This window comes from Micromonospora sp. NPDC047812, assembly GCF_040704175.1.
Classification (GTDB): Bacteria; Actinomycetota; Actinomycetes; order Mycobacteriales; family Micromonosporaceae; genus Micromonospora.
Genome location: NZ_JBEYRY010000015.1, coordinates 1 through 57671 on the forward strand (window position 1 = coordinate 1; position 57671 = coordinate 57671).

A 57671-nucleotide genomic window follows, 5' to 3' on the forward strand; every position below is an offset into this window, starting at 1 on the left:
CCGAACCCGGAAGCTAAGCCCTCCAGCGCCGATGGTACTGCACTCGGGAGGGTGTGGGAGAGTAGGACACCGCCGGACAATCTTTCAGTTCAGGGTCACCCCGCAAGGGGTGGCCCTGAACTGCGTTACGGACCTTTCGTCGCCTCGGCACGCGGCGCCGAAGACTCACGTCCGGCAGCCTGCCCGCAGCAGGTATGGCGCGGGCGGGCTCGACGGAGGGCGTCAGCCGCGGGTCTGGATCTCCTCGCGCATGGCGCGGAACAGCCCGCCGGCGTCGTTCACGGAGCGGCCGGGGAACATCGCCATCACCACGCTGCCGTGGTCGGCCCACCCGCACACCGCGAAGTCGCCGCCGTCGCCACTGGTGATGCCGCACTTCATCACGCCTCCGAAGCGCCCGGCGGGCACCTCGCGCAGCCCCGTCACCTTGCCGGTCTCGTCGCTCAGCAGGTCGAAGAGGCTGTCCAGGTCGCGCTCCGGCTGCCAGAGCACCGTCGTCCCGCCGAAGATCGGCACCGGGCGCTTGTCGTCGGCGGGATCCCGGTAGACGGTGCCGAAGCTGCTGTCCAGGTCGATGCCGGCGGCGAATCCGCTGCGCAGGTAGTCGGAGGTGCTGCGGGCCCGGTCGCTGTCGTCGCGGACGAGGCCCGCCACCCGGTCCGGGGTGGCCAGGTCGGCGTCCTTCTGCTGGGCGACCCGCCAGCCGGCCGTGCCCAGCACCGCGGCTCCCGCGAGCCCGACGACCGCCGCCACGGCCCACGCCACCCGCCGGCGACGCGACCGCGGGGCCCGCCGCACCGGGGCGTTCTCCGGGTCCCGGTGGCTGAGCTGGATGGGCTCGTCGGTCAGGTCGATCGGTTCGGACCCGTCGTCGACCGGGCGATCGGTGAGATGTGCGTCGGACATAGCCGACACCGTACGCGAACGGCAGGTGGCGCACGTCGGGTCCCGGGAAGCCCTCCGTAGACTTTCAGGGTGACCGAGAGACTGGATGCCCGACGCCCCGACGCCCCGACCCTTGCCGGCCAGTACCAGCCCGGCGAGGTGGAGCAGCGACGGTACGAGCAGTGGGTAGCCGCCGGCCACTTTCGGGCATCGGCGGACAGCGACAAGCCCCCCTTCACCATCGTCATCCCGCCGCCCAACGTCACCGGCTCCCTGCACATGGGCCACGCGTTGGACCACACCGTCCAGGACGCGCTGGTGCGGCGCAAGAGGATGCAGGGCCACGAGGCGCTGTGGCTGCCGGGCATGGACCACGCCGGGATCGCCACCCAGAACGTGGTCGAGCGGCAGCTCGCCGGCCAGGGCCTGTCCCGGCACGACCTGGGCCGGGAGGAGTTCGTCGAGCGGGTGTGGCAGTGGAAGGCCGAATCCGGCGGCGCGATCCTCGGCCAGATGCGCCGCCTCGGCGACTCCGTCGACTGGGACCGTGAGCGCTTCACCATGGACGAGGGCCTGTCCCGGGCCGTCCAGACCATGTTCAAGAAGCTCTACGACGACGGGCTGATCTACCGGGCCAACCGGATCATCAACTGGTGTCCGCGCTGCCTGACCGCACTGTCGGACATCGAGGTGGAGCACACCGACGACGACGGCGAGCTGGTCTCGATCCGCTACAGCGACGACGTCGTGGTCGCCACCACCCGGGCCGAGACGATGCTCGGCGACACGGCGGTCGCCGTCCACCCGGACGACGAGCGCTACCGGCACCTGATCGGCACCGAGGTGGCCGTGCCGTTGACCGACCGGCGGATTCCGATCGTGGCCGACGAGCACGTCGACCCGAGCTTCGGCACCGGCATGGTCAAGGTGACCCCCGCGCACGACCCGAACGACTTCGAGATCGGCCAGCGGCACGACCTGCCGTCGCTGACGATCATGGACGAGCGGGGCGTCATCACCGCGCACGGCCCGTTCCAGGGCCTGGACCGGTACGAGGCCCGTCCCGCGATCGTCGCCGCACTGCGCGAGCAGGGCCGGATCGTCGCCGAGAAGCGGCCGTACGTGCACGCGGTGGGGCACTGCTCCCGGTGCAGGACGACCGTCGAGCCGCGGCTGTCGCTCCAGTGGTTCGTCAACACCACCCCGCTGGCCGAGGCGGCCGGCGACGCGGTGCGCGACGGCCGGGTGAAGATCGAGCCCGCGGAGCTGGCCAAGCGGTACTTCGCCTGGGTCGACAACATGCACGACTGGTGCATCTCCCGGCAGCTCTGGTGGGGCCACCGCATCCCCGTCTGGTACGGCCCGGAGGGCGAGATCGTCTGCGTCGGCCCGGACGAGGAGCCGCCGACCGGCGAGGGCTGGCACCAGGACGACGACGTGCTGGACACCTGGTTCTCCAGCGGCCTGTGGCCGTTCTCCACGCTCGGCTGGCCGGAGCAGACCCCCGACCTGGCGAAGTTCTACCCGACCAGCGTGCTGGTCACCGGCTACGACATCCTCTTCTTCTGGGTCGCCCGGATGATGATGTTCGGCCTGTACGCGATGGACGGCCGGCCGCCGTTCGGGACGGTGGCCCTGCACGGCATGGTCCGCGACCAGCACGGCAAGAAGATGTCGAAGTCGTTCGGCAACGTGGTCGATCCGCTGGACTGGATCGACCGGTACGGCGCCGACGCCACCCGGTTCACCCTCGCCCGGGGCGCCAACCCGGGCGGGGACGTGCCGGTCAGCGAGGACTGGTGCCAGGGCTCCCGCAACTTCTGCAACAAGCTGTGGAACGCCACCCGCTTCGCGCTGCTCAACGGCGCGCACACCGAGGGGCCGCTGCCGGCGGCCGACACGTTGTCGACGGTCGACCGGTGGATCCTGTCCCGGCTGGCGCACGTCACCGCCGCGGTGGACGAGCAGTTCGAGGCGTACGAGTTCGCGAAGGTCTGCGACCTGCTCTACCACTTCGCCTGGGACGACGTCTGCGACTGGTACGTGGAGCTGACCAAGCCGGTGCTCGCCGAGGACGGGCCGGCCGCCGAGGCCAGCCGCCGGGTGCTCGGGCACGTGCTGGACCAGCTGCTGCGGCTGCTGCACCCGGTGATCCCGTTCGTCACCGAGGAGCTGTGGACCGCGCTCACCGGCGGCGAGACGGTGACGACTGCCGCCTGGCCGGTCGCCGACCGTACCGGAGTCGACGACGCCGCGGAGGTCGAGGTCGGCACCCTCCAGCGGGTGGTGACCGAGATCCGGCGGTTCCGTTCGGACCAGGGGCTGCGCCCGACGCAGCGGGTCGCCGCGCGGCTCGACGGCCTCGCCGCCGCCGGCATCGCCGCGCACGAGCCGCTGATCCGGTCGCTGGTGCGGCTGGACCCGGCCGGCGACGGGTTCCAGGCCAGCGCGACGCTCGCCATGCCCGGCGAGGTGAGCGTGGCCCTGGACACCCGGGGGTCGATCGACGTGGCCGCCGAGCGGGCCCGGCTGACCAAGGACCGGGCCGCCGCCGAGAAGGAGGCCGCGCAGGCCCGGGCGAAGCTCGGCAACCCGGCGTTCGTCGGCAAGGCGCCAGAGCCGGTGGTCGCCAAGATCCGCGACCGGCTCGCCGTCGCCGAGGCCGACCTCGTCCGCATCGACGCTGCTCTGGAGGCGCTGCCCTCGTGACCGACCGCACCGATTTCGCCGCCGTCGAGGCCGAGCTGGCCGGCCGCGGGTTCACCCGCATGGCCTTCGAGCTGGACAAGATCGAGTCGCTGCTGGACCTGCTCGGCAGCCCGCAGCGGGCGTACCCGTCGATCCACCTGACCGGCACCAACGGCAAGACCTCGACGGCCCGGATGATCGACTCGCTGCTGCGGGCGTTCGGGCTGCACACCGGCCGCTACACCAGCCCGCACCTGGAGAGCGTCCGGGAGCGGATCAGCCTGGACGGCGAGCCGGTGGACGAGGGGCGGTTCGTCGCCACGTACCGGGAGATCGAGCCGCTGGCCCGGCTGGTCGACGAGCGCTCGGCGGAGCCGCTGACGTACTTCGACATGACGACCGCGCTGGCCTTCGCCACCTTCGCCGACGCCCCGGTGGACGTGGCGGTGGTCGAGGTGGGCCTGGGCGGCGCCGAGGACGCCACCAACGTGATCCAGGCCGGGGTGTGCGTGCTCACCCCGGTCGGGCTGGACCACACCGAGTGGCTCGGCGACACCATCCAGGACATCGCGCTGGCCAAGGCGGGCATCATCCACAAGGGCGCGACGGTGATCTCCGCGGCGCAGGACGAGGAGGCCGCCGGGCCGATCCTGGAGCGCTGCGCCGAGGTCGGCGCGACCATCGCCCGGGAGGGCGCCGAGTTCGGGGTGCTGCGGCGGGCGGTCGCCGTCGGCGGGCAGGTGCTCACCCTCCAGGGCCTCGGCGGCGTCTACGAGGAGGTGTTCATCCCGCTGCACGGCGCCCACCAGGCGCAGAACGCGGCGGTGGCGCTGGCGGCGGTCGAGGCGTTCCTCGGCGCCGGGGCGAAGCGGCAGCTCGACGTCGAGGCGGTCCGGGAGGGCTTCGCCACCGCCAGCTCGCCCGGCCGGCTGGAGCGCGTACGCAGCGCGCCGACCATCCTGCTCGACGGGGCGCACAACCCGCACGGGATGGCGGCCACGGTCGCGGCCCTCCAGGAGGAGTTCGCCTTCAGCAAGCTCGTCGCCGTGGTCGGCGTCCTCGCGGACAAGGACGCGGCCAGCCTGCTGGAGCTGCTGGAGCCGGTGGTCGACCAGGTCGTGGTGACCCGCAACAGCTCGCCCCGGGCGCTGCCGGCCCGGGAGCTGGCCGCGCTGGCGGCGGAGGTCTTCGGACCCGAGCGGGTGGAGGTGGCCGAGGAGATGCCGGACGCCATCGAGGCGGCGGTGGCGATGGCCGAGGAGGACGTACCGGGGGAGCTGAGCGGGGTCGGGGTGCTCGTCACCGGGTCGGTGGTGACCGTGGCCGACGCCCGCCGGCTGTTGAAGCGATGACCGGGCCGGAGCGGGTCGCCGCGGGCGACGACCGCCCGGCCGGGGCGGCCGACGGCACCCCCGGCGGGCGACCGCCGCGCCGTTCCGGGCTGCGCAACCCGGAGCGGGCCGTACGTGGCCTCGGCGCCGGCACGCTCAGCCTGGAGGCGCTGGTGCTGGTGCTGGCCATCCAGCCGATCCGGGTGGTCGGCGGCGACCTCGGCGGCGCGGCGATCGGGGCGGTGGTGGCGCTGGCCGTGGCGGCGGTGCTGCTGGCCGGCATGATGCGCCGGCCGTGGGCCTGGCACGCCGGCACCGTTCTGCAGGGGCTGCTGATGCTGGCCGGCCTGCTGCACTGGTCGCTGCTGGTGCTGGGCGTCGTCTTCGCCCTGGTGTGGGCCTACGCCCTGCACGTGCGCCGGGTCATCCTGGGCTGACGGGTCAGGCCTCGGCGCGTTCCCGCCACTGGGTGAGGGCGATGCCGTGACCATCCGGGTCGCGGAACGCCGCCGCCCACACCTCCAGCTTCGTGCCCCGGTTGACCACCCGGGGGGCGTACGTGAACCGGACGCCCGTCCCGCGCAGCCGCTCGTACGCGGAGCCGATGTCGTCGACCTCGAGGTTGACGTGCACCAGCCGGCGGCTGATCGGCGCCGCCTCGGTCACCTCGCGCAGCACCAGGCGGGTCGTGCCGGAGGCGAGCACCGCGTTGCCGGAGCCCCGGTCGACCTCGGTGAAGCCCAGGTCGCGATAGAAGTTGAGCGAGCGGGGCAGGTCGGTGACCAGCAGGGTCAGCCCCACTCCGGCGATCGGCGCCCCGAACTCGTCGCCGGCCGCCGCGGTCTCCTCGTCGACGTCGCTCGCCGGGCCCGGACCGAAGATCGCCTCGTCCAGTTCCTCCGGGCTGATCCGCTCGTCGCGGACCCGGTCGCGCGGCGGGGCGGGATCGTCCAGGGGCAGGTCGAGCGGATCCGCCGGCGCGGGCGGGTCGAGGCGCTCGCCGGGCGCGTCGAACCGCTCCTCGGCGGGCGGGCGGGGCGTCGGGGTGGCCCGGCGCGGCAGGGTGCCGGTGGTGGGCTGCTCGACGAGCGTGCCCTCCAGCACGACCGGCCCACCCGGACGCTGGTGCATCACGACGGGCTCGCGCTCCTCGGGCCGCCCGACCCGGTCCCCGCCGAGCGGATCGCCCAGCGGATCCCCGACGGGGTCGCCCAGCGGATCGCCCACCGGCGCCCGGAAGCCGTCCCGGTAGTCGTCGCGGTAGTCCTCCCGGAAGTCGTCGTCCGGCGCCCGGTCAGCCCACGGCGGGGCCTCCTGCTGGATCAGCACGTCGTCCAGCGGCTCGGTGCCCGCGTACTCGGGCGGCAGGTCGGCCGCGACGGCGGCGGCGGTCTCCGCGTGGGTGGGTACGTCGTCCCAGAGCACCCGGACGTGGCGCTGGTCGTCCAGGGCCACCCGGATCGGCAGCGTCTGGCCCAGCGACGGCCACTTCGCCACCGGCACCCGCGGCTCGATGATCTTCTTGGACCGGGGTGGCAGCCCCGGGGCGTCGATCACCAGCTGGAGTTCGCAGCGGCCGAAGGCGTACTGGGTGGGGGGCTCGGAGGCGCTGTGCACGTGCCCGACGCCGACGACCCAGGTGCGACCGCCCCCGCGCACCGTGGCCAGCGCGATGGCCAGCACCAGCAGGGCGACCCCGAGCGCCACGATCGCCCAGCTGGTCATGCCGAGGCCGAAGAGGACGACGAAGGTGGCCACGGTGCCCAGCACCGCGGCGATCAGCTTGCGTACCGGTGCGATGGGCCGGTTCCCGCCATTCGCCACAGTGGACCTCCCGAGGGTCAAGGGCCAGGCTAGGCCGGATCGGCCGCCGGAGGAAGGACCGGCCGCCGCGCCGGTGCCGGGACCGGGTCGCTAGGCTGACCGTACCCAGCCCCACCGTCTTCCGCGCACAGGAGGAACCCAGCGTGTCCAGCAGCAGCCCCGATGAGCGCACCCTCGTACTGATCAAGCCCGACGCGGTCCGCCGCGGGCTGGTCGGCGAGGTGATCTCCCGCTTCGAGCGCAAGGGGCTGCGGATCGACGCGATGGTGTCCCGGACGATGGACGCCGCGCTGGCCGACGAGCACTACGCCGAGCACGTCGACAAGCCGTTCTACCCGCCGCTGAAGGACTTCATGACCGGCGGCCCGCTGGTGGCGCTGGTGCTCTCCGGCGACCAGGTCATCGACGTGGTGCGCGGGCTCGTCGGCGCGACCGACGGGCGGCGCGCGGCGGCCGGCACGATCCGCGGCGACCTGTCGCTGTCCAACCGCGAGAACCTGGTGCACGCCTCCGACTCGCCGGACAGCGCGAAGCGCGAGATCGCGCTCTGGTTCCCCGAGCTGGTCTGACACACCCGCCGGCGCGGGCCGGTGCGCGTCGCGCGCACCGGCCGCCTGCGTCGCGTCGCGGACGTCACGCCTCCGTCGGGAGGTCGGTGCGGCAGGTCACCGCGATCCGGTTCCACACGTTGATGGTGGCGATCGCCATCAGCAGGTCGGCGAGTTCCTTCTCGGACCACACCTTCGCCGCCGCGTCCCAGACGTCGTCGGGCACGCCGTGCTCGCCGAGCCGGGTCACCGCGTCGGTGAGCGCCAGCGCGGTCCGCTCCCGCTCGTCGAAGAACGGCGCCTCCCGCCAGGTGGCGACGGCGAAGAGCCGCCGGTCCGACTCGCCCGCCGCCAGCGCGTCGCGGCTGTGCATGTCGACGCAGAACGCGCAGCCGTTCAGCATCGACGCCCGCAGCTTCACCAGCGCCAGCACGGTGTGCCCGACGTTCGCCCGGACGTACTTCTCCAGCCCCAGCACGGCCTGGTACGCCTGCGGCGCCACCTCGGCCACGTTGATCCGTTGCATGACGGCCCTCCTCGGTCCGGTCGGTGTTGACACCCATACGACGGTGCGCGGGGACGCGGCGTGACACCGGCGGGCGTGAGCCCGGTCACGCCGCCCGGCGACCCGACGGGGCGGGCCCCGGAGGCGCCCGTACGTCGGGTCGTCGCGGGTTACTCGGCGGCGATCTTTCCGGGTGGTCGGGTAACCTTGACGGTCGTAAGGCGATGACCCGGCCATCACCGGTGAGCCTCCGGAAGAACAGCCGGTTCGCCCGGCCCAGTAGAACCGGACGGGTCCGGCCCGTCACAGCCGGCCAACGAGCGGGCGGTCGATCCTGGCCGCCAAGCGGGGTGGTACCGCGGGCCTGCCCGGGGGCGCCGTCGAGGCGTACCCGAGAAGGCTCGTCCTCGCAGACCCACACGACAGTGAGCTGCGCGAGGAGAGCGACCCCCGATGGTCTATCCGTTGCACGACCCGACCGCCGCCGGCGTCCCGGCGAGCCCGGACCTGCCCGCGGTCGAGCGCCGGGTCCTGGAGCACTGGACGGCCGACAAGACCTTCGAGGCCTCCGTCGAGGCCAGGCCGGCCGGCGACCAGGGCAAGAACGAGTACGTCTTCTACGACGGCCCGCCGTTCGCCAACGGCCTGCCGCACTACGGCCACCTCTTCACCGGCTACGTCAAGGACGTGGTGCCGCGCTACCAGACGATGCGCGGTCGCCGGGTGGAGCGGCGCTTCGGCTGGGACTGCCACGGCCTGCCCGCCGAGGTGGTCGCCGAGAAGCAGCTCGGCATCACCAGCAAGGCGGAGATCCTCGACCTCGGCGTGGCCCGGTTCAACGAGGCGTGCCGCTCCTCCGTGCTGGAGTTCACCCACGACTGGGAGCGCTACGTCACCCGGCAGGCCCGCTGGGTCGACTTCGCCGACGACTACAAGACCCTCGACCTGGACTACATGGAAAGCGTCATGTGGGCCTTCAAGACCCTGCACGACAAGGGCCTGGTCTACGAGGGCTTCCGGGTGCTGGCGTACTGCTGGCGCTGCGAGACGCCGCTGTCGAACACCGAGACCCGGATGGACGACGTCTACCGGGACCGGCACGACCCGACGCTGTCGGTCTGGTTCGCGCTGACCCCCGACGAGAGCGCGCCGGAGCTGGTGCGTGGGCCGGTGCGGCTCGGCGTCTGGACCACCACGCCGTGGACCCTGCCGTCCAACCTGGCGCTCGCCGTCGGTCCCGACATCGAGTACGCGGTGCTGGAGCGCGACGCCCAGCGGTACGTCATCGGGGCGGCGCGGCTGGCCGCGTACGCCAAGGAGCTGGAGGGGTACGAGCAGGTCGGCACCGTCTCTGGCCGTGACCTCGCCGGGCGCCGCTACACCCCGCTGTTCGACTTCCTCGTCGAGCAGGCCGGCCCGAACGCCTACCAGGTGCTCGGCGCGGAGTTCGTCACCACCGAGGACGGCACCGGGATCGTCCACCTGGCCCCGGCCTTCGGCGAGGACGACCAGAACGTCTGCAACGCGGCCGGCATCCCCACCATCGTCACGGTGGACGACCACACCCGGTTCACCGGGCTGGTGCCGCCGTACCAGGGCGAGCAGGTCTTCGACGTCAACAAGCCGGTGATCCGGGAGCTCAAGGAGCGGGGGGTGGTGCTCAGGCAGGACACCTACACCCACTCGTACCCGCACTGCTGGCGCTGCGACACCCCGCTGGTCTACAAGGCGGTGTCGTCGTGGTTCGTCGCGGTGACGAGGTTCAAGGACCGGATGGTCGAGCTGAACCAGCAGATCAACTGGACGCCGGGGCACATCAAGGACGGCTCGTTCGGCAAGTGGCTGGCCAACGCCCGGGACTGGTCGATCAGCCGGAACCGGTTCTGGGGCTCGCCGATCCCGGTGTGGAAGTCCGACGACCCGAACTATCCGCGGACGGACGTCTACGGCTCGCTGGAGGAGATCGAGCGCGACTTCGGCGTACGCCTGAGCGACCTGCACCGGCCGGCGGTGGACGAGCTGGTCCGCCCCAACCCGGACGACCCGACGGGGAAGTCGACGATGCGCCGGGTGCCGGAGGTGCTGGACTGCTGGTTCGAGTCCGGCTCGATGCCGTTCGCCCAGGTGCACTACCCGTTCGAGAACCGCGACTGGTTCGAGCACCACTACCCGGGCGACTTCATCGTCGAGTACATCGGCCAGACCCGCGGCTGGTTCTACACCATGCACGTGCTGGCCACCGCGCTGTTCGACCGGCCGGCGTTCCGCAACTGCCTCAGCCACGGCATCCTGCTCGGCTCCGACGGGCGCAAGATGTCCAAGAGCCTGCGCAACTACCCGGACGTCTACCACGTGTTCGACGCCTACGGCTCGGACGCGATGCGCTGGATGCTGATGTCCTCGCCGGTGCTGCGCGGCGGCGACATGGCCGTGACCGAGCCGGGCATCCGCGACGCCGTCCGGCAGGTGCTGCTGCCCCTGTGGAACGTCTGGTACTTCTTCTCGCTCTACGCCAACGCCGACGGGCACACGGCGCGGCGGAGGACGGACAGCACGCACCTGCTCGACCGGTACGTGCTGGCGAAGACCAACGAGCTGGTGTCGACGGTCCAGGAGCAGATGGACGCGTACGACATCTCCGGCGCCTGCGCCACCGTGCGGTCCTACCTGGACGCGCTGACCAACTGGTACGTGCGCCGCTCCCGCGACCGGTTCTGGTCCGGCGACGCCGACGCCTTCGACACCCTGTGGACGGTGCTGGAGACGCTGTGCCGGGTGGTGGCGCCGCTGGCGCCGCTGACCGCCGAGGAGATCTGGCGCGGCCTCACCGGCGAGCGGTCGGTGCACCTGACCGACTGGCCGTCCGCCGGGGAGTTCCCGGCCGACCACGACCTGGTCGCCGCGATGGACGCCACCCGGGAGGTCTGCTCGGCGGCGCTGTCGCTGCGCAAGGCCAAGGGCCTGCGGGTGCGCCTGCCGCTGTCGACGCTGACCGTGGCCTCGCCCGTCGCGGCGCAGCTGCGGCCCTTCGGCGACCTGGTCGCCGACGAGGTCAACGTGAAGGCGGTGCAGTTCACCGACGAGGTGTCGGCGTACTGCCAGCAGGTGCTGACCGTGGTGCCGCGCGCGCTCGGCCCGCGGGTCGGCAAGCAGGTGCAGCAGGTCATCAAGGCGGTCAAGGCGGGGGAGTGGGAGCTGGTCGACGGCGCCCCCGTCGCCGCCGGCGTCACCCTCGCCGAGGGCGAGTACGAGCTGCGCCTGGTCGCCGCCGACGCCGAGCACTCCGCGCCGCTGCCCGGCGGCGAGGGCGTGGTCGTGCTGGACACCGAGGTCACCCCCGAGCTGGCTGCGGAGGGGCTGGCCCGGGACGTCGTGCGGGTGGTGCAGCAGGCCCGCCGCGACGCCGACCTGGACGTCTCGGACCGGATCGTGGTGGCGGTGTCGGCCGCCGAGGAGGTGCGGGCGGCGGTGGCCGCGTACACCGACTTCGTGGCCCGGGAGGTGCTGGCCGACTCCGTAGACTTCGCCGACGGGGTGGACGGCTTCACCGGGGAGGTCGGCGAGGGCGAACGGGTGACGGTGGCCGTCCGCAGGGTATGAGCCGGTGAGACGGGGTGGTCCGGCGGTGCGCCGCCGGACCACCCCCACCGGCCCCGACACGCCCGCTCACCAGGCGGTCGACGCGCCACCCCGACGACGCCCCGTGGACCCGTCGGTTACGGTGACACCGCCTGTTCGCACACACTCCGCCGGAGGACCAGTGCCCCTGCTCTACACCATCGGCAAGCTCACCGTGGCGCCCGCGCTCCGGCTGGCCTTCCGTCCGACCGTGGAGGGGCTGGAGCACATTCCGGACACAGGGGGTGCGATCTTCGCGGGCAACCACCTCTCGGTCGCCGACGAGTTGTTCCTCGGCACCGTGGTCCCCCGGCACCTGGCGTTCTGGGCCAAGTCGGAGTACTTCAAGGGCACCGGCCCGAAGGGCGCCCTCTCCAAGCACGTGCTCACCGGCCTGGGCGCCATCCCCGTCGAGCGGGCCGGCGGTCGCGCGGCCCTGTCCGCGTTCGACGCCGCCATCCCGGTGCTCAAGGCCGGCGACCTGGTCGCGGTCTATCCGGAGGGGACCCGGTCGCCCGACGGCCGGCTCTACCGGGGGCGCACCGGCGCGGCCCGGCTGGCCGTGGCGGCCGGCGTGCCGATCATCCCGGTCGGCATGACCGGCACCGACAAGGCCCAGCCCATCGGCACCCGGGTGCCCCGCCCCGGCCGCGCCAAGATCACCATTCGGTTCGGCAAGCCGCTGGACTTCACCGGGCGGCCGGACGACCGCACCTCGCTGCGCGAGATGACCGACGAGGTCATGGCCGAGATCCAGAAGCTCACCGGCCAGGAGTACGTGCCCCGCTACGCCCCGCCGCGCGCGCACTCCGCCACCCCGGGCGACGCCCCGGCCTGACCCGGTCACGGGGCAGCCGGAGCCGCGCACGCCGCTGCCCCGGCGTCGACGGCGTGGAGCCGGTCGGGCCGCGAGGACCTACTTCTGGTTGGTCGTGACCATCTGCTCCCGCAGGGTGCCGAGCAGGGTGGCGCTGTCGTCGAGGGAGAGCCGGGTGAAGACCGCGGTGGCGATGCTGCCGTGGTCGACGGAGGTGCACACCACCACGTCCTGGCCGTCGGCGCGGCCGACCGCGCAGCGCTGGTGCCGGCCGCGTACGCCGGTGTCGACCACCTGGGCCTCGCCGAGGGAGTACTGCCCGGTGAGCCGGGTGATCTCGTCCTCCGCGTCGGACTCCGGGGTGAACCGGAAGCCGGTGCCGCCGAAGATCGTCACCCGCTTGCCGGCGGGCGTGGCGTAGACGCCGGCGAAGGTGTCCTCCGCCAGCCAGTGCGCCTTGCGCACGTCCGCCTCCAACTGCTTGGCGGTGGCCTTGCTGGTGTTGTCGTCGCGCAGCCGCAGGTCGGCCACCTCGGCCGGCAGGCTGGCCTCGGCCGGGTACTGCGACGCCATCGGCACCCCGTAGTAGGCGGGGCAGCCGCAGCAGCACGCCAGCATGAGCAGCAGGATCCACGGCCAGCGGCGACGCTTGCGGGCGGGCGTGGGGGCGTACCCCCTGGGGGCCTGCGGGCCGGGCGGCGGCCCGGCCGGCGGCGCCGTCGCCCGACGCTGCCTGGGCGCCCTGGGCGGCGTTGGCGGCGGAGGCGCCGGCCGGGCCGGGGCGGGCGCCCGGGAGACCGGCGGCGGGGAGACGGGGTACGACGCCACGGGTGGCGGGGAGACGGGGCGGGCCGGCGGCGGGGCGGCCGGGTACGCGACCCGGGGCGGCGTGGGCCGCGGTGGCTCCGGCGGCGCGGGGGACGGTACGGGTGGTGACGGCGGCCCGGAGTACGGCCGGGTCGACGGCGCGGCGGGGTAGGGCAGCGTCGGCGGGGGCGGCGGGGGCGGTGGCAGGTCCCACCCGCTGGTGTCCGCGCCCGCCCACGGGTCGACCGGGGTGCGGTGCTCGGGCTGCTCGGGCGGGGGCGCCGGCGGAGGCGCCGGCACCGGGGGGATCTCGGCCGACTCGCCCCAGGCCCGCTTGCGCGGCTTCGGTGGGGGAACCGCCGCCGAGCCGCTCCACCGGGGCGCGGCCGGCGCGGCCGGTCGCTCGTCGGCGGGGAACATCCGCGTGCCCTGCGGCCCCACGGCCGGTCGCTCGTCGGCGGGGAACATCCGGGTGCCCTGCGGCCCCACGGCCGGCGGGGCGTCGTCGGGCAGCAGGCGGGTGCCCTCCGGGCCGGTGCCGGTCGGCCGCCCGGGCTTGGCGTCGCGGGTGCTCTCCGTCCCGGTGTCGTCGGCGTCCCGCGGCGCGGTGGCGTCGTACGGGCCCTGCGTGACGGGGTGACCGCTGACCCGCTCGCCCTGCGGCGCGGTGGCGTCGCCGGTGTCCGGCCGTGCGGCGGCCGCACCGGCGGCGTGCGGCCCGGCGTCGTCCGCGTCCTGCGCGACGTCGGTCGTCGCGGTCGGCCCGGGATCGTCGGTGGGCAGCTCACGGGTGCCCTCCGGGCCCGTGCCGCCGGCGGGGGCGGGTGCTGCGGGGGAGGTCGGGGGCTCCTCGGTGACCGCCGGATCCGGAACCTTGTCCTGACCCGGGGGGCTCCCGTCGGCCGGCCGGTCCGTGCCCGGCTGCGGCTGCGGCATCGCGGCAATCTCCTCTCGCGCCGGTCCGAGGTTAGTACCGACGCGCCAGCGGGGCGATTCCGGCCACCGCCGTCGCCGGCACCGGGAGGGGCCGGACGGGCCCCGCGCGCGGCGCCGCGACGTGCCCGGGACGGCGGTGGCCGGCGTGCCGGGGCGCGGCTACCGGCGACCCGGGGGCGCGGTGACCGGCGTGCGCGCGGTGGCCGCCGCCGGGCCGCGTACCCTTGGGCATCATGAGCGTCCCGTCCACCACGCCGCGCCCCGCCGCGGCCAATTCGGTCTGGCCCCGGCTGGAGCCGCTGCTGCCCCAGGTGACCAAGCCCATCCAGTACGTCGGTGGCGAGCTGGGCGCGGTGGTCAAGGACTGGGACGCGGCGGCCGTGCGCTGGGCGCTGATGTATCCCGACGCCTACGAGGTCGGCCTGCCCAACCAGGGCGTGCAGATCCTCTACGAGGTGCTCAACGAGCTGCCCGACGTGCTCGCCGAGCGGACCTACGCGGTCTGGCCGGACCTGGAGAAGCTGATGCGCGCGCACGGCGTGCCGCAGTTCACCGTCGACGCGCACCGCTCGGTGCGCGACTTCGACGTCTTCGGCGTCTCCTTCTCCACCGAGCTGGGCTACACCAACCTGCTCACGGCGATCGACCTGGCCGGCATCCCGCTGCTCGCCGCCGACCGCACCGACGCCGACCCGGTGATCGTGGCCGGCGGCCACGCCGCGTTCAACCCGGAGCCGATCGCCGACTTCGTCGACGCCGCCGTGCTCGGCGACGGCGAGGAGGCGGTGCTGGAGATCACCGGGATCGTGCGGGAGTGGAAGGCCGAGGGCTGCCCGGGCGGGCGCGACGAGCTGCTGCTGCGCCTGGCCCGCACCGAGAGCGTCTACGTGCCGCGCTTCTACGACGTGGACTACCTGCCCGACGGCCGCATCCAGCGGGTCGTGCCGAACCGGCCGGACGTGCCGTTCCGGGTGCACAAGCGCACGACCATGGACCTGGACGCCTGGCCGTACCCGAAGAAGCCCCTGGTGCCGCTCGCGGAGACCGTGCACGAGCGGTACGCGGTGGAGATCTTCCGGGGCTGCACCCGGGGCTGCCGGTTCTGCCAGGCCGGCATGATCACCCGGCCGGTACGCGAGCGCTCCATCACCACCGTCGGGCAGATGGTGCGGGAGGGGCTGGAGTTCTCCGGCTTCCACGAGGTGGGCCTGCTGTCGCTGTCGTCGGCGGACCACTCCGAGATCGGCGACATGTGCTCCGGCCTGGCCCAGCAGTACGAGGGCACGAACGTCTCGCTCTCGCTGCCGTCGACCCGGGTCGACGCGTTCAACATCGACCTCGCGCAGGAGCTGTCCCGCAACGGTCGGCGTACCGGCCTGACCTTCGCCCCCGAGGGCGGGTCGGAGCGGATCCGCAAGGTCATCAACAAGATGGTGTCGAAGGAAGACCTGATCCGCACCGTCGTGACCGCGTACACGAACGGCTGGCGGCAGGTGAAGCTGTACTTCATGTGCGGCCTGCCCACCGAGACCGACGAGGACGTCCTCGAGATCGCGGACATGGCCCACGAGGTCATCAGGGCCGGCCGGGCCGCCACCGGCTCGAAGGACATCCGCTGCACGGTCTCCATCGGCGGCTTCGTGCCGAAGCCGCACACCCCGTTCCAGTGGGCGCCGATGGAGCGGCCGGAGGTCATCGACGGCCGGCTCAAGATGCTCAAGCAGGCGATCAACGCGGACCGGTCGCTCGGCCGGGCGATCGGCTTCCGCTACCACGACGGTGAGCCGTCGCTGATCGAGGGCCTGCTCAGCCGGGGCGACCGGCGGGTCGGCGCGGTGATCCGCCGGGTGTGGGAGAACGGCGGCCGGTTCGACGGCTGGAGCGAGCACTTCTCCTACCAGCGCTGGGTGGAGGCGGCGACCGAGGTGCTGCCGACCTTCGGGGTCGACCTCGACTGGTACACCACCCGCCAGCGCGACGAGCTGGAGGTCCTGCCCTGGGACCACCTGGACTCGGGCCTGGACAAGGACTGGCTCTGGCAGGACTGGCAGGACGCGCTCAGCGAGTACGAGCAGGACGACTGCCGGTGGACCCCGTGCTTCGACTGCGGCGTCTGCCCGTCGATGGACACCGAGATCCAGATCGGCCCGACCGGGAAGAAGCTCCTCCCGCTCACCCCGATCAACGGTCTGAAGCTCCCCACCGGCGCCCAGCAGTAGCCCTCGGCGCACGGCGGGCACCGCCCGTCGTGCGCCGGGTCGATCATGTGGTCATCGTCAGCGGCACGCGAGTCGCGAGCAGTGCCGCCACGATCAACCGGTTCCGACACGAGGAGCACGACGATCAGTAGGAAACCACAGCCAGAGGGCGGTCAGGCACCCGTCGTGCAGCGGGTCCGGATCCGGTACGCCAAGCGCGGCCCGCTGCGTTTCACCTCGCACCGGGACTTCGCCCGGGCGTTCGAGCGGGCGCTGCGCCGGGCGGGCGTGCCGATCGCCTTCTCCCAGGGCTTCACCCCGCACCCCAAGATCTCGTACGCCAGCGCCGCCCCGACGGGCGTGGCGAGCGAGGCCGAGTACCTGGAGATCGGCCTCCGCGAGCAGGTGGACCCGGCGGAGCTGCGCGCCGCGCTCGACGCCGCCCTCTCGCCGGGTCTCGACGTGCTCGACGCCGTCGTGGCCGCCGGCGGAAGTCTTGCCGACCGGATCGAGGCGTCACACTGGCGCATCGAGCTGCCCGAGGTCGACCCGGCCGTCCTGCAACGGGCGGTTTCCGCCTTCACGGCCGCCGAGGAGGTGCTGGTCGAGCGGATGACCAAGCAGGGCCGGCGCACCTTCGACGCCCGGGCCGCGGTGATGCGCATCGATGTGATCGCGTCGCCGGAGACGCCTTCCGGGGCACCGGCCGTACCGTGTGCGATACTCGAACTGGTCGTGCGGCAGGTCACCCCCTCCGTGCGGCCCGATGACGTCCTTTCCGGCCTCCGCGTGGTGGCCGACCTGGAGCCGCCGGTCTCACCGAGGGTGATCCGGCTGGCACAGGGCACGCTGACCGCGCAGGATGCGATCGCGGATCCGTTGGACGCGGACCGCGACGGGGCAACCATCGGTGAACGCTGACCGTCGGTCGACGTTCAGGTAGGCAGACTTCGGCGGTCGCGCACCGTGCGCGCCCGGCGGAAACACTTTTGCGGCGACCCTGCGTGGCAGCGCTCACCCGCGCCCGGGGCAGCCAGAACTGGAGAACGTCCATGCTCGAGAACGAGCCCGAGGGCGGCGAACGGACCGGTTCACAGCCGGCCGACGAGACCGCCGCCAACAGCACCGTCGAGAACGCCGCCGGGGCGGAGAACGCCGCCGACGCCGGAGCCGGCGGGGCCGAGCAGGCCCCGGCCGCGCCGGTCCGACGGCGTACGACCCGGCGGCGGGCCACGCCGCTGAACCAGCCGGAGCAGACCGAGGTGCCGGTCGAGGCGTCCACGGCGTCCGTGGCGGGCAGTGGCGAGGCGCCCCAGGCCGAGGTGTTCGCCCCCGTCTCCGGCGACCTCGACGCCGCGCCGAAGGCGACGCGCCGCCGCCGCAAGGCCACCACCGCGAAGGCCGCCGAGGACACCACCGTGCCGTCCGACGAGGCCGCCGGGCAGGCCCCCGATGTCACCGCGCCGCCCGCCGCGGAGGCGCCGGCCGCGGCGGACCAGGCAGCCGCCGAGCCGGCCGCGCCGCCGGCCAAGGCGACGCGTACCCGCCGGAAGAAGGTCGCCCCCGCCGCGGCCGAGCTGGCCGCGGAGACCCCGACCGGCGTCGCCGGGCCGACCGGCACCACGCCCGCGGAGCAGCCGCCGGCCACCGCCGGGATCGAGCCGGAGGCCGGCACCGGGTTCGGCGCCGCCGCCCCGCCCGCCGCCGTCAGCGGCGCCGAGAGCCGTTCCGGCGAGGTCCCGCCGGGCGTGGCGGTCACCCCGCCCGCCGAGGAGGAGCCGACCGAGGCCGTCGAGCCCGAGCCGGCCGTCGAGCCCGAGCCGGAGCCGGCCGTCGAGCCGGAACCGCGCACCCGCCGCCGGCGGGCCGCGCTCTCCGCGCCCACCGTGCTGTTCATGGCCCCGCAGCCGGAGGACGTCCCGGTCGCCCGGGTCGTGGCGCCGGCCCCGGAGCCGGAGCCGGAGGAGCCCGCCGCGGAGGAGCCCGCCGAGCCGGCGCGCCGCCGCCGGCGCGGCCGCCGCGACGTCGAGGCGGTCGAGGCCGTCGAGCCCGAGGAGCCGACCGAGGAGGCCGAGGAGGCCGCCGAGGACGAAGACGAGGACGAGGACGAGAGCGCCGCGGCCCGCCGCCGGCGCCGCCGTGGCCGTCGCGGCCGTGGCCGGGGCAAGGGTGGCGCGGACGACGCCGAGGACGAGGAGTCCGAGGAGGCCGCGCAGGCCGAGGCGGAGGAGCCCGAGGGCGACGAGGACGAGGAGGCCGAGGGCGGCGACGCCCTGACCCGCCGCCGTCGGCGTCGCCGCCGCCGGGGCGCCGGCGACGTGGAGGCGGGCGCCGACGACGGCGTGCCGACGGTCGTCAAGATCCGCGAGCCGCGCAAGACCGTGGACGAGGTGCAGGGCGTCTCCGGCTCCACCCGCCTGGAGGCCAAGCGCCAGCGCCGCCGCGACGGCCGCGAGCAGCGCCGGACCCGGCCGCCGATCCTCAGCGAGTCGGAGTTCCTGGCGCGCCGGGAGGCCGTCGACCGGGTGATGGCGGTACGCCAGCGCGGCGACCGCACCCAGATCGCCGTCCTGGAGGACGGGGTGCTCGTCGAGCACTACGTCACCCGCAACTCCTCCGGCACCATGGCCGGCAACGTCTACCTCGGCAAGGTGCAGAACGTCCTGCCCAGCATGGAGGCGGCGTTCGTCGACATCGGGCGCGGTCGCAACGCCGTCCTGTACGCCGGCGAGGTCAACTGGGACACCACCGGCCTGGAGGGGCGGGCCCGCTCGATCGAGCAGGCGCTGCGCTCCGGCGACTCGGTGCTGGTGCAGGTCACCAAGGACCCGATCGGCCACAAGGGCGCCCGGCTGACCAGCCACATCGCGCTCTCCGGCCGGCACCTGGTCTACGTGCCCCACGGCAACGCCTCCGGCATCAGCCGCAAGCTGCCCGACACCGAGCGCAAGCGGCTGCGGGACGTGCTGAAGAAGCTGGTGCCGGACGGCGCGGGCGTGATCGTCCGGACCGCCGCCGAGGGCGCCAGCGAGGACGAGCTGGCGCGCGATGTCAAGCGACTCCAGGCGCAGTGGGAGGACATCCAGGCCAAGGCGGCCGAGGGCGGCGCCCCGGTGCTGCTCTACGAGGAGCCCGACCTGGTCATCCGGGTCGTCAGGGACCTGTTCAACGAGGACTTCCGCGAGCTGGTGATCGAGGGCGAGCAGTCGTACGACATGGTCGAGTCGTACCTGTCGCACGTCTCGCCGGACCTGGTCGCCCGGCTCCGCCGGCACGTCGGCGCGGCCGACGTCTTCGCCGAGTACCGGATCGACGAGCAGATCATCAAGGGGCTGGACCGCAAGGTCTTCCTCCCCTCGGGCGGGTCGCTGGTGATCGACCGGACCGAGGCGATGACGGTCATCGACGTCAACACCGGCAAGTACACCGGCTCCGGTGGCAACCTGGAGGAGACGGTCACCCGGAACAACCTGGAGGCGGCGGAGGAGATCGTCCGCCAGCTCCGGCTGCGCGACCTCGGCGGCATCGTCGTGATCGACTTCATCGACATGGTGCTGGAGTCCAACCGCGAGCTGGTGCTGCGCCGGTTGACCGAGTGCCTGGGCCGGGACCGTACCAAGCACCAGGTCACCGAGATCACCTCCCTCGGTCTGGTGCAGATGACCCGCAAGCGGATCGGCGCGGGCCTGCTGGAGGCGTTCAGCGAGACCTGCGAGTGCTGCAAGGGCCGGGGCCTGATCATCCACACCGAGCCGGTGCCGGAGAAGCCGCGCTCCGGCGGCGGCGCGGGGGAGAAGGTCAAGGCGGTCGCCTCGGCCGTGGCCGCCCCGGCGGCGGCGGAGCAGGGCGCCGGGGCGTCCCGGCGGCGGGCGCGCAAGAGCGCGCCGGCCGAGCGCACCGTGGCCGAGGTCACCGAGACCGACGCCGACGCCGGCCCGGAGACCGAGTATCACGACACCATGGGCTACGACCTGTCCCGCTACGAGGCGGACACCGCCGCCGCCGGAGAGGTCGCCGACAGCCAGACGGGCGAGTCGGCCCGGCTGGCCGCCCCGGACGACCCGGACGCGCTCTCCGACGCCGACGGCGACGAGTCGGAGGGCGGCTCCGGCCGGCGCCGCTCCCGCCGCAGCGGCGCGCGGCGGCGTACCCGGCCGTGACCGGCTGACCGACCCGACGTGTGACAGGGCCCCTTCCCGCTGATGTCCGGCGGGAGGGGCCCTGTCGTATGGTCGATCCCCGGCCACGATCGGCCGCCTGCGGTCAGGAGAAGAACGATGCGCCGTCTGCTCGCCGTCACCGCGCTCACCGCTGCCCTGCTCGCCGGCGCCGGGTGCGCGGCCGAGCGCCCGGAGCGGGCCGGCCCGGCCGGCGACGCGCCGACCGGTGGCGCCACGCCGGGCGGGCCCACCGGCACCGGGCCGGGGGCCGGCAGCGGGGCGGCCGGCGGCAACGCGCCCGAGGTGTGTGCCGCGGCACAGCGGGCCGGCGAGACGGCCGTGCGGACGTACGTCGAGGAACTCGGCAAGATGGTCGCGGCGGTCGGGGCGGACGACGCCACGGCGGCCCGGACCGCCCGGGACCGCATCTCCACCGCGCTGACCGACTGGCGCGGCACGCTGCGGCGCGAGTCGACCCGGGCCGAGGACGCGCAGCTCAAGACCCTTCTCGCGGACATGGCGGCGGAGGTCGGCACGTTGGGCACCGACGTCGACTCGATCGACGAGACCGAGCTGGACCGGCTCCGGCAGCGCCTCGACCAGCTCTGCGCCCGCTGACCGGCGGGGCCCGGTTTGGGCGTCGGCCCTCCGATGGCGTACGCTGGCCTGCGGTGCACTTTGGTGTACCGAGTTCTCGCGTGCCCGCGCCGCCGTGCCTCTGCTACCCGGCGAGCCGCCGCGGGAACACCCGCCAGCAGCCTCAACGACAGGGAGTCCGCCTCCGATGTACGCGATCGTCAAGACCGGCGGCAAGCAGTACAAGGTCGCCGAGGGCGACGTGATCGAGGTCGAGAAGCTCGTCGGTGCCCCCGGCGACGCGGTGAAGCTCACCGCGGTGCTCCTCGTCGACGGTGACGACCTGGTGACCGACGCGGCGAAGCTTGCCAAGGTCGCGGTGTCCGGCGAGATCGCCGCGCACACCAAGGGCCCGAAGATCCGGATCCACAAGTTCAAGAACAAGACCGGCTACCACAAGCGCCAGGGTCACCGCCAGCCGTTGACCCAGGTCAAGGTGACCGGCATCTCCAGCGGGAAGTAGGTCGTCCTCAGATGGCTCACAAAAAGGGTGCGTCCAGCTCGCGCAACGGTCGTGACTCCGCGGCCCAGCGGCTCGGCGTGAAGCGCTTCGGTGGTCAGGTCGTCAGCGCGGGTGAGATCCTCATCCGTCAGCGTGGCACCAAGTTCCACCCCGGTGACCTGGTCGGCCGCGGCGGAGACGACACGCTCTTCGCGCTGGCCGCCGGTGCGGTCCAGTTCGGCACCAAGCGCGGTCGCAAGACCGTCAGCATCGTGCCGCAGCAGTAGTCTTCCGGCGAAGCGGGCCGCGGACCTCGTGTCCCGGCCCGCTTCGCCTTTTCTCGTGCGGGGCGTGAACCTCGCTGGAAGGATTGACGCCCGTGGCGACGTTCGTTGACCGGGTCGTCCTGCACCTGCAGGCCGGCGATGGCGGGCACGGTTGTGCCTCGATCCACCGGGAGAAGTTCAAGCCGTTCGGTGGCCCCGACGGCGGCAACGGCGGGCACGGCGGCAGCGTGTCCCTGGTGGTCGACCCGCAGGTGACGACGCTGCTCGACTTCCACTTCCGCCCGCACGTGAAGGCCGAGAACGGCAAGGGTGGCGCCGGCTCGAACCGGGACGGCGCCAACGGGCGCAACCTCGTGCTCAAGGTGCCGAACGGCACCGTGGTGCAGGCCCCCGACGGCACGGTCCTGGCCGACATGGTCGGTGAGGGTACGACCTTCGAGGTGGCCCGGGGCGGGCGCGGCGGCCGGGGCAACGCGTCGCTGGCCAACGCCCGGCGCAAGGCCCCCGGCTTCGCGGAGCTGGGCGAGCCCGGCGAGCAGCTCGACGTGGTGCTGGAGCTCAAGAGCGTCGCCGACGTCGGGCTGGTGGGCTTCCCGTCGGCCGGCAAGTCGTCGCTGATCTCGGTGATCTCAGCCGCCAAGCCGAAGATCGCCGACTACCCGTTCACCACCCTGGTGCCCAACCTGGGCGTGGTCCGGCTGGACAACCACACCTTCACCGTCGCCGACGTGCCCGGCCTGATCCCCGGGGCGGCCACCGGCAAGGGTCTCGGCCTGGAGTTCCTGCGGCACATCGAGCGCTGCGCGGTGCTGGTGCACGTCATCGACACCGCCACCCTGGAGCCCGGCCGGGATCCGGTCGCCGACATCGACACCATCGAGGCCGAGCTGGCCGAGTACGGCGGCCTGGCCGACCGCCCCCGGCTGGTGGCGCTCAACAAGGTCGACGTGCCGGACGGCCGGGACCTGGCCGAGATCGTCCGTCCCGACCTGGAGGAGCGCGGTTTCCGGGTGTTCGAGGTCTCCGCGGCGACCCGGGAGGGGCTCAAGGAGCTCATGTACGCCATGGCGGAGCTGGTGGAGCAGGGACGCAGGGCCGCGCCGCCGGCCGAGGCGACCCGGATCGTGATCCGGCCCCGGGCGGTCGACGACGCCGGCTTCACCATCGAGGCCGCCCCGGACGGCGCCTGGGTCGTGCGCGGCGTCCGTCCCGAGCGGTGGGTGCGGCAGACGAACTTCGACAACGACGAGGCCGTGGGCTACCTGGCGGACCGGCTGGCCCGCCTGGGCGTCGAGGAGAAGCTGGGCAAGGCCGGCGCGGAACCGGGCGACCTGGTGCGGATCGGCGAGCGGGAGTTCGACTGGCAGCCGACCCTCTACGCCGGGGCCGACTTCATCCCCGGCAACCGGGGGACCGACGTCCGGCTGGAGGAGAAGTCCACCCGGGCGTCCGCCGCCGAGCGGCTGGCGGCCCGCAAGGCCCGCCGGCAGCGTCCGGAGGACGAGTTCGAGGGCACCGACGCCGACGTCTCGGACGACGTCGACCAGTCGGTCGGGGGCGACTTCGACGAGGCCGGCCCGGCCCGGGACGCCGGCCCGTCCGGCGGGGCGGGCCCGGCCCACGGGCTCGGCGCCTCCCGCGCCGCCACGGAGGACGACGCCGGATAGCCGGTCGCGCTCCGTGAGCGGGTCGACTGCCGGAAACCTGCCCGAAATCCCCGCCGCCTAGCGTGGCCTGATGCTGATCGAGTCCCGCCCCGCCACCGATCCGGAGATCGACGCCCTGGTCACCGCCCAGCAGCGCGAGCTGCGGGCGGCCGACGGCGGGCTGGACGGCCAGGCGACCGTCACCCACGACGACATCCGCTACCTGGCGGTGGTCGCCGACGGGCGGGCGGTCGCCTGCGGCGGGATCCAGGCGCTCGACGCCGGCACCGGTGAGGTGAAGCGGATGTACGTCCGCCCGGCGTACCGGGGGCGGGGCATCGCCCGGCAGTTGCTTACCGCGCTGGAGGAGCTGGCCTTCCAGCAGGGGTACGGGGAGCTCCGCCTGGAGACCGGCACGTACCTGCCGGCCGCGATCGGGCTCTACACCTCCAGCGGCTACGAGCCGATCCCGGTCTACGGCGAGTACGTCGGCAACCCGTACAGCGTGTGCTTCGCCAAGCGGCTGCGCGTGCCGGCCTGACGGCGGCCGGGCGGTCAGTCGCCGGTGTGCGCGTGCGCCGCGGTGACCGGCTTCGACTCCGGCGACGCGTGCTGACGCAGGAAGATGCTCAGCACGATCAGCGTGCCGACGGCGAGGAACTCGCTCTGCCAGTTCTGCATCGACTGGAACCAGAACTCGCTCGTGCCGAGGAACTCCCACACGCCGATCGGCGGCGCGCCGCTCTGCAACGCCTGCTGCTCGTTGTATTCGGCGGTCCCGCCGAGCAGGTGGCCGACGAACGAGCCGGCGAAGATCAGCAGCAGCGCGATGGAGAGGCTGTTGCGGTAGACCACCAGGGGCAGCCCGCCGGCGCGTACCGGCCAGGGGGAGTCCGGGGTGGCCCGCCGCTCGTCGTCCTTGGGCCGGTCGGTCTGCCCCACCGGCTTCGACTCCGCCGAGCCGCGCTGCACCAGGTAGGCGGTGAGTAGCACGTAGCCGCCCATCTGGAGGAACTCCGACTCCCAGTTCTCGAAGACCGACTCCATGAAGTGCCCGCTGCCCAGGTACGCCAGCCAGCTGGTCGGCGCGGCCCCGAACTCGGCCAGCTCCTCGTTGTGCGTCTGCCAACCGAACACGCTCTGCAACACCAGGAAGACGAGGAACGCGCCGAACATCGCCACCGTCAGCGCATTGTCCCGCAACCACCTCGGCATGACGACCTCCTCGTCGACGGACCTCCGGCCTCCCTGCCCGGAGGGCGTGCCGGGCAAACGCCGCGACGTGGGTGCCGGTCAGGGGCGGTCGAAGGGGTCGTCCAGCCGGGTGCCCGTGCCCACCTGGTTGGAGAGCAGCAGCCCGAGGGCGAGCATGCCGAAGCCGAGGACCAGGTGCAGCCAGTTGTCGGCGTCGTTGACCGGGATGAAGTTCGCCGCGCTCTCCCGGTCGATCGCGAAGCCGTACAGCCACAGGCCGAGGTAGAGGGCGCCGCCGCCGGCGAGGAAGATCCGGGCCCCGGCGACGCTGCGGGCCAGCACCAGGCCGGCCAGCCCGAAGCCCAGGTGCAGCGCGTTGTGCAGGATCGACACTTGGAACAGGCCGAGCAGCCGGGCCTCGGAGTGGTGGCCGGCGAACGTCATGTCGTCGTAGCCGGTGGTGATGCCGGGGATGAATCCGAGCACCCCGATCAGGGCGAAGACCCCGGCCGCGGCCACGGCGGCGAGCTGCACCTTCGGCTTCGGGCCCGGCTGGCCGCCGCGTGCGTTCCGTGCCATCGATTCACCTCCGTGGACCCGCGGAACGCCCTGCCCGCGGCGCCTGCCCGGAGAGACCGACGTCGCCGTGCGCGACGACGCCGTCACCCGACCCGACGATCCTCCATTTTGTAGACCCGCGGCGGCGGGGCGCAGGAGAAGTCACGAACGAGGTATGGAACCGGCGACGCAGGGTAGGTCAAGAGATGCGACGGCAGGAACGGCCGACGCATCCCCCCAGCACAAGACCCGCGGAGACTTTCCGAGCGGAAGGGAAATCATGACCTACGATCTGTCACCCACGACTTCCACGTACGGGCAGGAGTCGAGCAACGGCAGCGGCGTCCGCGAGCAGGCCCGTCAGGTCGGCTCGGAGGCCAAGCAGGCCGGCGGCGCCGTCGCCGAGACGGCCAAGGAGCAGGGCCGGGAGGTCGTCGGCGAGGCGAAGCTCCAGGCGCGCAACCTCTACGGCGAGGCCCGCAGCCAGCTCGCCAGCCAGGCCGGCGACCAGCAGCGGCGTGCCGCCGGCGGGCTCCGCTCGCTGGCCGACGAGATGCGCTCGATGGCCGAGCAGGGCGGCCAGGCCGGCCCGGTGAGCGAGATCGCCCGCCAGGCCGCCGACCGGGTGCACGGCGTGGCCGGCTGGCTGGAGCAGCGCGAGCCCGGCGACCTCATCGCCGAGGTGCGCGACTACGCGCGTCGCAACCCGGGCACCTTCCTGGTCGGCGCCGCCGTGCTGGGTGTGCTCGCCGGCCGGCTGACCAAGAACATCTCGGCCGCCGGCGACAACCAGGGCGGCAACGGCTACCCCGCGTACGGCTCGGGCGCCGGCTACGACCCGGAGCGGACCGCGGTCATCCCGACCCCGCCGGCCCCGCGTGCGGTGCCGGACGCCGTACCGCCGGGCGGCTACCTCGACCCGACCCCGGGCGCGTACGCCGACCCGCAGACCACCACCAGCTACGCCGACCCCGCGGGCGGCGTCGGCCAGCCGCTGCCGCCGGTGAGCCAGACCGACCCGCTGCCGGGCGTGCCGTCGACCGGGACCACCCGTCCGTGAGCCCACGAATCATCCGAAGGGAGGCGGCGGCATGAGCATGCCGACGCAGGGGGCGGGGCTCGACTCCGGTTACCACCCCCACGACGCGGACGAGGTCAGGGGCAGCTCGATCGGCGAGCTGATGCGCCAGGTCACCACCGACCTGTCGACCCTGATGCGGCAGGAGGTCGAGCTGGCCAAGGCCGAGATCCGCCAGGAGGGCAAGAAGGCGGGCAAGGCCGCCGGCCTCTTCGGTGGCGCCGGTTTCGGCGGCTACATGGTGGCCCTCTTCCTCTCGCTGGCCCTCTGGGCCGGGCTGTCCAACGTGATGGACGCCGGCTGGGCGGCCCTGATCGTGGCCGTCATCTGGGGCGCGATCGCCGCGGTCCTCTACTCCAAGGCCAAGACGAGCGCCGAGCGCATCCGCGGCCTCAAGCAGACCAACGACAGCGTGCAGCGGATCCCCGACGCGCTCAAGCCCCACCCGCAGGAGGTCACCCGATGAGCACCGACCCGGACCAGATCCGCCGGGAGATCGAAGCCACCCGGAACAACCTGAGTTCCGACGTGGACGCGCTGGCGTACAAGGTCAGCCCCGCCCGCATCGTCGACGACCGCAAGCAGCGGGCCCGCAACGCACTGCAGAATGTGAGGGACAAGGTGATGGGAAGCGCTTCCGACCTGGGTCACAGCACCAAGCACGGCGCCCACGCGGTGGGCGACCACGCCTCCTCGGTGGCGTCGACCGTGAGCGACAAGGCCCACTCGGCCGCCTCGACGGTCGGCGACAAGGCGCACTCGGCGGCCTCGACGGTCAGCGACGCCGCGCAGCGGGCGCCGCACGTGATCCGGCAGAAGTCCGAGGGCAACCCGCTGGCCGCCGGTCTGATCGCCTTCGGCGTCGGCTGGCTCGCCTCCTCGCTGATCCCGTCGACCCGCCGCGAGCAGCAGGTGGCGTCGCAGGTCAGGGAGAAGGCCGGCGAGCACGCCGGGGTGGTGAAGGAGAAGCTCGGCGAGGTCGCCAACGAGCTGAAGGAGGAGCTGCGCGAGCCGGTGCAGCACGCCACCCAGTCGGTGCGCTCCACCGCCCAGGACGCGGTGCACGCCGTCAAGGACGACACCCGGTCGGCCGCGCACGACGTGAAGGACCACGCGCAGCAGTCCCGCGAACAGGTGCGGTACTGACCAGCCCGATCACCGTACGCCGCAGCTCGCGGCCACTCCCGGAGCATCCTCCGGTCAGTGGCCGCGAGCTGTCGTGTGCGTCCCGGGCGCGGGTCGTCGTGGGCGGAGGGTGCGCGGGTCGTCAGCGCAGGTGACGGCGGAGGGTGCGTTCGAAGTGGGCGGCGCGCCGCACCCGGCCGCCGGCGTAGCGGACCCCGCCGAAGAGCAGGCGCCGGCCGACGGCGAGCCAGCCGCACACGCCGCGTTCCAGCACCCAGAACGGGGCCGCCAGGGCGGTGGCCGGCGGGAAGACCGCGGCGCCCCCGCCCCGGCGCCGGCCCGCCTCGGCGAGCGCCACCGTGGTCGCGGCCGCCCCGAGCAGCAGCCCCGGTCGCCGGGTCGCGACCGCCGCCGCCAGCGCCGGCAGGACCGCGAGTGAGGCCACCAGGCGGGCCGGCTGGGCCAGGTCGTCGTACGCCTGGCGGACCCGCTGGCCCAGGAAGTGGGCGGTGTCCGGCGGCAGCCGGCGTACGTGCAGCCAGGGGGGTGCCGCCTCGGTCCCCCCGTACGCGCGCACGGTGCGGATCAGCTCCAGGTTCTCGAAGAGCACGTCCGGGTCGTACCCGCCCATGGCGAGGAAGGTGCTCCGGCGTACCGCCAGGGTGCCGGGGTAGTCGGCGCCGAGCGCCCGGTTGAGCAGGGTGCGCCCGGTGTCCCACCACGCGTGCCAGGGCAGCGGGTCGAAGTAGTTCTGCGGCCGGACCAGGTCCACCCGGTCGAGCAGCCGGTGCACGGCGAGCAGCCCCGCCCCGTCGTAGCGGACGTCGTCGTCGGCGATCACCACGTGCTCGTGCCGGGCCGCGCCGACGCCGGTGAGCACCCCGGTCACCTTGCCGTTGACGCCGCGCAGGGCGGGATCCGGCCGCAGGTGCCGGACCAGACCGCGCCAGGCCCGCGCGTGCCGGGCGAACAGTGCCGGGGGCGACCCGTCGACCACGGTCACGTCCACCCGGGCGCTCAGCCGGCGCAGGTACCCGGTCAGCTCGGCCAGGCCGGCGTCGTCGGTCCAGCGCAGCGGCAGCACGTACGCGAGGGGAAGGCGGCGGTCGTCGGCGTTCCCGGCCGTCGGCGCGCCGGTGCCGCGCTCCTCGCCGCCGGGCGCGGCACCGGCCGGGCGGGCGGGGGCGCTCACCCCTGCTCCGGACGGCGGTAGACGGACACGTGCTCGCGGCTGTGGTCGGTGAACGGCCGGCCGCCCCAGTCCTCCCACCGGTGCTCGCGGCGCAGCCCGGCCAGCTCGGCCATCAGGTCCAGCTCCGCCGGCCAGGCGTAGCGGTGGTTGGCGGGCAGCAGGTGCACCCCGCCGTTGGTGAAACGGACCTTCGTGGTGGTCATCCGCTGCTCGGCGGGGTGCAGCAGGGCCGCCTCCAGCAGCACCACGTCCTCCGCCACCCGCACCGGCCGCAGCGCGCCGCCCGCGCGGAAGGCACCCGGGTCGGGCACCCACGCCTCGACGACGAACCGGCCGCCGGGGCGCAGGTGGGCGGCGGCGTTGCGGAAGCAGGCCACCTGGGCGGCCTGGTCCGGCAGCGCGAAGATCGTGTTGAACGCGAGCACCACCAGGGCGAACTCGCCGGGCACCCGGGTCTCGGCGAAGTCGCCGACGGCCACCTCGACGGCGTCCCCGCCGGGCTTGGCGCGCAGCCCGGCGGCCATCTCGGGGGAGCCCTCGACACCGGCGACGGTCAGTCCCCGCGCGACCAGCGGCAGGGCGAGCCGGCCGGTGCCGATGCCGAACTCGCACACCGGGCCGCCGTCGGCCAACGCGGCGAGGCGCTCCACCGCCGCGTCCGGTGTCAGGTGCGCGTACGTCTCGTCGTAGACGTCCGCGGCGTGCCGGCCGTACTCGCTGGCGTCGAAGGACACGGTGCCTCCCGGTGGCGGTGGGTGCCCGCAGCAGGTGCCCGGTTATCGGCCGGGCAAACCGGTGCGTCGTTTCGGTCGGGCGGTGCCGGGTAGCGCAACTGGTGCGGGTGGTCCATCCCCGGGCACCCGGGTGGAGGAGACGTGATGACCAGCAACGGAACGAGGTGGGCGCTGCTCGGTGCCAGCACCCTGACCGTGGTCGGCGTCGGCCGGGCGGTGGCCCGTCGACGACGCCGGCGCCAGCCCGAGCGCCGCGACGGCTGGTACGTGGTGCGGCGCGGGGTGACGATCGACCGGCCGGCGGAGGCGGTGATCGGCTTCTGGACCGACCGGGAGCGGATGGACCGGGCGTTGGCCGAGTGGGCGACGCTGGAGCAGCTCGGCGACGACCGGTGGCGCTGCGTGGCGCGGGACCCGGCCGGTGGGGGTACCGAGTGGCGGGCCGAGATCACCGTCGAGGGCCCCGGGCGGCTGCGCTGGCGGGTCACCGACGGGCCCGAGCAGGAGGGCACCGTCCAGCTGACACCGGCGCCCCGGGACCGGGGCACGGAGGTCCGCGCCGAGCTGCGGTGGCGCTCCGGGCCGCTGCGCCGGGCGTTCGGACTCCTCGGCGGCGACGACCCGGACCTGGCCCTGCGGGACGCGTTGCGTCGGGTGAAGGCGCTGGTGGAGTGCGGCCAGGTCATCGACACCCGGCGGGACCCGTCCGGGCGCGGGCCGGCCCAGGAGAAGGCGACCGACAAGGTGCGGGAGAAGCTGCGGACGGGAGGACGGGCGTGAGGGCGCTCTGCTGGGAAGGCGTTGGCAAGCTGGCCGTACGCGACGTGCCGGAGCCGCGCATCCGCGCCGAGGGCGACGTCATCGTCAAGGTCGGCGCCAGCAGCGTCTGCGGCTCCGACCTGCACCTGATCAACGGCTTCCTGCCGGCGATGCGGGAGGGCGACGTCCTCGGCCACGAGTTCATGGGCGAGGTCGTGGAGACCGGCCCCGGCGTACGGCGGCTGCGCGTCGGCGACCGCGTCGTGGTCGGCTCGGTGGTGGCCTGCGGCGGCTGCTGGTACTGCCGCACCGAGCAGTACTCGCTCTGCGACAACTCCAACCCGCAGCCGGTCTTCACCGAGAAGCTCTGGGGGCACTCGCCGGCCGGCATCCTCGGCTACTCGCACGCCGCCGGGGGCTACTCAGGCAGCCACGCCGAGTACGTCCGGGTGCCCTTCGGCGACATCGGGGCGTTCACGGTGCCCGACGGGGTGCCCGACGACTCGGTGGTGTTCGCCTCCGACGCGATGCCCACCGGCTGGATGGCCGCCGACTTCTGCGCGCTGAAGGGCGGCGAGGTGGTCGCGGTCTGGGGCGCCGGCGGGGTCGGCCAGATGGCGGCCCGGTCGGCGCAGCTCCTCGGCGCCGAGCGGGTGATCGTGATCGACCGGCTGCCGGAGCGGCTCGCCACCGCCGCCGACCGCCTCGGCGTGGAGACGGTCAACTACGCCGAGACCGACGTGCTGGAGGCGCTGCGGGAGATGACCGCCGGCCGGGGCCCGGACGCGTGCATCGAGGCCGTCGGCATGGAGTCGCACGACGTCGGACCGGTGTACGCGTACGACAAGGCGAAGCAGACCGCCCGGATGCAGACCGACCGCCCCACGTCGGTCCGACAGGCGATCATGGCCTGCCGCAAGGGCGGCACGGTGAGCATCGTCGGCGTCTACGCCGGCCTGGTGGACAAGTTCCCGCTCGGCGCGGCGATGAACAAGGCGCTGGTGCTGCGGATGGGTCAGATGCACGCCCAGCGCTACATCCCGATGGTGCTGGACCGGATCGCGGCCGGCGAGATCGATCCCGGTTACCTGGCCACCCACCCGATGCCGCTGGAGGAGGGCGCGCGGGGCTACGAGATGTTCGAGAAGAAGGAGGACGGCTGCCTGCGCAGCGTCCTGCACCCGGCCTGAGCGCGCCACGACCGCACCGCCCCGGGAGCCGGCGAGCTCCCCGGGGCGGTGCCGTGTTCAGGCCGTGCGGCGGACGTTGGTGATCAGGAACCCGCTCGGCGGCAGCGCCGGCATCCGGTGCAGGCTCAGCGCCAGGTCCTGCGGCGGCACGTCGTAGCGCATCGTCGTCGTCAGGTTCGTGACCGCCCGCTTCATCAGCTCGATCGTGATCCACTCGCCGGCGCAGCGGTGACCGGTCAGGTGCTCGCCGCCGCCCTGCGGCACGAGGGCGAACGGGTCGCCCCGCCAGCCGGTGAAGCGCTCCGGCCGGAACCGCTCCGGCTCCGGCCAGAGCGCCGGGTGGTGGTTGGTGCCGTACAGGTCGAGCAGCACCCGCCGGCCGCGTGGGAAGTGGTAGCCCTGCCAGTCGAACGGGCGCCGGACCCGGGCGGCGGCCACCGGGAAGAACGGGTAGTAGCGGCGTACCTCCTGCACGAAGCTCTCGGTGGCCTCGTCGCTCTCCCGGACCCGTTCCCGCCAGGCCGGGTGGTCGTGCAGGGCCAGCGCGGCGAAGACGACGAAGCGGTCGACGGCGACCGTGGGACGCAGCACGTTGAGCAGCTCGACGGCCGCGATCCGCCGGGGGAGCAGCCGACCGTGGGCGTCGCGGTGCTCGGCGATCACCCGCAGCGCGCTGCCCTCGGGGGCGGGGAGGGCGCCGGCGCGCTCCCGGTCGACGACCTGGCCGATCCAGCGTTCGCCCCGGCGGCGGCCCCACAGGCCACGCCAGTGCCGGGGGCCGAGGGCCGCCGGTCCCTCGATCATCGCGTGCAGTTCGGCGGTACGCCGCTCCACCTCGCTGTCCGCGAGCGGTACGCCGGCCCAGGCGCAGACCGCGCGGGTCAGCATCCGGCCGACCTCGTCGTATAGCACCACCGGCCCGCCCGACTCCCAGGACGGGACGCGGGCCCGCCACTCGTCGTCGAAGAGCTGCGCGAGCTGCCGGACCGCGGTCGGCGTCATGATCGACATGAACATGGCCTTGCGGTCGGCGTGGTCCGTCCCGTCGAGGCCCTGCACGCCGCCGCGGCCGGTGAGGGTGCGCTGCGCCCGCGTCGGCATGGCGCCCGCCCGGACGAAGCGCTCGGTGTCGTAGAAGAGCTCCGCCGCCGGCCGGCCGCGCAGGCAGATGGTGGGCGCCAGCAGCAGCCGGGCCTGGAAGATGTCGGTGCCGTGGCGGTCGCAGCGCTGGCCGACGAAACGGTAGCCGTCGCGCAGGAACGCCAGGGAACTGTCCGGGCTGCGCTCCGTCGGGATGGTCGCCATCGGGCCTCCTGACCGGGGTGCGGCCGTTGCCGGCCGGGTCCTGTCCGTGCCTCTGCGTCTACCCACGCCGGCGTGGCTGAACCCCGCGCCCGCGTGGCGCGGGCGGCGCCGAGGGCGCGGGGAGGGGCCAGCGGACGACGCGTCAGCTGGCCCCTCCCAGGGACGCGGAGAGCTGGTTTTCTCGGGGGAGCGGTCCGTCGGTCCGCCGCCGACAGGACGCCGGCGACGGCCGGGACGGAGCGCGGGGCGGCTCACCGGAGGACGAGGCCGCCCACGATCGCCACGGGAGGACGCATGCGTGACAACAGGCCGGCGTACTGGCGGCAACGGCAGGCGCGGGAGGCGCTCGGCACGGCCGGGCAGGTCGCCGGCGCGTCGTTGATCGCGCCGCCCCGCCGCTCGGCCCGGCCGGACCGGTTCTTCACGGTGCATCTCGGCTTCACCGCCGCCGACCTGGCGTCGGCCCGGGAGCTGGCCGTCGGGTACGCGGAGGCGCTGAGTCTGCTGCGGCCCGAGGTGGCCCTGGGCGCGTCGGCGCTGTCACCGGCCGAGGCGTGGCAGCAGGCCGAGCGGTTGTTCTGCGGCGCGTCCGGCCCGGACGGCGAGCGCTGCGCCGACGTCGCCGGCCATCCCGGCTTCCATCACGCCCCGGGGCCGGGCGGGCTCGGCTGGGGCGACGGCGACCAGCCCGCCATTCGAGATCATTGATGCGGCAGCCGCGCGTACGGGCGATTGGACCACGTCACCCGTACGCGCGGCTGTCGGATATGCGTCGGGAGCCTGGGACCCGGGAGCGGGTCATCGCATTTGCCGTCACCGAAAAAGCACTGTGCCGGGAATCCCGAATACGGCTCAATTCGAAACGGCGATCCCCCTGCTGAGGAATTGATCTCAAATCCCGTGCCGGAGCAACCCGATCGTCGATCGTCCGTTTTATTGCCATTTAACGGCCCAGTCCGCGACGCCGGCAGTGTCGAAAGGTCAGACCCGATCACCAATGCCGGAAGTGCTTCGTTTGTTCACCGAGGCAACCGCGCCGGGTGACCGGGAGGTTGACTCCCCACCAGGCGGAAACGACCGCTCCTGCGAGTTCGGGGGAATCGCACATGCACGTGATGCTGGCCTGGTTCGCCGACGACAATCTGTCGGAGAGCGCCCGGCGCGCCGCGAGCCATCGCTTCGAAACGGCCGTCGCCGACGTGGTGCCCGACAGTTTCGTACGACACGAATTCGGGGCCGACGACTGGGGCGTGACGGTCCTGCACCGCAGCGATCAGGGCCCCTACCGGTGGCCGACCGTCGACACCGTCGGGCCGGTCACCGCCGTGTCGCTCGGGCTGCCCGTGGGTGTCGACGTGACGGGCGGTCCGGCGGCGCTGGCCGGACGCCTGCTGGCCGGCGAGGAGGTGCACCGTGAGGTGGTGCCGCCGTTCGGCCTGCTGGCCCTCGACGCGGGCGGGAACTTCGCCCTGCAACAGGACTGGATCGGCATGTGCCGGGTCTTCACGGGCGGGTCGGGCGGCCTGACGGCCTTCTGCACCCGGCCCAGCCTGCTGGCCGCGTTCCTGCACGGCGACCTGCGGCCCGACCTGGACGGCTGGATGTCGTACACCCTCTGCGGGCACTTCGGCGGCGACAGCTCCCCGGTGCGGGGCGCCCGGCTGCTCCGCCCCGGCGAGCGGGTGACCGGCCGCCGGCGCGACGGCGGCGGGTGGCAGCTCACCACCACCACGAGGTACGCCACCGACGACGTGGTGCGGGACGGACTGGCGGCGCGGGGCCGACCGGTGACCGAGCTGCTCGACCGCGCCGCCGATGCCATCACGAGCACCGCCGCCAGCATCCACGGCCTGCACGACGAGGACATCACCCTCGGGCTGTCGGGCGGGAAGGACTCCCGGCTCATCGCCGCGTCGCTGATCGCGGCCGGCCGGACCCCGAGGTTCCTGACCAACGAGGACACCCGCGCCGAGGGCGAGGTCGCCCGTGAGCTGGTGCGGATCCTGCGCGACAAGCGGGGACTGCACCCCGAGCACACGCTCCGGCTCGCCGGGGCGCGGGCCAACGTGCTCGGCACCGGCCTGCACGAGCGGGCCCGGCGACTGCAACGGCTGACCGACCACCAGTTCCCCTCCAGCTACCTGGTGCGCCCGGCCGGCCCCGGACGCCTGGTAGACCAGGCCGGCCCGGCCACCTTCACCGGTGCCGCCGGCGAACTCGCCACCGAGTACTGGTATCCCCCGACGGACGACGACGGCGGCCCCTCCCCGCAGGAGACCGCCCTGGCCCGGCTGCTCAACGCCGTGCCGACGGGCGTCGCCGACACGGCCGTGGTCACCGCGGAGCGGGAGAGGATCGGCGGCCTGCTCGACCACGGTAGCGGGCTCGGCCTGCACGACCTGCGCCTGGTCGACTACATCTACCTGGTGGAGCGGGTCCGCCGCTGGTACACCTCCGCCTACGCGATCGGGATGGTCACCCCGTTCCTGTCGCCCGGCTTCGTCGCGGCCACCTTCGCGTTGACTCCGCAGCAGAAGCGCGAGCGGCTGATGCACACCGGGCTGATCGCCCGCCTGGTGCCCGAGTGGGCGCAGGTCCCGTTCGTCAGCGTCTCCACCGGCCCGTCCACCGCCACCCGGGTGTGGGAGGGCGACGGCCTCCAGGCCATGGCCGAGCTGCTGGACACCGCGCACGGCCCGCTGACCCGGCTCGTCCGCCGGCCCGCCGTGGAGAAGGCGCTCCGCGCCGCGGCCCGGGGCGGCCGACCCGATCAGCGGACGCTGCAACAGTTCACCTGGCTGGCGCTCGCCTCCGAGCAGCTCGAACCGGGCACCACCCGACCCGCCACCGGCGCCGCGTACGCCCGGATCACCGCGCCCCCGCAGCAACGCCAGCCGGTTGGCGGCGCGGTCGCCCGACTGCGCTGGATAAAACGGACGCGTCTCGGTGACCGGCTCTGGTCGGCGGTGGCCAGGCGGGTGCGCCCACGGCGACCGGGCCAGTGAGCCGACCCATCGACGATGTCCTATTGCGAAGCCTGCGTGACCACGAGTAGCTTGGCACCGTCGCAGAGCCGAGCCGGCCTCGCACCCGTACGTCGCACTCGTCACGAGCGCGCCGCGCACCGCCATCCGCGTGCGCCTGGGCAGGCGTGCCTGTGCCCCGATCCGTCGGGGCCTCACCCTGAGGTAGGCCATGAAGAGAAGACTGCTCTCCGTCGGCGCCGCGTTGCTCGCCGTCGCCGCGTCCGTCCTGATGTTCGTCAAGCCGGCGGACGCGGCCGTGGGACTGCACGTCGACGGACGCAACATCGTCGAGGCGAACGGCCAGCCGTTCGTCATGCGAGGTGTCAACCACCCCCACGTCTGGTACACCGGCGAGACCGACTCGTTCGCCGACGTCAAGGCGCTCGGCGCCAACACCGTCCGGGTGGTGCTGGGCAGCGGCAAGCGCTGGGGCCCGTCCACCGACGTCGCCGACGTGATCTCACTGTGCAAGCAGAACCGGCTGATCTGCGTACTGGAGGTCCACGACACCACGGGCTACGGCGAGGAGGGCGCCGCCGCGTCGCTCGACGAGGCGGTCGACTACTGGATCAGCCAGAAGAGCGCGCTCGTCGGCCAGGAGAACTACGTCGTCATCAACATCGGCAACGAGCCGATCGGCAACGTCGACGCCGGCCAGTGGACCGCCGCGACCACCGCCGCGATCACGAAGATGCGCGCCAGCGGCTTCGAGCACCTTCTCATGGTCGACGCGCCCAACTGGGGTCAGGACTGGCAGTACGTCATGCGGGACAACGCGCAGGCGATCCTGGACGCCGACAGCCGGCAGAACACCGTGCTGTCCATCCACATGTACGCGGTGTTCAACACGGCCACGGCCATCACCGACTACCTGGACCGGTTCGAGGACAACGGGTGGCCACTGGTCATCGGCGAGTTCGGCTGGCGGTTCAACGCCAACGAGGTCGACCACGAGACGATCCTGGCCGAGTCGCAGGCCCGTGGTCTGGGCTACCTCGGCTGGTCCTGGAGCGGAAACACCGACCCGATCCTGGACATGGCCACCAGCTTCGACCCCGCGCGGCTCACCACCTGGGGCGAGCGGATCTTCAACGGCGCCAACGGCATCAGGGCCACCGCCAGGGAGGCCACGATCTTCGGCGGTGGGCCGACCGGGACGCCCTCGCCCATCCCCACCCCGACGAAATCACCCACCCCCAGCCCGACCGGCGGCGGCAAGGCCTGCGCCGCCGAATACCGGGTGGTGGGCCAGTGGCCGGGCGGCTTCCAGGGCGAGGTCCGGGTCACCGCCGGCAGTTCGGCGATCAGCGGCTGGACCGTCACGTGGACGCTCGCCTCCGGCCAGGCCGTCAGCCAGGCCTGGAACGCGACGGTCACCACCGGCGGATCCGTCGTCACCGCCCGGAACGTGAGCTACAACGGCAGCCTCGGCGCGGGCGTCGCCACGACCTTCGGCTTCCTCGGGTCGTGGAGCGGCGACAACGCCGTCCCGACCCTCTCCTGCACTGCCACCTGACCGACCGGCAGTCCGTCCCGCGCGCGTCCGCGCGGGACGGGCGTCGCCGTCAGTCCAGGTCGAACTCGCCGTCCTGGGCGCCGGCGACGAAGGCGTCCCACTCGGCCTGCGTGAAGACCAGGACGGGGCCGTCCGGCTCGGCGGAGTTGCGCATGCCGATCAGGTCGTCGACGAAGGCGACCTCGACGGCGCTCTCGGAGGTGTCGCCCTCGGCCCGCTGCCAGACCGCCCGCGAGAGGTCGAAGTCGCCCTTGGGGTGCGAAGCCATCGTTCAATCCTCCAGTGCCACGGGGTCATGGGGGAGACACGTACGGTTCCCCATCGGGCAGGATAAGCGGATGCCGAGCCTGACCCGTGTAGAGGCGACCGCGCGTGGCGCGGCGATCACCGTCGAGTCCTATCAGGTGGACCTGGACCTGAGCGGCGACGGCGAGCGGTTCCGCTCCGACGTCACCATCCGCTTCCGCGCGACCCCCGGCGCGGCGACCTTCGTCGAGGTCCAACCCGCGAAACTGCTGGCGGTACGCCTCAACGACCGCGACGTCGACGCGTCCACGCTGGACGACAACCGGCTGCCGCTGACCGGGCTGGCCGAGACCAACACGCTCACCGTCGCCGCCGAGATGGCGTACTCGAACACCGGCGAGGGGATGCACCGCTTCGTCGACCCCGCCGACGGCGAGACCTACCTCTACGCGATGTCGTTCCTGGACAACGCGCAGCGCCTCTTCGCCGCCTTCGACCAGCCCGACCTGAAGGCCCCGGTCACCATGTCGGTCACCGCCCCGCCGCACTGGGTCGTCGCGGCCAACGGCCAGCTCGCCGCCACGCCGCGCCCCGGGCGCTGGGAGTTCGCCCCGACGGCGCCGCTGGCCACGTACTTCGTCTCGCTGATCGCCGGCCCCTGGCACGTCCGGCGCGACGAGCACGACGGCATCCCGCTCGGCGTCTACTGCCGGCGCTCCCTCGCGGCGCACCTGGACGCCGACGCCGAGGAGATCCTCACCGTCACGAAGCAGTGCCTCGACCGGTTCCACCAGCTCTTCGCCGAGCGCTACCCGTTCGGCAAGTACGACCAGGCGTTCGTGCCGGAGTTCAACGCCGGCGCGATGGAGAACCCGGGCCTCGTCACCTTCCGCGACGACTACGTCTTCCGCTCGGCGGTCACGGACACCGAGCGGGAGCAGCGCGCCACCACCATCGCCCACGAGATGGCGCACATGTGGTTCGGCGACCTGGTCACCATGCGCTGGTGGGACGACCTGTGGCTCAACGAGTCCTTCGCGGAGTACCTCGGCACCCGGGTGACCGCCGAGGCGACCCGCTTCGGCCAGGCCTGGACGACCTTCGCCCTGCGGCGCAAGGCCTGGGGCTACGCGGCCGACCAGCGCCCCTCCACCCACCCCGTGGCGCCCGAGGAGGTCGCCGACGCCGCCGAGGGCCTGCTCAACTTCGACGGCATCTCGTACGCCAAGGGCGCCAGCGTGCTGCGGCAGCTCGTCGCCTGGCTCGGCGACGACGCCTTCCTCGCCGGCCTCAACGCCCACTTCGCGAAGCACCGGTTCGGCAACGCCACCCTGACCGACCTGCTCGGCAGCCTCGCCGCAGCCGCCGGGCGGGACCTGTCCGGCTGGGCGGAGCGCTGGCTGCGCTCGGCGCAGGTCAACACGCTGCGCGCCGAGGTCACCGTCGACGCCGACGGCCGCTACACCGAGGTGGCCGTCGGGCAGACCGCGCCCGCGTCGCACCCGGTGCTGCGCCCGCACCGCATCGGCGTCGGCCGGTACGCCGCCGACGGGACGGTCGTCCGGGCGGAGGTCGACCTCGACCCGGACGCCGACGGCGGCCGTACGGTGCTCACCGGGCTGGCGGGCGAGCCGGCGGCCCGGCTGCTGCTGCCCAACGACGGCGACCTGACGTTCGCCAAGATCCGGCTCGACCCCGCGTCGGCGGACGCCGTGCCGCTGGTGCTGCCCGGCCTGGCCGATCCGCTGGCCCGGGCGCTGCTCTGGGGCGAGGCGCTGGACGCCGCCACCGACGGGGAGCGGCCGGTCGCCGGCCTGGTGGCCCTGATCGCCGCCGCCCTCCCCGTCGAGACCGAGGTGATCATCGCCGAGGACGTGCTCGCGCTCAGCCGCTCGCTGGTCGACCGCTACCTCGACCCGCTCGCCCGCGCGGCCGCCCTGGCGCAGGTCGCCGGCGCCTGCGGGAAACTGCTCGACGGCGCCCCGGCCGGCGGCTCGTTGCAGCTCGCGGCGGCCCGGGGTTGGATCGCCGCCAGCACCGACGCCGACCGGCTGGCCGGCTGGCTCGCCGGCCGGGACGTCCCGCCGGGGCTGGCGGTCGACGCCGAGCTGCGCTGGGCGCTGCTGCTCCGACTGGTGGTGCTCGGCGCGGCAGGTGCGGCGGAGATCGCCGCCGAGGCCACGGCCGACCCGAGCGCCGCCGGCACCGAGCGGGCCGCCCGCTGCCGCGCGGCGCTGCCCGACGCGGAGGCCAAGCGGGCCGCGTGGGAGATCGTCGTGTCGAACACCGAGCTGTCGAACCGGCTCGTCGAGGCGACCGCGGAGGGGTTCTGGCAGCCCGAGCAGGCCGAGCTGACCGCCGGCTACGTGGCGCGCTACTTCGCCGACATGCCGGCCGCCGCGCGGTCGCGTACGCCCTGGGTGGTGGAACAGGTCGCGAAACTGGCCTTCCCCCGCTACGCCGTGGCGCAGCCCACCCGGGAGGCGGCCGCGGCGCTGCTGGCGCGCGACGACATCACCCCCGGCCTGCGCCGGGTGGTCACCGACGCCGACGACGACCTGCGCCGAGCCCTGGTCGCCCGGACGGCGGTCGCCGCGGCGGCGGCCTGACGCCGCCCGCCGGGCGGGACGGTGCGGCGGCCCCCCGGGGCCGCCGGTTCCGCCCGGCCTAGGATCGCGGGGTGGAGGAAGACATCCGGCGGGTCGGCATCATGGGCGGCACCTTCGACCCGATCCACCACGGGCACCTCGTCGCGGCCAGCGAGGTGGCGGACCGGTTCGGGCTGGACGAGGTGGTCTTCGTCCCCACCGGCCAGCCGTGGCAGAAGGCGGACGAGCCGGTCAGCCCGGCGGAGGACCGCTACCTGATGACGGTCATCGCCACCGCCTCCAACCCGCGCTTCCAGGTCAGCCGGGTGGACATCGACCGGGGCGGGCCCACCTACACCGTCGACACCCTGCGCGACCTGCACGCGGAGTACGGCCCGAAGGTGCAGCTGTTCTTCATCACGGGGGCGGACGCGCTGGAGCGGATCCTCTCCTGGAAGGACCTGGACGAGATCTTCGAGCTGGCCCACTTCATCGGCGTGACCCGGCCGGGCTTCGAGCTGACCGCCGCGCACCTGCCGGCCGACACGGTGAGCCTGGTGCAGGTCCCGGCCATGGCCATCTCGTCCACGGACTGCCGGGCGCGGGTCGCCCGGGGGGAGCCGGTCTGGTACCTGGTGCCGGACGGTGTGGTGCAGTACATCGGCAAGCGACGCCTCTATCAGCCGTGATTCGGCCCGGTATGGGATGGTTCGGGCGGGTAACGCGCCAGAACTGACGAGTCGGGATTCCGCCGGGTGTGAGACGCTTGGAGGATCGCACGGTTGATCGAAGGAGAACGGTGACAATTTCCGAACGCGCCCACGAGTTGGCCATCGCCGCCGCCCAGGCCGCGGCCGACAAGAAGGCGCAGGACATCGTCATCATCGACGTGGGCGACCAACTCGCCATCACCGACGCGTTCCTGCTCGCCGCGGCTCCCAACGAGCGTCAGGTGCTCGCCATCGTCGATGCCATCGAGGAACGGCTGCTCGAGCTGCCGGAGAAGGCCAAGCCGGTCCGGCGCGAGGGCGAGCGGGGCGGCCGGTGGGTGCTGCTCGACTACGTCGACATCGTGGTGCACGTCCAGCACACCGAGGAGCGCGAGTTCTACGCCCTCGACCGGCTCTGGAAGGACTGCCCGACGATCCCGTTCGTCGACCGCGACCTCGTCGACGCGGAGTCCGGCACCGGCTCCACCACCGCGGAATGACCCGCCTGATCATCTGGCGGCACGGCAACACCGACTGGAACGCCGCCAGCCGGGTCCAGGGGCAGACCGACGTACCGCTGAACGACCTCGGCCGTGAGCAGGCCCGCACCGCGGCGCCGCTGCTGGCCGGGCTGAGTCCCGACGCCATCGTGGCCAGCGACCTGAGCCGCGCGGCGGACACCGCCGCCGCGCTGGCCGCGCTGACCGGGCTGCCGGTGCGCACCGACCCGCGGCTGCGCGAGCGGCACTTCGGGTCCTGGCAGGGGCTGGCCCTCACCGAGGCCGCCGAGCGCCACCCCGCCGAGTTCGCCCGCTGGCGGGCCGGTGACCCGGACCCCGGCGCCGGCATCGAGACCCTCGACGACCTCGGCAAGCGGGTCGGCGCGGCCCTGTCCGACGCCGCCGACGCCGTGCCCGGCGGCACCGTGGTGGTCGCCACCCACGGCGGCGCGGCCCGGCAGGGCTGCGGCCACCTGCTCGGCTGGGAGCACGCCGTCCTGCGCACCATCGGCTCGTTGCAGAACTGCCACTGGACCGAGCTGCGCCACGACGCCGGCCGGGGCTGGCACCTGCGCGCCCACAACGTCGGCCTGATCACCGTCCCGGCCACCGAGGCCGTCTGACCCGGGCGTTCCCCGGCTACATCGGCTAGCGTGCCGGGCATGCCCGTCGCGGTCGTCACCGACTCCACCGCCTATCTCCCGCCCGAGCTGCTGCGCGACCACCGGCTGACGGTGGTGCCGCTGGCCGTCGTGCTCAACGGCGCCGAAGGGCTGGAGGGGGTGGAGACCACCCCCGCCGACGCCGCCCGGGCGCTCGGCGGCCGGCGCGTCTCGGCGAGCACCTCCCGCCCCGCGCCGGAGCAGTTCGCCCGGACGTACCGGGAGCTGTTCGACGCGGGCGCCGACGGGATCGTCTCGGTGCACCTGTCGGCCGAGCTCTCCGGCACGGTCGAGGCCGCCCGGCTGGCCGCCGCCGGCTTCGACGAGCGGGTCGCCGTGGTCGACAGCCGCTCGACCGGCATGGGCCTCGGCTTCCCCGCCGTCGCCGCCGCCACGGCCGCCGAGCGGGGCGGGGACCTGCCGGCGGTACGCGACGCCGCGGCCGACGCCATCGCCCGTACCAGCATCTGGTTCTACGTCGACACGCTGGAGTTCCTCCGCCGGGGCGGCCGGATCGGCGCCGCCGAGGCGCTGCTCGGCACCGCCCTGTCGGTCAAGCCGATCATGCACATGCCAGACGGCGCGATCGTCCTCAGGGACAAGGTGCGTACGGCCAGCCGGGGCGTGGCACGGCTGGTCGACCTGGCCGTCGAGGCCGCCGGCGACGCCGAGGTCGACCTGGCCGTGCACCACCTCGCCGCGCCGCAACGGGCCGAGGCGCTGCTGGAGGCGCTGAAGGTCCGGCTGGGTGACCGCCTGCACGACTCGTACGTCTCGGAGGCCGGCGCGGTGGTCGCCGCGCACGCCGGGCCCGGCCTGGCCTGCGTGGTCGTGCACCGTCGGCCCCCGAGCACCGGCTAGCCGCGACCCGGCACGCTCCGCGCCCCTCCGGATCGGCCGGCGTGCTGTCGACCTGCCCCATCGGGCGTGCGCGCTCCACCTGCCCGGCCCGGGTGGGCGTCGGCGGGCGCTGTCGAACGGCCTGGTCGGGCGGGGTGCTCGGGCGGCTGTCGAGCTGCCCCGCCGGGCGGGGCGGTAGCGGGCCGGCCGGCGGAGGGCAGCGTCGGACCGGCGGCGGGATTCGTCGACGGGGTGACCCTGCCTGTCTACTGCGGACGGTCCGTGCTCGTGCCGGACCCGGAGGCGCACTGACCTGCGGCTGCTCGCCGCCCTAGCACATCGGCCCCTTGATCAGGCGGTTGTCCACAGGCGGCGCCGTCGTCCACAGCCGGGCGCCGACCGGCCCCGCGTCCCGCCGTCGCGGACCTAGCCTCGCGTCGTGTCAGACGACGAGGAGACGGTGGTCCGGGAACGACTGCGCCGGCTGGTGGCGGGCCGTCCGTCGACCGCTCCGCGGGCGCACCCGGGCGGGTCGGCCGGTCCCGTGGGACGGTCCGGCGGACCCGTCGGGCCGTCCGTCGACCATCCGGGCCCGGTCGGGGTGTCGGAGCCGGTTCCGTCGCCGCCCCGCGCACCGGCGTCGTCCCTCGCCGGCGCGGCGGAGCTGCCGGAACCCGACCCGCCGGTCCGCGCCGCCGAGGCCGCTGTGGCGTCCCGGTTGCCGGGGCCCGGGGCGTTCGACCCCGGGCGGCGGGGGGTGCGCGCGCTGGCCGCTGTCGCCGTCGTGGTGGTGCTCGGGGCCGGCTTCTGGGCCTGGCGGTCCCGGCCGCAGACCGAGCCGGTCCGCCCGGTGGCCAGCGTCGGAGCGTCCGACGCGACGGTGACCGGCCTCGCGGAACCGGCCGCCACGCCGGCCGGCGAGCTGGTGGTCGCGGTCGCCGGCAAGGTACGCCGTCCCGGGCTGGTCCGGGTGCCGGCCGGCGCGCGGGTCGCCGACGCCGTGGAGGCTGCCGGCGGGGCGCTGCCGGGGGTGGACGTGGCCCTGCTCAACCCGGCCCGGAAGGTCACCGACGGCGAGCTGATCCTGGTCGGCGTCGCGGCACCCCCGGGCGCGGCACCCCCGCCCGGGGCGGCTGTCGGCGGCGCGCCGGGGGCGCCCGGCGCGGGTGGCCGGCTCAACCTCAACACCGCGACGCTCGCGCAGCTCGACGCGCTGCCGGGGGTCGGCCCGGTGCTCGCCCAGCGCATCCTCGCCCGCCGCGACCAGCAGGGCGGCTTCCGCTCGGTCGGCGACCTGCGCCAGGTCGACGGCATCGGCGACGCCCGCTACGAGCAGCTCAAGGACCTGGTGACGGTGTGACGGCGGGCGTGCCCGGCCCTTCCGGCCCCGGGGCCGCCGGCGTCGACGCCGGCGGCGAGCGGGTCGCGGCGGCCATCGACCTGCGGCTGGCCGGCCTGGCGGTGGCCACCTGGCTCGCCGCGCTGGCGGGGCTGCACCTGACCGTCGGCGGGGCCCTGCTGCTGGCGATGGTGGCCGCCGGGGCGGCGGGGCTGGGCGGGCTGCACCTGGCCGGCGTCCTCGGGCGGCCGGCCGCCCCGACCCGGCGGTACGGCTGGATCGCCGTCGCCGTGCTGCTCGGCGTGGTCTGCGGTGCGACGGCCACCGCCGCCCGGCTGTCCGTCCGCGACGCCGGACCGGTTCGCGCCCTGGTCGAGGAACGGGCCCTCGTCACCGCCGAACTGGTCGTCCGCGACGATCCCCGCCCCGTACGCGGCGTCGTCGGACGCCCGGCCACCCTGCTCGTGCCGGCCGAGCTGACCCGGTTCACCGGCCCGGACGGGCGGCGGATCGCGACGCCGGCCCGCGTGCTGGTCCTCGCCACCGATCCCGGCTGGCGGGGGCTGCTGCCCGGGCAGCAGCTGACCGCCGAAGGACGGCTCGCCGCCCCGCGCGGCGGCGACCTGACCGCGGCGGTGCTGAGCGCGGCCGGACCGCCGGCGCCGCACGGGGCCGCCCCGTCGTCGCAGCGGGCCGCCGGGTCGCTGCGTGCCGGTCTGCAACGCGCCTGCGCGCCGCTTCCCGACGAGCAGGGTGGGCTGCTGCCCGGTCTGGTGGTCGGGGACACGAGCCGGCTGCCGCCCACCGTGGAGGAGGACTTCCTCGCCACCGGCATGACCCACCTGAACGCCGTCTCCGGTTCCAACGTGGCCATCGTCGTCGGCGCCGTGCTGCTGTTGGCCCGCTGGGCGCGGGCCGGGCCCTGGCTGGCCGCCGGGATCTGCGGGCTGGCCCTGGTCGGCTTCGTCATCCTGGTCCGTCCCTCGCCCAGCGTGGTACGCGCCGCCACCATGGGCGCCATCGGGCTGGCGGCGTTGGCTGCCGGGCGTCCCCGGGCGGCGCTGCCCGCCCTCTCCGCCGGGGTGGCCGTGCTGGTGCTGGTCGACCCGGAGCTGGCCGGCGACGCCGGCTTCGCGCTCTCCGTGCTGGCCACCGGCGGTCTGCTGCTGCTCGCCCCGAGGTGGCGCGACGGGCTGCGTCGTCGAGGTGTGCCGGCCGGGCTCGCCGAGGCGCTGGCCGTGCCGGCGGCCGCGCAGCTCGCCTGCGCCCCGGTGGTGGCCGGGATCTCGGGCACGGTGAGCCTGGTCGCCGTGCCGGCGAACCTGCTCGCGGTGCCGGCCATCGCGCCCGCCACGGTGCTCGGGGTGCTGGCGGCGGCGGTGTCGCCCGTCTGGCCGGCCGGGGCGGAGTTCGTCGCGTGGCTGGCCAGCTGGCCGGCCTGGTGGCTGGTCACGGTGGCGCGGCAGAGCGCGCGGTTGCCGGCGGGCACGCTGCCGTGGCCGGGCGGGGTGACGGGGGCCCTGCTGCTGGCCGGGCTGGCCGTCGCGCTGCTGGTGGCCACCCGGCACCCGGTGGTCCGCCGGCTGGTGGCGGTGGTCGTCGTCGCCGTGGTGGCCGGCACGCTGCCGGTACGGCTGGCCGCCCCCGGCTGGCCCCCGGCGGGCTGGGTGGTCGCCGCCTGCGCGGTAGGCCAGGGCGACACCGTCGTGCTGCCGGTGGCGGCCGGCCGGGCGGTGGTCGTCGACGCCGGGCCGGACCCGGGGGCGGCGGACGGCTGCCTGCGCCGGCTGGGCGTACGGGAGGTCGCGCTGCTGGTGGTCAGCCACTTCCACATCGACCACACCGGCGGCGTCGCGGGCGTGTTCCGGGGCCGACCGGTGGGCGCGGTGCTCACCCCGCAGTGGCCGGAGCCCGCCGCCGGGCGGGAGCTGGTCCTCGCCGAGGCCGCGGCGCACTCGGTCGACGTGGTGGCGGGCGCGGCCGGCTGGCGTTACCGGGAGGGTGGCGTCGAGTTCACCGTCATCGGCCCGCCCCGTCCGCTGCGCGGCACCCGGTCGGATCCCAACAACAACTCGCTGATGCTGCTCGCCACCGTCTCCGGCGTACGGATCCTGCTCGCCGGGGACGCCGAGACCGAGGAGCAGCGGGCGTTGCTGGACGACACGGGGCCGGGCGGCCTGCGGGCCGAGGTGCTGAAGGTCGCGCACCACGGGTCGGCCTACCAGGACCCGGCGTTCCTGGATGCGGTGCGTCCCGTGGTCGCCCTGGTGCCGGTGGGGACGGGCAACACCTACGGGCATCCCAATCCGGCGGTGCTCGGGCGGCTGGCCCGGGGCGGGGCGCGGGTGCTGCGTACCGACACGGACGGGGACGTGGCGGCGGTGCTCGGCCGGGCCGGTCTCGGGGTGGTGACGCGGGGCACGCCGCCGGGACGACAACGGTAGAAATCGACGCCGATTATCGGCATTAGCGGTGGACTGCGGTAAATGTCTGGATTTGCGCTGACTGCGGGCTTCGCACCCGCAGTGCCGACGAGCGGACTGGATCCGGCGGCCGGCCGTGCGAATATGGGCGGCGTGACCGCCGCCAGCCTCGCTCCTATTCTGCTCGTCCTCGGCGACGAGGAGCTGCTCGCCACGCGCGCGGTCACCGAAGCCGTGGCGAAGGCCCGCAGCGTCGACCCCGACGTGGACGTCCGCGAATACCAGGCCGGTGCCCTCGTCGTCGGCGAGATCGCCGAGATGCTCAGCCCGTCCCTCTTCGGCGGGCGTCGGGTGCTGGTGCTGCGCGCCGGCCAGGACGCCCGTAAGGACCTGGTGGCGGCCCTGCTGGCGTACGCGAAGAACCCCGACCCGGACGTGCAGCTCATCGTGTTGCACCTCGGCGGGGCCAAGGGCAAGGCGTTCGCCGACGGGCTGAAGGCGGCCGGCGCGACGGTGGTGCCGGCGGCCAAGCTCAAGGGGCACCGCGACCGGGTGGCCTTCGTCCGGGACGAGATCCGCCGGGCCGGCGGGAAGTGCACCGACGACGCGGCCGAGGCGCTCATCGCGGCGGTCGGCAACGACCTGCGCGAGCTGGCCGCCGCGTGCTCCCAGCTGATGGCCGACACCGACGGGCGGATCGGCGCCGACACGGTCTCCCGCTACTACCGGGGCCGGGTCGAGGTGACCGGCTTCACCGTCGCCGACGCCGCCATGGTGGGCGACGTGCCGGGGGCGCTGGAGGCGCTGCGCTGGGCGCTGCACGTGGGGGTCGACCCGGTGCCGATCGCCGACGCGATCGCCGACGGCGTCCGCACCGTGGCCCGGGTCGCCGCCGCCGGTCGGGGCGACCCCTTCCAGCTGGCGAGCACCCTCGGCATGCCGGCATGGAAGATCAGGTCCGCTCAGCAGCGGGCCCGTGGCTGGACGCCGGAGGGGCTGGTCCAGGCGATGCGGGCCGCGGCCGAGTGCAACGCGGCCGTCAAGGGCGGCTCGGACGACCGTGCGTACGCGCTGGAGCGGGCCGTGTTCTCGGTCGCCGCCGCCCGGCAGGGTGGCGCCCGGTGAGCGGAGCACCCCGTGGCTCGTGGGCCACGATCCCCGCCGACGAGGAGCGGTACCGTCCGCTCTACGCGCGCCTGCTCCGGCTGCGCTTCGTCAACCCGGGCGGGGTGCTCTGCTTCCTCTTCTTCGAGGGCGCCGTCGCGCTCGCCGCGCTGCTCGCCCTCGCCGAACTGGTCACCTGGTGGGCGGTGCTCATCCTGCCCGCCACGGTGGCCGCGATGGTGAAGCTCAACGACATGGTCGCCGCGACGGTGGTCCGCTCCGCCGCCCTCGTGCCCGAGCAGGAACGGGACCGCTTCCGCCAGCAGATGGAGCCGGTGGTCGGGCGGGCCAGGGTCGACTGGGTGGCGCACACCGTGCCGGGCGTCGTCGTCACAGCGTCGCCGATGCCGCGCGCCGCGCGGGCCGTACGCGACCGGCAGGTGCACCTGGACCCGCAGCACGGCACGGGGGAGCGGGACGTTGCTCGCGCGGACGCCGAGTTCGGCCCGCAGCGTGCCCGCCCCGATCCGTTGGGCTGACGATCCGCCGCCCGCCGCCCGCCGCTTCCTGTGGGTCGCCTCGGTTCAGATCTTGGAAGGAAACGGCCCGGCTGGGGGCCGGTTCTCGCCAAGATCTGGTGCGGAATGACGCGCGATCAGGCCCATGGCCACTACCTGCGGCGTGATCCGGGTGGCCTCGGGTCGCGGCGATCGCGTGCGCCCCCGGCGACCCGCTTGGCCGCATCCCGTCTGGCGGGGGCGGTACGGACGCTCTCGGGACAGCAGGCGTTGCTCGTGGCTCCGGATCAAGCGACGACTACAACCCGGCGGAGGGGACCCCGGCCGGGTGGTGGTGCGGAACGCGGTACGGCAGACAGCCGGAAGCCCCGGGAAGTGCCCGGGGCTTCCGGTCAGGTCTGAGGTCGCCTCGTCAGGCGGAGAGCGACACCACGCGCTTGGCGATCGCGGACTTGCGGTTCGCGGCCTGGTTCGAGTGGATCACGCCCTTGCTGACCGCCTTGTCCAGCTTGCGCGAGGCGTCACGCATGAGGATGGTGGCCTTCTCGACGTCACCGGCCTCAGCAGCCTCGTTGAACTTCCGGACGGCGGTCTTCAGCGACGACTTGACCGACTTGTTACGCAGCCGGCGCTTCTCGTTCTGCCGGTTGCGCTTGATCTGGGACTTGATGTTCGCCACGCGACAGCCTCGTCTTGATAGCTCGGGTTGGTCTGCTTCCGCGCGCGACGAGCATGCGTCATCGCTGCGCGAAGAGCCAGGTTACCAGGTCGCCCGGGACGAGCCAAAACGGCTCGGTCCCCGCCCTCGCCGGCGGGCTTCCGGCTCACGTCCAGCCCTGCCGGCGGGCGAGCCAGCCGAGTGACTGCTCACCGCTCCACCGCTGGTGCGCCGGGAGGTGCGGCGACGCGGTCCCGGGCGTCGCGGCGGCGGTGGTGAGGAAGTAGCCGGACAGGGCGGCGAGGGCGGCGTCCAGCGCGTCGGGAGGCGCGCCCGCCGATGCCGGGTGCCGGGCGAAGAGCGCGTCGGCGTCCAGGCCGTCGGCGTACGCGGTGAGCAGCAGGGTCACCAGGTCGAACCAGGCCGGCCCCTGGCAGAGCCACGTCCAGTCGCAGAACCAGGCCCGCCCCGCCCCGTCGATCAGCACGTTGTCCAGCCGCAGGTCGCCGTGGATCAGACCGGTCGCGCCGGCGGCGTACGCCGGGAGGCGGGTCTCCAGCGCGACCAGGTCGGGCAGGTGGTCCCGGACCGGCGCGGGCAGCGGCGGTGCCGGCTCCCGGCCGGCGGCCACCTCGCCCCACCAGAGGATGTCGTCCCGGGCCAGGTCGGCGAGGTGGGGCAGCCGGAGTTCGCGCAGCCCGGCCGGGGCGTCGGCCAGCGCGGCGGCGATGTCGGCGTACCCGGTCAGGGTCGCGGTCAGCTCGGCGGGGTCCCAGGGCAGCCGGGGGGTGTGCCCGTCGACGGCGTCCAGGCAGAGCGCGAACCAGCCGGCCTCGTGCAGCGTCCACCGGGGGCGGGGCACCGGCAGCCCGTCCGGCAGCCGGTCGAGGATCGCGGCCTCCCGGGCGTACCAGTCGACCAGTCGCGGTTGCTCGGCGGTGGCGGCGGCCTTGACGAAGGCCCGGCCCCCGGCGGCGGTGCGGAGCACGGCGGCGAAGCCGCGGGTGAAGCCGGCGCCGGCGACCCGGGCCGCGACCACGGGCGCGCCGAGCCGCTCGCCGACGGCGGTACGCAGCGCGGCCGGCAGCGTCGCCCACTCCGGCCGGCGGGCGGTCGCGTGGTACGGCACGGGCGGCGGGGACGTCGGGGTCACGCCACCATGCTGCCGGGCGGCGGGTCGGGCCGCACCGCCACCGCCACCGCCTCCCGCGCACGCGACCCGCCGGGCCTGCCGTGGCGGGGCGGGGGCGGGGGCGCGGTCTGCCAGACTGCCAGGCCATGAGGACCGACGACTTCTGGCAGTTGATCGACCGGGCCCGGGCCGGCGGCGGGGGAGAGCCGCACGCGGTCGCCGCGCGGGCCGTCGCCCTGCTCGCCGAGCGCGACCCGGAGGACATCGTCGGGTACGCCCGTCACCAGGCCCGGGTGCTGTCCGCCTCGCACAAGGTCGACCTCTGGGGCGCCGCCTACCTGATCAACGGTGGCGTGTCCGACGAGGGCTTCCACCACTTCCGGGGCTGGCTGATGACCCAGGGGCGCGAGGTGTTCGCGCGTGCCGTCGCCGACCCGGACTCGCTGGCCGGGTTGCCGCAGGTCAGGGCGGCCTCGCTCAGCGGCGAGGAGTTCTCGGCCGCCGAGATGCTGGCGGCGCCGTGGGACGCGTACCGCCGGGTCACCGCCGCCGAGTTGCCGGCGGACCCGGAGCCGGTGCCGGTGCCCGACCTCAACGACTTCTGGGACTTCGACGACGAGGAGGAGGCGAAGCGGCGGCTGCCGAAGCTCGCCGCGCTCTTCGTCGAGCCGCCCGCCGAGTGACCCCGGTCGCCCCCGCGCCGCTGGGCGCGGGGTGCGGCTGGGCGGCGCTCGCGAGGCGGTCCAGGCGGTGGGGATCGCCCGCACAGCGGACGCGCGGCGGCGACGTGGGAGCATAGAGGGGGCCGGCGTCGTGCCGGCCCGCTCACGTCAGCCGACCAGAACGGACCGCTGTGCCACCGACGCTCGATTCCGGCGCGAACGCTCCTGGTTCCACCGACCCGGCGCGCATCCGGAACTTCTGCATCATCGCCCACATCGACCACGGGAAGTCGACCCTGGCCGACCGGATGTTGCAGCTCACCGGCGTGGTCGACCCCCGGCAGATGCGTGCGCAGTACCTCGACCGCATGGACATCGAGCGCGAGCGCGGCATCACGATCAAGAGCCAGGCCGTCCGGATGCCCTGGACCATCCGGGAGGGCGACCGGGCCGGCGAGACCGCCGTGCTCAACATGATCGACACCCCGGGCCACGTGGACTTCACCTACGAGGTGTCCCGGTCGCTGGCCGCCTGCGAGGGCGCGATCCTGCTGGTAGACGCCGCGCAGGGCATCGAGGCGCAGACCCTGGCGAACCTCTACCTGGCGCTCGAGAACGACCTGCACGTCATCCCGGTGCTCAACAAGATCGACCTGCCGGCCGCCCAGCCGGAGAAGTACGCCGAGGAGTTGGCGCACCTCATCGGGGGCGACCCGGCGGACTGCATCCGGGTCTCCGGCAAGACCGGCGACGGCGTGCCGTACCTGCTCGACGAGATCGTCCGGCAGTTCAAGCCCCCCGTCGGCGACGCGGAGGCGCCCGCCCGCGCCATGATCTTCGACTCGGTCTACGACGTCTACCGGGGCGTGGTCACCTACGTCCGGGTCATCGACGGGCGGATCAGCGCCCGCGACCGGATCAAGATGATGTCCACGGCCGCCGTGCACGAGCTGCTGGAGATCGGCGTCATCTCGCCCGAGATGGTGAAGGCCGACGCGCTCGGCGTCGGCGAGGTGGGCTACCTGATCACCGGCGTGAAGGACGTCCGCCAGTCCCGGGTCGGTGACACGATCACCATCAACTCCCGGCCGGCGACGGAGGCCCTGGGCGGCTACAAGGACCCGAAGCCGATGGTCTACTCGGGCCTCTATCCGATCGACGGCTCCGACTACCCCAACCTGCGCGAGGCGCTGGACAAGCTCAAGCTCAACGACGCCGCGCTCGACTACGAGCCGGAGACCTCGGGCGCGCTCGGCTTCGGCTTCCGCTGCGGCTTCCTCGGCCTGCTGCACCTGGAGATCATCCGGGAGCGGCTGGAACGCGAGTACAACCTCGACCTCATCTCCACCGCGCCGAACGTGGTCTACCGGGCCATCACCGAGGACGGCCAGGAGATCGTCGTGACGAACCCGAGCGAGTACCCCACGGGCAAGATCGCCGAGGTGTACGAGCCGGTCGTGCGCGCCACGGTGCTCACCCCGAACGACTACGTCGGCGCGGTGATGGAGCTCTGCCAGGGGCGCCGGGGCAGCCTGCTCGGCATGGACTACCTCTCCGCCGACCGGGTGGAACTGCGCTACACGCTGCCCCTCGCGGAGATCATCTTCGACTTCTTCGACCAGTTGAAGAGCCGCACCAAGGGCTACGCCTCGCTGGACTACGAGCCCTCCGGCGAGCAGGCGTCCGACCTGGTGAAGGTCGACATCCTGCTGCACGGTGAGCCGGTCGACGCGTTCAGCGCGATCGTGCACAAGGACAAGGCGTACAACTACGGCGTCACGATCGCCGCGAAGCTGCGCAACCTGATCCCGCGCCAGCAGTTCGAGGTGCCGATCCAGGCGGCGATCGGCAGCCGGGTGATCGCCCGGGAGACCATCCGGGCGATCCGCAAGGACGTGCTCGCCAAGTGCTACGGCGGTGACATCAGCCGCAAGCGCAAGCTGCTGGAGAAGCAGAAGGAGGGCAAGAAGCGGATGAAGATGGTGGGCCGGGTGGAGGTCCCCCAGGAGGCCTTCATCGCCGCGCTCTCCTCCGACTCCGGCGACGCCAAGGCCCCCGGCAAGAAGTGACCCGCCGCCGGTGCGTCCGGCGGATGACGACGTACGACGGCCGGCGCCCCGGCCGGGCTGCGGACCCTCGGTGGTCCCGCCCGGCCGGGGCGTCGGCCGTTCGCGTCGAAGGAATTTTTCGGCCCCGCGGCCCCCGCGCTCCGCCCGCCGGACGGAAGGGCGCCACCTGCGTGAATGGTCGCGCGAGGGCAATGGCCGCGCCATGTGCCATTGACGTACGACGTCGTCCTCGTCGGTCGGACCGGTTTGGGTTTTCGGCGGGTCGGGAACTTAGCGGTCACGACAGGAACACCACGGACAGTGGGAACTGATTCTTATAGAAGGAGGAGGGCGACGTGGAGCTCACCGTTTGGGGCATCGTCACCGCGCTCATCGTTGGTCTTATCGTCGGCGCTCTGGGTCGCCTGCTCGTGCCGGGCCGCCAGAACATGCCGATGTGGCTGCACATGCTGATCGGTGTGGGCGCCGCGCTGCTGGGTACCGTGCTGGCCCGGGCGATGGGTATCGCGACCTCGACCGCCGGCATCGACTGGGGCGAGCTGCTGGTCCAGGTCGTGCTGGCCGCGATCGCCGTGGCCCTGGTGGCCGGTGTGGGTCGTCGCCGCAGCGTCACCCACCGGTAATCCCCCTACCGCTCGACGGGCGCCCGACCGGACAGGTCGGGCGCCCGTTCGCGTCCGCCCGGGGCCCCTCGCGGCAGCCCCGGGCGTCCGTCCGCCCGGTCCCGGCGGACGTGGCAGCGCTGCGGCGGTGCCGGAAGTCCGGTCTGGGCATGTGTCGAACCGGTGCCCCGGAAAGTCGGTTTGGAATTTCGGCGGGTCGGGAACTTAGCGGTCACGACAGGAACACCACAGATCGTGGAACTGATTCTTTCAAGGAGGAGGGCGACATGGAGCTCACCGTTTGGGGCATCGTCACCGCGCTCATCGTTGGTCTCATTGTCGGCGCTCTGGGTCGCCTGCTCGTGCCGGGCCGCCAGAACATGCCGATGTGGCTGCACATGCTGATCGGTGTGGGCGCCGCGCTGCTGGGTACCGTGCTGGCCCGGGCGATGGGTATCGCGACCTCGACCGCCGGCATCGACTGGGGCGAGCTGCTGGTCCAGGTCGTGCTGGCCGCGATCGCCGTGGCCCTGGTGGCCGGTGTGGGTCGTCGCCGCAGCGTCACCCACCGGTAATCCCCCTACCGCTCGACGGGCGCCCGACCGGACAGGTCGGGCGCCCGTTCGCGTACGCCCTGATCGTCTCGGCGCGCCCGGTTTCGCCCTCCGCCCGGCCGCGCATGATCGATCCGCTGCGGTACCGTCGCCTCTCTTTCGCCGACCGCCCACTGTCGTAAAGGATTTTTTCCTACTAAGGTGCGGCGGAGAAGGTTAGTGCCAAGCGGCGCGAGGGAGATGTGGCGTGAACAGGTGGAAGCGGCTGGCCCCGGTCACCGCCGTCGTGGCCTCGGCCGCGATGGTCCTGGCCGGTTGCGGTGGCTCCGATGACGAAAAGGCCGCCGACAACAGCAAGCTGACGGTCTGGATGATGGGCGAGGGCAGCGAGGCGCAGACCAAGTTCCTCGACGGCGTCGAGACCGAGTTCCGGCAGAAGCACCCGGACACTGACGTGGTGGTCCAGTACATCCCCTGGCTCGAGGCGCCGAAGAAGTTCCAGGCCGCGCTCGCCGGTGGCGAGGGGCCGGACGTCACCGAGCTGGGCAACACCGAGACCCAGGGCTGGGCGGCGCAGGAGGCGCTGGCCGACGTGACCGACCGGATGAACGGTTGGACCGAGGGCAAGGACATCCTCCCCGACCTGGTCAAGAACGCCCAGCTCGACGGCAAGCAGTACGGCGTGCCGTGGTACGCCGGCGTCCGGGGCATGTACTACCGCACCGACTGGTTCGCCGAGGCGGGCGTGAAGCCGCCGACGAACTGGGAGGAACTGGTCTCCGCCGCCAAGACCGTGCAGGCCAAGAAGCCGGGCACCTACGGCATCGCGCTGCCCGGCAACTCCGAGCTGCCCTTCTACTCGTTCCTGTGGGGCGCCGGCGCGGAGATCGCGACGCAGCAGGGCGGCTCCTGGAAGTCCGGCTACAACACGCCGGAGGCGCAGAAGGCCGTGAAGTTCTGGACCGACCTGGTGACCGTGCACAAGGTGGCCCCGCCGGCCGCCGCGGGCTGGAACGAGATCGACGCCCGGACGCAGTTCGCCACCGGCAAGGCGGCGATGGCCTTCGCCGGTAGCTGGCAGCAGGGCGCCATCAAGAAGGACAACCCGGAGATCGAGAAGGTCTGGGGCACCTTCCCCATCCCCGGCCCCGACGGCAAGGCGGCGCCGGGCTTCGCCGGCGGCTCCGACGTCGCGATCTGGAAGGACAGCGAGCGGCAGGATCTCGCCTGGGACTACCTGACCGTGCTGCTGAACAAGAAGAACGACCAGGCGTTCGCCGACAGCCTCGGCTTCTTCCCGGTCTACAAGGACCTCGTCGGTGGCGACAAGTACGCCAGCGACAAGATCATGGCGGCGTTCGCCACCACGATGCAGAACACCAAGCTCACGCCGCTCACCCCCAAATGGGTCGAGGTCAGCCGGACCAAGACGGTGACCCAGGCGATGAACAGCTCGGTCATGAAGGGTCAGAAGACGGTCGAGAAGGCTACCGCCGACGCGGCCGCGGAGATGGAAAGCATCCTCAACGCCAAGTGACCACGCTGACCGAGGCGCCGGAGACGGCCGCCGCGCGGGAGACCCCCGCGCGGCGGCGTCGCCGGGTGGACCGCCTGCCCTACCTGCTGCTCCTGCCCTGCCTGGTGATCATCGGCGTGCTGCTGCTCTGGCCGCTCGGCCAGGTGGTGGTGATGTCCTTCCACCAGCTCAACAACGTCCGACAGCTGCGCGGCGACCGCGAGTGGCCGTGGGTTGGCCTCGGCAACTACGCCGAGATCATCAGCGACCCGTTCTTCCTGACGGTGCTGCGCAACACCGTCCTCTTCGCCGTGGCCAACGTCGTGCTCACGATGATCCTCGGCACCCTGGTCGGGCTGCTGCTCAACCGGCTCGGCAAGCGGATGGCCACCTTCGTGGCGAGTTGCGTGATGCTCGCCTGGGCCACCCCGGCGCTGACCGGCACGATCGTCTGGAAGTGGATCTTCGACGACACCAGTGGCCTGGTCACCTGGGCGTTCAACGCCCTGCCCGACGGGCTGTCGCAGAGCGTGTTCGGACGCAGTGACTGGACCGGCTACGGCTGGTTCAACTCGCCCCTGCTGTTCTTCTCGATCCTGACGCTGGTGGTGGTCTGGCACTCGTTCCCGTTCATCGCGGTCAGCGTGCTGGCCGGGCTCAAGAGCGTGCCGAGCGAGCTGCACGAGGCGGCCCGGGTCGACGGGGCCGGACCGTGGAAGGTGTTCTGGAAGATCACCTTTCCGCTGCTGCGGCCGGTCTTCGGGATCCTGATCGTGCTCTCCACGATCTGGGACTTCAAGGTCTTCACCCAGCAGTTCGTGCTGGCCGGCGGCACGCAGGACCGGCCGACGTTCATGCTCTCCATCTACTCGTACGCGGAGGCGTTCTCGCCCCCGCCGAAGTACGGTCTCGGCGCCGCGATCGCGGTGATCCTCACCCTGATCCTGCTGGTGGTGACCGGCCTGTACGTCCGCATGGTGCTCAAGCAGGAGGAGGACGCGTGACGCGACGTGGAGGCGGCGGGGGCGCGAAGCGGCTCGCGCTCAACGGCGCGGGTCTGCTGGTGGCGCTCTTCGCCGCGTTCCCGGTCTACTGGATGATCGCGACCTCGCTGAAGCCGAGTTCGGAGATCTTCTCGTCCACCCCCCGGCCGGTGCCCACCGAGCCGACCCTGGAGCACTACCGGCAGATCCTCACCGGGAACCTCATCCCGGGCGTCACCTTCGCCGACTTCTTCCTCAACAGCGCGCTGGTCGCGGTCTCCACCGTGGTGCTCAGCGGCCTGGTGGCGCTGCTGGCCGCCACCGCCGTGGCCCGGTTCCGGTTCAAGCTGCGGACCACCTTCCTGATCATGCTGCTGGTGGTGCAGATGATCCCGCTGGAGGCGCTGGTCATCCCGCTGTTCCTGATGATCCAGCGGCTCGGGCTCTACAACACCCTGCCCAGCCTGATCCTCACCTATCTCGGCTTCTCGCTGCCGTTCGCGGTCTGGATGCTGCGCGGCTTCGTCGCCGCGGTGCCCAAGGAGTTGGAGGAGGCCGCCGCCATCGACGGGGCCAGCCGGGCGCAGACCTTCCGCAAGGTCCTGTTCCCGCTGGTGGCGCCCGGGCTGGTGGCCACGAGCATCTTCTCGTTCATCACCGCCTGGAACGAGCTGATCTTCGCGCTGACCTTCATCAACGACCAGGAGAGCTACACCCTGCCGGTCGCGATGACGTTCTTCTTCGGCCGCGACGACACCGCCTGGGGCCCGGTGATGGCCGCCTCCACGCTGTTCACCCTGCCGGTGATCGTCTTCTTCCTGCTGGTGCAGCGGCGGATGGTCTCCGGGCTGGTGGCCGGAGCCGTCAAGGGCTGACGCCCGCACCCGGAGCTGGCAAGGGCTGACGCCCGCACGAGGACACGCGAGGAAGGGCTCTCGTCCACGAGGGCCCTTCCTCGCGTGTCGGGGGCGTCCCGGCCGCGGGCTAGGCTGACCGCCATGACGGGCAGGCTGGCTTCGGTGAACCTCGGCGGCGTGACCGAGGCGGAATGGGCGGGCGACGCGAGCGGTCGCAGCGGCATCGACAAGCGGCCGGTCGACGGCCCGGTGCTGCTGCGCGCGGACGGGGTGGCCGGCGACTTCATCGGCGAACGCGCCCACCACGGCGGTCCGGACCAGGCGGTCTACGCGTACGCCGAGGAGGACGCGGCCTGGTGGGCGGGGGAGATGGGCCGCAGCATCCGCCCCGGCGGCTTCGGGGAGAACCTGACCACGTACGCGGTGGACGTGACGGGCGCCGTGATCGGCGAGCAGTGGGCGGTCGGGTCGGCGCTGCTCCAGGTGACCAAGCCGCGCACGCCGTGCACCACCTTCGCCGGCTTCTGGGGCGTGCCCGACCTGATCAAACGGTTCACGGCGCGGGCGACGCCCGGGGCGTACCTGCGGGTGCTGCGCGAGGGGGAGGTCGGCGCGGGGGACCCGGTCGAGGTGGTGGAGCGGCCCGCGCACGGGGTGACGATCGGCGAGGTGTTCCGGGCGTTGAGCCTGGAGCCGGAGCTGC

At 73.6% G+C, this 57671-nt stretch carries 50 protein-coding genes and 1 pseudogene (1 of these 51 running past the window's edge); 39 read left to right on the forward strand and 12 right to left on the reverse strand.

Translation table 11 applies throughout. The features are described from left to right. Positions 1-222: 222 nt before the first annotated feature. Positions 223-906, reverse strand: a complete 684-nt coding sequence (locus AB0883_RS29020) for a hypothetical protein (RefSeq protein WP_366644482.1) — start codon at positions 904-906, stop codon at positions 223-225. 69 nt (positions 907-975) lie between these two features. On the opposite strand from AB0883_RS29020, the gene AB0883_RS29025 reads away from it, so the two are divergent. From AB0883_RS29025 to AB0883_RS29035, 3 genes are read left to right on the forward strand one after another with little or no spacing between them, the layout of a single operon-like run. Continuing rightward, a complete protein-coding gene (locus AB0883_RS29025) occupies positions 976-3594 on the forward strand; it encodes a valine--tRNA ligase (RefSeq protein ID WP_366644483.1) in 2619 nt (872 codons plus the stop codon). Then, positions 3591-4925, forward strand: a complete 1335-nt coding sequence (locus AB0883_RS29030; protein WP_366644484.1) for a folylpolyglutamate synthase/dihydrofolate synthase family protein — start codon at positions 3591-3593, stop codon at positions 4923-4925. The genes AB0883_RS29025 and AB0883_RS29030 overlap by 4 nt, the downstream gene beginning before the upstream one ends. Then, the gene (locus AB0883_RS29035; RefSeq protein WP_366644485.1) at positions 4922-5341 is read left to right on the forward strand and encodes a DUF4233 domain-containing protein; all 420 of its coding nucleotides are present in this window, start codon (positions 4922-4924) and stop codon (positions 5339-5341) included. Before AB0883_RS29030 ends, AB0883_RS29035 begins: the two co-directional genes overlap by 4 nt. A 4-nt stretch (positions 5342-5345) precedes the next feature. On the opposite strand, the gene AB0883_RS29040 is transcribed toward AB0883_RS29035, so the two are convergent. Then, a complete protein-coding gene (locus AB0883_RS29040; RefSeq protein WP_366644486.1) occupies positions 5346-6728 on the reverse strand; it encodes a VOC family protein in 1383 nt (460 codons plus the stop codon). A gap of 143 nt (positions 6729-6871) precedes the next feature. On the opposite strand from AB0883_RS29040, the gene ndk reads away from it, so the two are divergent. Then, the gene (ndk, locus tag AB0883_RS29045; protein ID WP_132240451.1) at positions 6872-7297 is read left to right on the forward strand and encodes a nucleoside-diphosphate kinase; all 426 of its coding nucleotides are present in this window, start codon (positions 6872-6874) and stop codon (positions 7295-7297) included. A 64-nt stretch (positions 7298-7361) separates the two neighbouring features. On the opposite strand, the gene AB0883_RS29050 is transcribed toward ndk, so the two are convergent. Further along, the gene (locus AB0883_RS29050; RefSeq protein WP_366644487.1) at positions 7362-7802 is read right to left on the reverse strand and encodes a carboxymuconolactone decarboxylase family protein; all 441 of its coding nucleotides are present in this window, start codon (positions 7800-7802) and stop codon (positions 7362-7364) included. Between the two features lie 432 nt (positions 7803-8234). On the opposite strand from AB0883_RS29050, the gene ileS reads away from it, so the two are divergent. Both ileS and AB0883_RS29060 read left to right on the forward strand, forming a co-directional pair. Next, the gene (ileS, locus tag AB0883_RS29055) at positions 8235-11381 is read left to right on the forward strand and encodes an isoleucine--tRNA ligase (RefSeq protein ID WP_366644488.1); all 3147 of its coding nucleotides are present in this window, start codon (positions 8235-8237) and stop codon (positions 11379-11381) included. 160 nt (positions 11382-11541) lie between these two features. Further along, positions 11542-12237 (forward strand): lysophospholipid acyltransferase family protein, encoded by a 696-nt coding sequence (locus AB0883_RS29060; protein WP_366644489.1) that lies wholly within the window; start codon positions 11542-11544, stop codon positions 12235-12237. 78 nt (positions 12238-12315) lie between these two features. On the opposite strand, the gene AB0883_RS29065 is transcribed toward AB0883_RS29060, so the two are convergent. Beyond that, positions 12316-13443, reverse strand: a complete 1128-nt coding sequence (locus AB0883_RS29065) for a hypothetical protein (protein ID WP_366644550.1) — start codon at positions 13441-13443, stop codon at positions 12316-12318. 749 nt (positions 13444-14192) lie between these two features. On the opposite strand from AB0883_RS29065, the gene AB0883_RS29070 reads away from it, so the two are divergent. The 8 genes and pseudogenes from AB0883_RS29070 to AB0883_RS29105 all read left to right on the forward strand — a co-directional run bounded on the left by AB0883_RS29070 (position 14193) and on the right by AB0883_RS29105 (position 23869). Then, positions 14193-16178, forward strand: coding sequence for a TIGR03960 family B12-binding radical SAM protein (locus AB0883_RS29070; RefSeq protein ID WP_366644490.1), 1986 nt, complete (start codon positions 14193-14195; stop codon positions 16176-16178). Between the two features lie 165 nt (positions 16179-16343). Continuing rightward, positions 16344-17078 (forward strand): TIGR03936 family radical SAM-associated protein, encoded by a 735-nt coding sequence (locus AB0883_RS29075; protein WP_366644491.1) that lies wholly within the window; start codon positions 16344-16346, stop codon positions 17076-17078. 131 nt (positions 17079-17209) lie between these two features. Then, positions 17210-20317 (forward strand): Rne/Rng family ribonuclease, encoded by a 3108-nt coding sequence (locus tag AB0883_RS29080; RefSeq protein WP_366644492.1) that lies wholly within the window; start codon positions 17210-17212, stop codon positions 20315-20317. A gap of 117 nt (positions 20318-20434) precedes the next feature. After that, positions 20435-20935: a hypothetical protein gene (locus AB0883_RS29085; protein ID WP_366644493.1), complete on the forward strand. Its 501-nt coding sequence runs from the start codon at positions 20435-20437 to the stop codon at positions 20933-20935. Between the two features lie 166 nt (positions 20936-21101). Beyond that, entirely contained in the window at positions 21102-21416 is a 315-nt protein-coding gene (gene rplU, locus AB0883_RS29090) for a 50S ribosomal protein L21 (protein WP_088975625.1), read from the forward strand. Between the two features lie 11 nt (positions 21417-21427). Next, positions 21428-21682 carry a 50S ribosomal protein L27 gene (rpmA, locus tag AB0883_RS29095; RefSeq protein WP_088975624.1) on the forward strand — a complete coding sequence of 85 codons (255 nt, stop codon included), beginning with the start codon at positions 21428-21430 and terminating at the stop codon, positions 21680-21682. A gap of 92 nt (positions 21683-21774) precedes the next feature. After that, a pseudogene (gene obgE / locus AB0883_RS29100) lies at positions 21775-23193 on the forward strand (GTPase ObgE); the annotation flags it as partial. Positions 23194-23419: 226 nt separating this feature from the next. Beyond that, positions 23420-23869 carry a GNAT family N-acetyltransferase gene (locus tag AB0883_RS29105; RefSeq protein ID WP_366644494.1) on the forward strand — a complete coding sequence of 150 codons (450 nt, stop codon included), beginning with the start codon at positions 23420-23422 and terminating at the stop codon, positions 23867-23869. 14 nt (positions 23870-23883) lie between these two features. Here AB0883_RS29105 and AB0883_RS29110 read toward each other — a convergent pair whose 3' ends face one another. Further along, positions 23884-24543, reverse strand: a complete 660-nt coding sequence (locus tag AB0883_RS29110; RefSeq protein WP_366644495.1) for a DUF6766 family protein — start codon at positions 24541-24543, stop codon at positions 23884-23886. Between the two features lie 78 nt (positions 24544-24621). Next, the gene (locus AB0883_RS29115) at positions 24622-25101 is read right to left on the reverse strand and encodes a DUF4383 domain-containing protein (RefSeq protein WP_366644496.1); all 480 of its coding nucleotides are present in this window, start codon (positions 25099-25101) and stop codon (positions 24622-24624) included. Positions 25102-25360: 259 nt separating this feature from the next. Here AB0883_RS29115 and AB0883_RS29120 point away from each other — a divergent pair, with 259 nt between their 5' ends. The 3 genes from AB0883_RS29120 to AB0883_RS29130 are packed head-to-tail and all read left to right on the forward strand — an operon-like array spanning position 25361 to position 27304. Continuing rightward, positions 25361-26140: a hypothetical protein gene (locus tag AB0883_RS29120; protein ID WP_366644497.1), complete on the forward strand. Its 780-nt coding sequence runs from the start codon at positions 25361-25363 to the stop codon at positions 26138-26140. A 31-nt stretch (positions 26141-26171) separates the two neighbouring features. Further along, entirely contained in the window at positions 26172-26624 is a 453-nt protein-coding gene (locus AB0883_RS29125) for a phage holin family protein (protein WP_366644498.1), read from the forward strand. Further along, positions 26621-27304: a DUF3618 domain-containing protein gene (locus AB0883_RS29130; RefSeq protein ID WP_366644499.1), complete on the forward strand. Its 684-nt coding sequence runs from the start codon at positions 26621-26623 to the stop codon at positions 27302-27304. Before AB0883_RS29125 ends, AB0883_RS29130 begins: the two co-directional genes overlap by 4 nt. A 121-nt stretch (positions 27305-27425) precedes the next feature. Here the strand turns inward: AB0883_RS29130 and AB0883_RS29135 are convergent, their stop codons facing one another. Together AB0883_RS29135 and AB0883_RS29140 are read right to left on the reverse strand one after the other, a co-directional pair. Beyond that, entirely contained in the window at positions 27426-28475 is a 1050-nt protein-coding gene (locus AB0883_RS29135) for a glycosyltransferase family 2 protein (RefSeq protein WP_366644500.1), read from the reverse strand. Beyond that, the gene (locus AB0883_RS29140; RefSeq protein ID WP_366644501.1) at positions 28472-29209 is read right to left on the reverse strand and encodes a class I SAM-dependent methyltransferase; all 738 of its coding nucleotides are present in this window, start codon (positions 29207-29209) and stop codon (positions 28472-28474) included. The genes AB0883_RS29135 and AB0883_RS29140 overlap by 4 nt, the downstream gene beginning before the upstream one ends. Positions 29210-29353: 144 nt before the next feature. On the opposite strand from AB0883_RS29140, the gene AB0883_RS29145 reads away from it, so the two are divergent. Together AB0883_RS29145 and AB0883_RS29150 are read left to right on the forward strand one after the other, a co-directional pair. Then, positions 29354-29989 (forward strand): cyclase, encoded by a 636-nt coding sequence (locus AB0883_RS29145; protein ID WP_366644502.1) that lies wholly within the window; start codon positions 29354-29356, stop codon positions 29987-29989. Then, positions 29986-31158, forward strand: coding sequence for a zinc-dependent alcohol dehydrogenase (locus AB0883_RS29150; RefSeq protein ID WP_366644503.1), 1173 nt, complete (start codon positions 29986-29988; stop codon positions 31156-31158). Before AB0883_RS29145 ends, AB0883_RS29150 begins: the two co-directional genes overlap by 4 nt. A 57-nt stretch (positions 31159-31215) precedes the next feature. On the opposite strand, the gene AB0883_RS29155 is transcribed toward AB0883_RS29150, so the two are convergent. Then, positions 31216-32463, reverse strand: coding sequence for a cytochrome P450 (locus AB0883_RS29155; RefSeq protein ID WP_366644504.1), 1248 nt, complete (start codon positions 32461-32463; stop codon positions 31216-31218). A 294-nt stretch (positions 32464-32757) separates the two neighbouring features. Between AB0883_RS29155 and AB0883_RS29160 the strand changes: the two genes are divergently transcribed. The 3 genes from AB0883_RS29160 to AB0883_RS29170 all read left to right on the forward strand — a co-directional run bounded on the left by AB0883_RS29160 (position 32758) and on the right by AB0883_RS29170 (position 37005). Beyond that, positions 32758-33171: a hypothetical protein gene (locus tag AB0883_RS29160; RefSeq protein ID WP_366644505.1), complete on the forward strand. Its 414-nt coding sequence runs from the start codon at positions 32758-32760 to the stop codon at positions 33169-33171. A 398-nt stretch (positions 33172-33569) separates the two neighbouring features. Beyond that, on the forward strand, positions 33570-35468 hold the full coding sequence (locus AB0883_RS29165; protein WP_366644506.1) for a hypothetical protein: 1899 nt from the start codon (positions 33570-33572) through the stop codon (positions 35466-35468). Positions 35469-35658: 190 nt separating this feature from the next. Continuing rightward, positions 35659-37005 carry a cellulase family glycosylhydrolase gene (locus tag AB0883_RS29170; RefSeq protein ID WP_366644507.1) on the forward strand — a complete coding sequence of 449 codons (1347 nt, stop codon included), beginning with the start codon at positions 35659-35661 and terminating at the stop codon, positions 37003-37005. Between the two features lie 49 nt (positions 37006-37054). On the opposite strand, the gene AB0883_RS29175 is transcribed toward AB0883_RS29170, so the two are convergent. Further along, on the reverse strand, positions 37055-37273 hold the full coding sequence (locus tag AB0883_RS29175; protein WP_088992395.1) for a DUF397 domain-containing protein: 219 nt from the start codon (positions 37271-37273) through the stop codon (positions 37055-37057). A gap of 70 nt (positions 37274-37343) precedes the next feature. On the opposite strand from AB0883_RS29175, the gene pepN reads away from it, so the two are divergent. The 9 genes from pepN to AB0883_RS29220 all read left to right on the forward strand — a co-directional run bounded on the left by pepN (position 37344) and on the right by AB0883_RS29220 (position 47956). Further along, positions 37344-39860, forward strand: a complete 2517-nt coding sequence (gene pepN, locus AB0883_RS29180; RefSeq protein WP_366644508.1) for an aminopeptidase N — start codon at positions 37344-37346, stop codon at positions 39858-39860. 71 nt (positions 39861-39931) lie between these two features. Next, the gene (gene nadD / locus AB0883_RS29185) at positions 39932-40528 is read left to right on the forward strand and encodes a nicotinate-nucleotide adenylyltransferase (protein ID WP_121400205.1); all 597 of its coding nucleotides are present in this window, start codon (positions 39932-39934) and stop codon (positions 40526-40528) included. A gap of 110 nt (positions 40529-40638) precedes the next feature. Further along, positions 40639-41049 carry a ribosome silencing factor gene (rsfS, locus tag AB0883_RS29190; RefSeq protein WP_121400206.1) on the forward strand — a complete coding sequence of 137 codons (411 nt, stop codon included), beginning with the start codon at positions 40639-40641 and terminating at the stop codon, positions 41047-41049. Next, positions 41046-41672 carry a histidine phosphatase family protein gene (locus AB0883_RS29195; RefSeq protein WP_366644509.1) on the forward strand — a complete coding sequence of 209 codons (627 nt, stop codon included), beginning with the start codon at positions 41046-41048 and terminating at the stop codon, positions 41670-41672. Before rsfS ends, AB0883_RS29195 begins: the two co-directional genes overlap by 4 nt. Positions 41673-41711: 39 nt before the next feature. Next, the gene (locus AB0883_RS29200; protein WP_366644510.1) at positions 41712-42572 is read left to right on the forward strand and encodes a DegV family protein; all 861 of its coding nucleotides are present in this window, start codon (positions 41712-41714) and stop codon (positions 42570-42572) included. A 418-nt stretch (positions 42573-42990) separates the two neighbouring features. Then, positions 42991-43911, forward strand: a complete 921-nt coding sequence (locus tag AB0883_RS29205; RefSeq protein WP_366644511.1) for a helix-hairpin-helix domain-containing protein — start codon at positions 42991-42993, stop codon at positions 43909-43911. Continuing rightward, the gene (locus tag AB0883_RS29210; protein ID WP_366644512.1) at positions 43908-46334 is read left to right on the forward strand and encodes a ComEC/Rec2 family competence protein; all 2427 of its coding nucleotides are present in this window, start codon (positions 43908-43910) and stop codon (positions 46332-46334) included. Before AB0883_RS29205 ends, AB0883_RS29210 begins: the two co-directional genes overlap by 4 nt. A gap of 123 nt (positions 46335-46457) precedes the next feature. Further along, entirely contained in the window at positions 46458-47438 is a 981-nt protein-coding gene (gene holA, locus AB0883_RS29215) for a DNA polymerase III subunit delta (RefSeq protein ID WP_366644513.1), read from the forward strand. After that, positions 47435-47956 carry a hypothetical protein gene (locus AB0883_RS29220; RefSeq protein ID WP_366644514.1) on the forward strand — a complete coding sequence of 174 codons (522 nt, stop codon included), beginning with the start codon at positions 47435-47437 and terminating at the stop codon, positions 47954-47956. The genes holA and AB0883_RS29220 overlap by 4 nt, the downstream gene beginning before the upstream one ends. A 391-nt stretch (positions 47957-48347) precedes the next feature. On the opposite strand, the gene rpsT is transcribed toward AB0883_RS29220, so the two are convergent. Then, entirely contained in the window at positions 48348-48614 is a 267-nt protein-coding gene (gene rpsT / locus AB0883_RS29225) for a 30S ribosomal protein S20 (RefSeq protein ID WP_088998874.1), read from the reverse strand. A gap of 145 nt (positions 48615-48759) precedes the next feature. After that, the gene (locus AB0883_RS29230) at positions 48760-49746 is read right to left on the reverse strand and encodes an aminoglycoside phosphotransferase family protein (protein ID WP_366644515.1); all 987 of its coding nucleotides are present in this window, start codon (positions 49744-49746) and stop codon (positions 48760-48762) included. A 125-nt stretch (positions 49747-49871) separates the two neighbouring features. Here AB0883_RS29230 and AB0883_RS29235 point away from each other — a divergent pair, with 125 nt between their 5' ends. From AB0883_RS29235 to AB0883_RS29270, 8 genes are all read left to right on the forward strand, one after another. Further along, positions 49872-50408, forward strand: coding sequence for a DUF4240 domain-containing protein (locus tag AB0883_RS29235; RefSeq protein WP_366644516.1), 537 nt, complete (start codon positions 49872-49874; stop codon positions 50406-50408). 170 nt (positions 50409-50578) lie between these two features. Further along, the gene (gene lepA / locus AB0883_RS29240) at positions 50579-52456 is read left to right on the forward strand and encodes a translation elongation factor 4 (protein WP_366644517.1); all 1878 of its coding nucleotides are present in this window, start codon (positions 50579-50581) and stop codon (positions 52454-52456) included. 335 nt (positions 52457-52791) lie between these two features. Further along, positions 52792-53079 carry a GlsB/YeaQ/YmgE family stress response membrane protein gene (locus AB0883_RS29245; protein WP_088998878.1) on the forward strand — a complete coding sequence of 96 codons (288 nt, stop codon included), beginning with the start codon at positions 52792-52794 and terminating at the stop codon, positions 53077-53079. A gap of 266 nt (positions 53080-53345) precedes the next feature. Further along, the gene (locus AB0883_RS29250) at positions 53346-53633 is read left to right on the forward strand and encodes a GlsB/YeaQ/YmgE family stress response membrane protein (protein WP_088998878.1); all 288 of its coding nucleotides are present in this window, start codon (positions 53346-53348) and stop codon (positions 53631-53633) included. A gap of 226 nt (positions 53634-53859) precedes the next feature. Continuing rightward, positions 53860-55149, forward strand: a complete 1290-nt coding sequence (locus AB0883_RS29255) for a sugar ABC transporter substrate-binding protein (protein WP_366644518.1) — start codon at positions 53860-53862, stop codon at positions 55147-55149. Next, a complete protein-coding gene (locus AB0883_RS29260; protein ID WP_366644519.1) occupies positions 55146-56132 on the forward strand; it encodes a sugar ABC transporter permease in 987 nt (328 codons plus the stop codon). Before AB0883_RS29255 ends, AB0883_RS29260 begins: the two co-directional genes overlap by 4 nt. Then, positions 56129-56986: a carbohydrate ABC transporter permease gene (locus AB0883_RS29265; protein ID WP_366644520.1), complete on the forward strand. Its 858-nt coding sequence runs from the start codon at positions 56129-56131 to the stop codon at positions 56984-56986. Before AB0883_RS29260 ends, AB0883_RS29265 begins: the two co-directional genes overlap by 4 nt. A 123-nt stretch (positions 56987-57109) precedes the next feature. Further along, positions 57110-57671, forward strand: partial view of an MOSC domain-containing protein gene (locus AB0883_RS29270; RefSeq protein WP_366644521.1) — the 5' portion only. Its footprint extends 80 nt past the window's final position; only the first 562 of its 642 coding nucleotides appear in the window; the start codon lies at positions 57110-57112; its stop codon lies beyond the right edge, outside the window.

Coding starts and splice junctions, on each gene's coding strand:
- AB0883_RS29200 (WP_366644510.1), top strand. CDS start 41,712: ATGCCCGTCGCGGTCGTCACCGACTCCACCGCCTATCTCCCGCCCGAG.
- AB0883_RS29105 (WP_366644494.1), top strand. CDS start 23,420: ATGCTGATCGAGTCCCGCCCCGCCACCGATCCGGAGATCGACGCCCTG.
- AB0883_RS29050 (WP_366644487.1), bottom strand. CDS start 7,802: ATGCAACGGATCAACGTGGCCGAGGTGGCGCCGCAGGCGTACCAGGCC.
- AB0883_RS29130 (WP_366644499.1), top strand. CDS start 26,621: ATGAGCACCGACCCGGACCAGATCCGCCGGGAGATCGAAGCCACCCGG.
- AB0883_RS29195 (WP_366644509.1), top strand. CDS start 41,046: ATGACCCGCCTGATCATCTGGCGGCACGGCAACACCGACTGGAACGCC.
- AB0883_RS29035 (WP_366644485.1), top strand. CDS start 4,922: ATGACCGGGCCGGAGCGGGTCGCCGCGGGCGACGACCGCCCGGCCGGG.
- pepN (WP_366644508.1), top strand. CDS start 37,344: ATGCCGAGCCTGACCCGTGTAGAGGCGACCGCGCGTGGCGCGGCGATC.
- AB0883_RS29235 (WP_366644516.1), top strand. CDS start 49,872: ATGAGGACCGACGACTTCTGGCAGTTGATCGACCGGGCCCGGGCCGGC.
- AB0883_RS29065 (WP_366644550.1), bottom strand. CDS start 13,443: ATGTTCCCCGCCGACGAGCGACCGGCCGCGCCGGCCGCGCCCCGGTGG.
- AB0883_RS29085 (WP_366644493.1), top strand. CDS start 20,435: ATGCGCCGTCTGCTCGCCGTCACCGCGCTCACCGCTGCCCTGCTCGCC.
- AB0883_RS29145 (WP_366644502.1), top strand. CDS start 29,354: ATGACCAGCAACGGAACGAGGTGGGCGCTGCTCGGTGCCAGCACCCTG.
- AB0883_RS29155 (WP_366644504.1), bottom strand. CDS start 32,463: ATGGCGACCATCCCGACGGAGCGCAGCCCGGACAGTTCCCTGGCGTTC.
- AB0883_RS29110 (WP_366644495.1), bottom strand. CDS start 24,543: ATGCCGAGGTGGTTGCGGGACAATGCGCTGACGGTGGCGATGTTCGGC.
- rplU (WP_088975625.1), top strand. CDS start 21,102: ATGTACGCGATCGTCAAGACCGGCGGCAAGCAGTACAAGGTCGCCGAG.
- AB0883_RS29160 (WP_366644505.1), top strand. CDS start 32,758: ATGCGTGACAACAGGCCGGCGTACTGGCGGCAACGGCAGGCGCGGGAG.
- AB0883_RS29125 (WP_366644498.1), top strand. CDS start 26,172: ATGAGCATGCCGACGCAGGGGGCGGGGCTCGACTCCGGTTACCACCCC.
- rpmA (WP_088975624.1), top strand. CDS start 21,428: ATGGCTCACAAAAAGGGTGCGTCCAGCTCGCGCAACGGTCGTGACTCC.
- AB0883_RS29120 (WP_366644497.1), top strand. CDS start 25,361: ATGACCTACGATCTGTCACCCACGACTTCCACGTACGGGCAGGAGTCG.
- AB0883_RS29020 (WP_366644482.1), bottom strand. CDS start 906: ATGTCCGACGCACATCTCACCGATCGCCCGGTCGACGACGGGTCCGAA.
- holA (WP_366644513.1), top strand. CDS start 46,458: ATGGGCGGCGTGACCGCCGCCAGCCTCGCTCCTATTCTGCTCGTCCTC.
- AB0883_RS29250 (WP_088998878.1), top strand. CDS start 53,346: ATGGAGCTCACCGTTTGGGGCATCGTCACCGCGCTCATCGTTGGTCTC.
- AB0883_RS29165 (WP_366644506.1), top strand. CDS start 33,570: ATGCACGTGATGCTGGCCTGGTTCGCCGACGACAATCTGTCGGAGAGC.
- ileS (WP_366644488.1), top strand. CDS start 8,235: ATGGTCTATCCGTTGCACGACCCGACCGCCGCCGGCGTCCCGGCGAGC.
- AB0883_RS29070 (WP_366644490.1), top strand. CDS start 14,193: ATGAGCGTCCCGTCCACCACGCCGCGCCCCGCCGCGGCCAATTCGGTC.
- AB0883_RS29170 (WP_366644507.1), top strand. CDS start 35,659: ATGAAGAGAAGACTGCTCTCCGTCGGCGCCGCGTTGCTCGCCGTCGCC.
- AB0883_RS29175 (WP_088992395.1), bottom strand. CDS start 37,273: ATGGCTTCGCACCCCAAGGGCGACTTCGACCTCTCGCGGGCGGTCTGG.
- AB0883_RS29115 (WP_366644496.1), bottom strand. CDS start 25,101: ATGGCACGGAACGCACGCGGCGGCCAGCCGGGCCCGAAGCCGAAGGTG.
- AB0883_RS29080 (WP_366644492.1), top strand. CDS start 17,210: ATGCTCGAGAACGAGCCCGAGGGCGGCGAACGGACCGGTTCACAGCCG.